Consider the following 57,487-nt stretch of genomic DNA (forward strand, 5'->3'; position numbering starts at 1 on the left):
CGGCAAACTTTGTTCGTCCATCGGTCGGCTCCTCTGGGCGCGAATAGAGGCGCCTTGGCTCCAGTCCTGCCGCCCATGCTTGCGTAACCACACCAGCACAGTCGACCGCCCCTGAATCCCGTAGCGCCGTTGAGCCTCTTTATAACTCAACTCGCCTTTTTCGACCTGATCGACGACTGCCAATTTAAAGCCCAGCGTGTAATCTCGCTGGCTGCGCCTTTTCCCCGTATCCATTGGTTCCTCCTGAAGATAAGTCAGAAGGTGTAAACCTTATTCAGGACGAGACACAGAATGCAAAAAGGCCCGTTCAACGGGCCTTTTTGCATTTCGGGATAAAGCCTTACGGCAGCATGCCCGCATGGGAAAGACCCAGGCGCTCATCCAGACCGAAGAGGATATTCAGGTTCTGCACAGCCTGACCCGACGCGCCTTTGACCAGATTGTCGATGACCGACAACACCACCACCAGATCACCATCCTGCGGACGATGCACGGCGATACGGCAAACGTTGGCACCACGCACGCTGCGGGTTTCCGGATGGCTGCCGGCTGGCATTACGTCGACGAACGGTTCGTTGGCATAACGCTTTTCGAACAGAGCCTGCAGATCCACCGAGCGGTCCACGACGGTCGCGTAGAGCGTCGAGTGAATACCGCGAATCATCGGCGTCAGGTGCGGAACGAAGGTCAGGCCGACCTCCTTGCCCGCTGCACGACGCAGACCCTGGCGGATTTCCGGCAAGTGACGGTGACCTTTTACGGCGTAGGCCTTCATGCTTTCCGACGTCTCGGAGTACAGCGAACCTACCGAAGCGCCACGACCGGCACCACTGACACCGGATTTGCAGTCAGCGATCAAACGCGTGGTATCGGCCAGACCGGCTTCAAGCAATGGCAGGAAACCCAATTGCGTGGCGGTCGGGTAGCAACCCGGTACAGCAATCAGGCGTGCCTGCTTGATCTGCTCGCGATTGACTTCCGGCAAGCCGTAGACCGCTTCCTCCAACAGTTCCGGCGCACCGTGCGGCTGGCCGTACCACTTGGCCCACTCATCGGCGTCCTGCAGACGGAAGTCTGCCGACAGGTCGATGACTTTGGTCCCGGCAGCCAGCAACTCACCCGCCAGGGCATGGGCGACACCGTGCGGCGTGGCGAAGAACACCACGTCGCAAGCCCCGAGGGTCTTGATATCCGGAACGCTGAACGCCAGGCCGTCGTAATGGCCTCGCAGGTTCGGGTACATGTCGGCCACGGCCAGGCCGGCCTCGGATCGGGAAGTGATCACCACCACTTCTGCCTGCGGATGCTGTGCCAACAGACGCAGCAGTTCGACACCGGTGTAACCCGTGCCGCCGACGATACCGACCTTGACCATAAACCTGCCCTCAACGAACCCACTGGAAAGCCGTCGATAATAGGGGCCGCGCGGCCCTGCGACAACCGTCAAGGTGACGTGCGGCGGCTCATGTGTCCCGTCTCGGGCATACGTTCAAGTTTTGGCGAGTGGATTTTGTTGCCAGACAAGGCGCCGCGACGAGTCATAGCCCGCTATGGCGAGGAGCGGCAACGCAGTATGGCGACAAAAGACACCGTCAAAATTGAACAGTTATGTCCGAGACGGGACACTTTCTCTACTATTCGGGCTACCGTGAACCTGGGAATAACTGAAAATGCTTTATCTGTGGCTCAAAGCTCTTCACATCATCAGCATGGTCTGCTGGTTTGCCGGCCTGTTTTACCTGCCGCGCCTGTTCGTCTATCACGCGCAAAGCGAAGACACCGTCAGCAAGGAACGCTTCAGCATCATGGAGCGCAAGCTGTACCGAGGCATCATGGGGCCAGCGATGATCGCCACCCTGGTGTTCGGCATTTGGCTAATCAGCCTCAACCCGAGCGCCTATTTCGGTCAGGGCGCGTGGATGCACGCCAAGCTGACCCTGGTGGTGATCCTGATCGGCTACCACCACATGTGCGGCGCACAGGTAAAACGTTTTGCCCGTGGCGAAAACACCCGCAGCCATGTCTTTTATCGCTGGTTCAATGAAGTGCCGGTTCTGATATTGCTGGCTATCGTAATTCTGGTCGTCGTCCGGCCGTTTTAAATCCAACAGACACGCTCACCCGGGGTACTTCCAATGTCGCTGCCCGCTCTGCTCGAACAACGCTTGCGACTGCCGGTGGTGGCGGCACCGATGTTCCTGATCTCCAACCCTGAGCTGGTGCTCGCCTGCTGCCGTAATGGCGTGGTGGGCAGCTTCCCTGCGCTGAATCAGCGTGAGAGCAGTGGGTTCAAGGCCTGGCTGGAAGAAATCGAAGCAGGGTTGGCGACACTGGAAAACCCCGCGCCTTACGCGGTGAACCTGATCGTCCACCACAGCAATCCGCGATTGCAGGCGGACCTGGCGATCTGCATCGAACACAAAGTACCGATCGTGATCACCAGCCTCGGCGCCGTGAAGGAAGTGGTCGATGCCGTGCACAGCTACGGTGGCCTGGTGTTTCACGACGTGACGACCCGTCGCCACGCAGAAAAAGCCGCCGAAGCCGGTGTCGACGGTTTGATTGCCGTTGCCGCGGGGGCCGGTGGTCACGCCGGGACCTGGAGCCCGTTTTCGCTGATCGCCGAGATTCGCCAGTTTTTCGACAAGACCCTGCTGCTGGCTGGCTGCCTGAACCATGGCCACGAGATTCTTGCCGCGCAATTGCTCGGTGCGGATCTGGCCTACTTCGGTACGCGATTTATCGGCACCACCGAAAGTCATGCGCCTGACGCCTACAAGGAGATGCTCCTGACTGCCAGAGCCGCGGACATCGTCCATACTCCAGCGGTGTCTGGGGTTCCGGCAAGCTTCATGCGTCAGAGCCTGGAGGCCGCCGGTTTCGACATGGCGGCGCTGCAAAGCAAGGGCGAGGTGGACTTCGGCTCCAAGCTCAAGCCGTTGAACGATGAAGCCAAAGCCTGGAAAACCGTGTGGTCTGCGGGCCAGGGTGTCGGGGAGATCGAGGATCTGCCGAGTGTCGATCAACTGGTCGAACGTCTCGGCACCGAATACCGCAAGGCGCTGGAACTGGCGGCAGCACTGCCCAAGCGCTGGCCGCGCTGACAGGAAAGTTTGGCCAGCCCAACCCGGCCGGCCTTAAACTCCCTCTTGTTACACTTTCCATTACAACTCTCGCGACAAGGATGCCTCGGCCATGAGCGAAAACCGTTTCAAGATCGTCTTCGATGGTGCTTTGCTGCCCGGTGTTGATGCCACCACCGCCAAGCTCAATCTCGCCGAGCTGTTCAAAAGCGATGTCGCAGCCATCGAACGCCTGTTCAGTGGCCGGACGGTTGCGCTCAAACGCGAACTGTCACACGCCGACGCGCAAACTTATCTTCAGGCGCTGACGAAAACCGGCATCGATGCCCGAATCGAAGCCGAACCCTCGATCGAGCTGAACCTGTCCGACGTTCACGTCAGCCCACCGCCATCGGCAGAGCCCGATTCCCCCTACGCTCCGCCACGCGCCACGGTCGGCGAAGCGCTGCCGGAGTTCGCCACACTCAAGGCATTCAGTTTCAGTGGCCGCATCGGCCGACTGCGCTTTCTGGCCTGGACAATGGCTCTGACGCTGGTGACGTTGGGCATTGGCTCGGTGCTGGCCATTTTCGGCTTCGGCCTCATCAGCACCAACTCGACTGCCGGCCTGATTGTCGCGGGTCTGCTGGCCGTTATTCTGATCGTGATACTCGCGTTCATCAGCATTCAGTTCAGTGTGCAGCGCCTGCACGATATCGGCTGGTCTGGATGGCTCTGGCTGTTGAACCTTGTGCCGTTCGTGGGGGGCGCTTTCCCGTTCGTGATAATGATCGTGCCGGGTAACAACACTGCCAATCGATATGGCGCACCGCCGCCGCCCAACAGCAATGCAGTCAGGGTACTGGCTTCATTGTGGCTGGTGTTTATTGCGATCATGTTCGTTGGCGGGCTGACCGGAGGTCTCACGGCAATTCAGGATGAGTACGAAAGCGCCACTGATAGCGCCTATCAAAGCAGCTCCGTGACCACCGATGAAGTCGAAGCTGCGCCCGTCGAAGTCGACTCGGCAGCAGATTCAACCGACGATGCAGCCGAAGCGGCCCAGCCCCCTGTAGACTCTGCAAAAGAATGAACAGCGCTCCCCGCCCGTGACACCTGCGTCGCTGGCGCGGAGCTGTTGCGATGGAGAACTGCATGACCCGTTACGCTCTGATCACTGGCGCTTCCAGCGGCATCGGCCTGGCAATGGCCGAAGCGCTGGCCCGGCGCGGCCGCAGCCTGCTATTGGTGGCCCGACAGCGTGATCAGCTGGAAAGTATTGCGATTGAACTGACTCAACGTTTTGGCGTGGAAGTTTTGTTTCGTGCCTGTGACCTGGGTGAACCGTTGCGCCTGTCCGGATTTCTACTGGAGCTGGAGGAAGGTGAGCGGCAAATCGATCTGCTGGTCAACTGCGCCGGCATCGGTACCTGTGGCCCATTCCTGGCCCAGGACTGGATGACCGAGCAGGACCTGATCGAAGTGAACATCCTGGCCCTCACTCGCTTGTGTCATGCCATTGGTAACAGCATGGCCTTGCAGGGCGGCGGGCAGATTCTGAACGTCGCCTCGGTTGCGGCGTTCCATCCCGGCCCCTGGATGAGCACTTATTACGCCAGCAAGGCTTATGTGCTGAGTTTTTCCGAAGGCTTGCGCGTCGAACTGAAAAAATGCGCGGTCAAGGTGTCGGTGCTCTGCCCCGGCCCGACCCGCACGGCGTTTTTTCGCACCGCGCAACTGAACACCGACAAGCTGGGCGAGAGCAAATTGCTGATGAGCCCAGAGGAAGTCGCGCTCTACACCGTGCGCGCCCTGGAGAAAAATCGCGCCATTATCATCCCCGGTCGCCTGAATCGCTGGTTCGCCTTCTTGCCACGGCTCGGCTCGCGCTGGCTGACCCGGACAATCGCGGGCATGGTCAATAAGGCGTACTGCCCGCGCTGACCAGCCTTCAAGGTAAAAAACTGGGCTCAGGCAGGGCCCATGCGTACACTCAAGCCAGCCAAACAACGGAGAAAACAGCTGTGGATACTCTGTTCACCAAGATCATCAACCGGGAAATCCCGGCGAAGATCATTTACGAGGACGACCAGGTACTGGCCTTCCACGACATCGCCCCACAGGCCCCCGTGCATTTCCTGGTGGTCCCGAAGAAACCGGTGCGCACCCTTAACGATCTCACCGAGGACGATAAGGCTCTGGCCGGGCATATTCTGTTCACCGCGCAGCGTCTGGCTCTGGAACTGGGCTGTGAAGAAGGTTTCCGGGTGGTCATGAACTGCAATGAATTGGGCGGGCAGACCGTTTATCACATTCATATGCACGTGCTGGGTCAGCGCCAGATGCACTGGCCTCCGGGCTGATTGCAAGCAGTACCGGTTTATGTGGCGAGGGCGCTTGCTCCCTCGCCACAGATGACCCAGCGCAAACCCTCCCCGGCCGATTGGGTTAAACTGGCCGCCGAGATTCTTCCCGGAGGTCAGCATGACTACCCAACGTCACTACTCGCCAATTGACCGTCTTCTGCTGCAAGCCGATGCCGCGATGCGTACTTTGCTGCCCTTCAGCGGTCAGCCCTACCGTCCGTCGCCTGCCATCGTGCAGCCGGATGCGCAAATGAACGACGAGGACACCCGGCACGTCGCCGGTTTGATGCGCATCAACCATACCGGCGAAGTCTGTGCCCAGGCGCTGTATCAAGGTCAAGCCCTGACCGCCAAGTTGCCGCAAGTGCGCGCTGCCATGGAACATGCCGCCGAAGAAGAAATCGATCATCTGGTCTGGTGCGAACAGCGCATCCACCAGTTGGGCAGCCACACCAGCATTCTCAATCCGCTGTTCTACGGAATGTCGTTCGGGATTGGCGCGGTGGCCGGGTTGATCAGCGACAAAGTCAGCCTGGGTTTCGTTGCCGCCACCGAGCATCAGGTTTGCAAACACCTGAACGAACACCTTGAACAACTGCCCGCCGAGGACGAAAAATCCCGGGCGATCCTTGAGCAGATGCGCATTGATGAAGAACATCATGCCGAAAGTGCGCTGGATGCTGGAGGGTTCCGTTTTCCTGCGCCGGTGAAGTTCGGAATGAGTCTGCTGGCCAAGGTGATGACCAAGAGCACTTATCGGATCTGACGGTTGCGTTGTTTGATCGGGCCTCTTCGCGGACAACAGCAATGAAAAAGGCGACTACCTTGCGGTAGTCGCCTTTTTTTGTACTCGGAACTCTCAGCTCGGCATGTTGCGCGCGTAGAAGATTTCAAGCATTTCGTGTTTCACACGCTCAGTCACCTGGGCACGCTGCTCAGAGGACAGGTTGCTGGTGGCGTCGCCGAACAGGTAGTTATCCAGTTCGAAGTTCTTCAACAGCATTTTGGTGTGGAACAGGTTTTCCTGGTACACGTTCACGTCGGTCATCTGGTACGCGTCGCGGGTGTCTTCGGAGAGGTAGTTCTGGATCGAGTTGATCTCGTGGTCGATGAAGTGTTTCTTGCCTTCAACGTCACGGGTGAAGCCGCGCACGCGGTAATCCACAGTCACGATATCCGAATCGAACTGGTGAATCAGAAAGTTGAGCGCCTTGAGCGGTGAAATGACGCCACAGGTCGACACGTCGATGTCCACACGGAACGTCGCGATACCGTCCACCGGATGGATTTCCGGGTAGGTGTGCACCGTGATGTGGCTCTTGTCGAGGTGGGCCAGGATGATTTCGGGCAACGGGCCCGGAGACTCTTCAATCTGACTGTCGGTGGGGGTTACCGGCTCTTCAGAGATCAGAATCGTGACGCTGGCGCCCTGGGGTTCATAGTCCTGACTGGCGATGTTCAGGATATTGGCACCAATGATATCGACAACTTCTGTGAGGATCTGCGTCAGGCGCTTGGCGTTGTACTCTTTATTGATGTACTCGACGTAAGCCTGCTGGTCTTGCGGGGTTTCCGCGTAGCAGATGTCATAGATGTTGAAGCTCAAGGTCTTTGTCAGGTTATTGAACCCGTGGAGCTTGAGTTTGCTTTTCACCGTTAAAAACTCTCTATGTATTGCGGGCTGGCCGCGTGATCAAGCATGCCCGTCAGATGCGAACGACGCACCTGCGTAGGACGGTTAACACCTCTTCGCGATGGCGATTTTGGTTGTCTGTTCAGGCAAGCGACCTGTCGGGTGACCGATCACTGCCCTGAAAAAAGTGGCGCATTATGCAGACGTCAGCTATGGATCACCAGAGTCTGCACCGCTTTTATGATAGTTGAATGTCGATTCAACCGAGCTCGATAATCTCGTAGTCGTGGGTAATCGCCACGCCAGCCGCGCCGAGCATGATCGAGGCCGAGCAGTACTTCTCGGCCGACAGCTCGATGGCGCGCTTGACCTGGGCTTCTTTCAGCCCGCGTCCCTTGACCACGAAGTGCATGTGGATCTTGGTGAACACCTTCGGATCTTCGGTCGCACGCTCGGCTTCGAGGAAGGCTTCGCAGCTTTCGACGGCCTGACGCGACTTCTTGAGGATGCTGACCACATCGAAATTGCTGCAACCGCCAACACCCAGCAGGAGCATTTCCATCGGGCGGACACCCAGGTTGCGACCGCCGGCATCGGGCGGACCGTCCATGACCACGACATGACCGCTGCCGGATTCACCGAGGAACATGGCTTCGCCTGCCCATTGGATGCGTGCCTTCATCGCCAAGACTCCACTGTATAAAAAAGGGTCGCCAGCTTAGCACAGGGCCCTTGATTGGCAGCGCTTCGCCTTCCTAGGACATAACCGTATGGGTCGTAGGTAAATTCTCGAATCTTGAAGGAATGTGTCTGTTAAGCTGACGCCAATTCACTGGCGCTTAGCCAGCTTTGTAGCGAACAAAAAACCAGGCTTCACCAGCCCCCTACAAAAAACAAACATACCGTGCAGTCTTTTCGGGATACAACCATGGTTGCTATTACCCCCATATCCAAAATCAAGAACCTCGACAAACTGTTGATGCACTGCCAGCGCCGTCGCTATGCCGCCAAGAGCAACATCATTTGTGCCGGCGACCGCTCGGACACGTTGTTCTTCATCATCAAGGGTTCGGTGACCATCCTGATCGAGGATGACGACGGCCGTGAAATGATCATTGCCTACCTCAACTCCGGCGACTTCTTCGGTGAACTGGGTCTGTTCGAGCAAGCCGGGCTGGAACAGGAGCGCAGCGCCTGGGTTCGCGCCAAAGTCGAATGCGAAGTCGCGGAAATCAGCTACGCGAAATTCCGCGAGTTGTCTCAACAGGATCCAGACATTCTTTACGTGCTCAGCGGACAAATCGCACAACGCCTGCGCAATACCACGCGCAAGGTCGGCGACCTGGCGTTCTTCGACGTGACCGGCCGCGTGGCGCGCTGCCTGCTGGAGCTGTGCAAGCAGCCAGACGCCATGACCCACCCGGATGGCATGCAGATCAAGGTGACCCGCCAGGAGATCGGCCGGATTGTCGGTTGTTCCCGTGAGATGGTCGGCCGCGTGCTCAAGGATCTGGAAGAACGCAACCTGGTCGACGTCAAAGGCAAGACCATGGTGGTCTTCGGTACGCGCTAGGCTCTGAAAACCGAAGCCTGGAACACTTAAGCCCCGAGCACTTCTGCCAGTATTTGGCGATACAACGCATCGAGCCGTTCCAGTGCATCAGGAGCGGCAAATTTTTCATGCAGGGCAATGTGGCTTTCTGCGCGAACCCGCTGTTCCAGACCGCAGGCTTCGTTGAAACGATTGACCGCCGCGACCATTGACTCTCGCTCGTTATCGATCAGCATCGCCCCGTGCACCAGCCCGACCGGACGCTGACCGCCCTTGCTCTGCCGCCAGCGCTGAGCGGTACCGACCATCTTGCGACCATCGAGGTTGACGTTGAAACGGCCATCGCAGAACGCGCCTTCAATTTCGCCCACGGACGACACACCACCCAACTCGTCAAGCAGCTGGCAAATCGGGTCACAGAGTCGGCGATAGGCGGTTTCGATCCGGTTCTGGTCACCCTCGCTACGCGGTGGCGCGTAGACCAGCGCGATGTTGAGGGTCGATGCCGATTGCGGCACCGGCTCGCCGCCGGTTTCGCGCAGCAGTACCGGCCAACCGGCAGCGGCTGATATCTCGCACGCTGCCTCGAAACCCGGCAAGCGATTCAAGCGGCGCGGCATGACCAATGCCTGGTCTGTGGGTTGCCAGAACAGCAAGCCGAACTCCGAATCACCGGTGCACACATGGGCCAACAGGTCCTGTTCGGCGAGCAGGCCGGCTTCGATGGTCAGAGAGGTTGGCTGGGACATGGACGACTCCGTAAGACATGAAGTCTTTGGGGGGCTTGATGACCTACTCGCGGGCAAACCCGCTCCCACAGGGGATCGGGTTGCCTGCGAAAATGTGTTCAGTCGAGCGTAGAGCCGCTCACTGGAACACCGCGCTCAGGAAAGAACAGGCGCTGCAGTTCAGTACCCGGGCTTTCGGCGCGCATGAACGCTTCGCCGACCAGGAACGCATACACGTCGCTGATTTCCATCAGCTCGACATCGGCGCGGTTAAGAATGCCACTCTCGGTGACCACCAGACGATTACGCGGAATACGCGGCAACAAGTCGAGGGTGGTTTCCAGGCTGACCTCGAAGGTGTGCAGGTTGCGGTTGTTCACGCCCACCAGCGGCGTGTCGAGGGTTTTCAAGGCCCGCTCCAGCTCGTCGCCATCGTGGACTTCCACCAGCACATCGAGGCCGACACTTTTGGCCACGGCCGCCAGCTCGGCCATTTTCACGTCATCCAGTGCGGAGACGATCAACAGCACGCAATCAGCGCCCAGGGCGCGGGACTCGATGATCTGGTACGGATCGATCATGAAGTCTTTGCGGATCACCGGCAGCTTGCACGCCTCCCGGGCTTGTTGCAGATACACATCCGCACCCTGGAAGTAGTCGATGTCGGTGAGCACCGACAGGCAAGTAGCCCCGCCCTTCTCGTAACTCCTGGCAATGTCCGCAGGCACGAAGTTCTCGCGAATCACGCCCTTGCTTGGCGAAGCTTTCTTGATTTCAGCAATCACCGCCGGCTGTTTCTTCTTGGCCTGATCGATCAATGCCTTGGCGAAACCACGGGGTGCATCGGCCGCCTTGGCCAGGTTTTCCAGCTCTGCCAGGCTCACACGAGCGCTACGCTCGGCGATTTCCTGGACTTTGCGGGCCAGAATTTTTTCCAGAACCGTCGGTACACTCATCCCTCATTCTCCACTTTGAATACCGCGGTAAATGCACCCAACTCCTCAAGTTTTTCCCGAGCGAGGCCTGTGTGCAGCGCATCGTGCGCCAGGGCAACGCCTTCTTTCAAACTGCTGGCATGGTCGGCGGCGTACAGCGCGGCGCCGGCATTGAGCACGATCATCTCGGCGGCTTTCTGACCATTCTCGGTCTTGCGCTTGCCCAAGGCATCGCGAATCAGTTCCAGGGAAGCCGCCGGGCTTTCCACCGACAGACCGTGCAGGCTCTGGCTCTTCATGCCGAGGTCTTCGGGCTCGACCCAATACTCGGTGATCAGGTCATTCTTCAACTCCGCGACAAAGGTCGGGGCCGCCAGGCTGAATTCGTCCAGACCATCCTTGGAGTGCACCACCAGCACGTGTTTGCTGCCCAGGCGCTGCAAGACTTCGGCCAATGGCCGGCACAACGCCTGACTGAACACACCCACCACCTGGTGTTTCACACCGGCCGGATTCGTAAGCGGGCCGAGCATGTTGAACAAGGTGCGCAAGCCCAGCTCGCGGCGCGGACCGGCGGCGTGCTTCATGGCGCTGTGATGAGTCTGGGCAAACATGAAACCGATACCGACGTTGTCGATGCAGCGTGCAACCTGAACCGGGGTCAGGTTCAGGTAGATACCGGCTGCTTCCAGCAAATCGGCGCTGCCGCTTTTGCCCGACACTGCACGGTTACCGTGCTTGGCCACGGTGCAACCAGCCGCTGCGACCACGAATGAGGAAGCAGTCGAGACGTTGAAGATATTGGCCCCGTCGCCGCCGGTGCCGACCACATCGACCACGCCGTCGAGGGTGTTGAGTTCGACCTTGTCCGCCAACTCGCGCATCGCCGTCACGGCGCCGACGATCTCGTCGATGCTTTCGCTCTTCATGCGCATAGCCATCATGAACGCGCCGATCTGCGCATCCGTGCATTGCCCAGTCATGATTTCGCGCATGACATCACGCATTTCATCGGTACTGAGATCGAGGTGGCCGACGATACGGCTCAGGGCTGTCTTGATATCCATGGAAAGTCCTTAGCGCGTGCCGCCAGTTTGTTTGAGGAAGTTGGCGAACAGCTCGTGCCCCTGTTCGGTGAGGATAGACTCGGGGTGGAATTGCACACCCTCGATGTTCAGCGTCTTGTGACGCAGGCCCATGATCTCATCCACCGAGCCGTCTTCGAGCTGGGTCCAGGCAGTCAGCTCCAGGCAATCGGGCAGGGTTTCGCGCTTGACGATCAGCGAATGGTAGCGGGTGACCGTCAACGGGCGATTCAGACCTTCGAATACGCCCTTGTCCTCGTGAAATACCGGGCTGGTCTTTCCGTGCATGACCTGACGGGCACGGACCACATCGCCGCCAAACGCCTGGCCGATGGATTGGTGACCCAGGCAAACGCCGAGAATCGGCAGCTTGCCGGCGAAGTATTTGATCGCTTCAATGGAAATACCGGCTTCGGTCGGGGTGCAAGGACCGGGAGACACGACGATGCGCTCAGGCTTGAGGGCTTCGATTTCGGCAATGGTGAGTTCATCGTTGCGCACGACTTTGACCTCGGAGCCTAGCTCGCCGAGGTATTGCACAACGTTGTAAGTAAAAGAGTCGTAGTTATCGATCATCAGCAACATGGCGTTAAGAACCTCTTGAATTCACTGACTTTTAATACGGCCTTCGAATGATTTACCCGCAGTGCGCTGCGCTTTGACGGGTGCTGGAGTGGCGCCAGCAAAGCGGCATTTCGTACAGGTAAAGAAGGCAAAGCGGTACAGGTCCGGCCAGGCCGGCAGAAAAGATTCAGGCGCGCCAACGCCAACGGGCGTGTGCCTTGATGACTTGATCCAGGAGTTTGCTGACGATCAACACGGGAAAGGTCTCATTCATACGTCTGGGCACAGTAACGTAGCTGGGCAGAGCGTGCAATATGGCCGGAGCGACAGCTCGCGAAACAATCGAAGGGTTAGCGACAGATGGCAAAAAGCTGGAAGTTTTTTGGCGGTGTCGAGAGCGGCCGAAGCACAAGATCAAAAGATTAAAAGGGGAATGACAGGCATAAAAAAACGCGGCGCCCTCGCAGGCACCGCGTTTTCTATGTGGATCAGTTTTCCGGGGCTTGTTCGGCCAGGGCCACGGCGCGGAACATCGCGCGACGCTTGTTCAGGGTTTCTTCCCATTCCAGCGCCGGTACCGAGTCGGCGACGATGCCGCCACCGGCCTGCACATGCAGTTCACCGTTCTTGATCACGGCGGTGCGAATCGCAATCGCGGTGTCCATGTTGCCGTTCCAGGCGAAGTAACCGACCGCGCCGCCATAGACGCCCCGCTTGACCGGTTCCAGCTCGTCGATGATTTCCATCGCGCGAATCTTCGGTGCGCCGGACAAGGTGCCGGCCGGCAGGATCGCCCGCAGTGCGTCCATCGCTGTCAGCCCGGCCTTCAATTGGCCGGTGACGTTAGACACTATGTGCATCACGTTGGAATAACGCTCGATGACCATCTTCTCGGTGAGCTTCACCGAACCGATTTCCGAGACGCGCCCAGTATCGTTGCGGCCCAGATCGATCAGCATCAAGTGTTCGGCGATTTCCTTGTCGTCCGACAGCAGGTCTTTTTCCAGCGCCAGGTCCGCCTCTTCGTTGGCCCCGCGTGGGCGAGTGCCAGCAATCGGGCGCACGGTGATCAGGTTGTCTTCGACCCGCACCAGCACTTCCGGCGAACTGCCGACGACGTGGAAGTCGCCGAAGTTGAAGAAGTACATATACGGCGTCGGGTTGAAGCAACGCAGCGCCCGGTAAAGATCGATAGGCGCAGCCTTGAAGTCGATCGACATGCGCTGGGACGGCACGACCTGCATGCAGTCACCGGCCAGGATGTATTCCTTGATGGTGTCGACGGCTTTCTCGTAATCGTCCTGGGTGAAACTCGAACGGAACACCGGATCGGCCGATTGCTGCTTGCTGAAGTCCAGGCCACGGCGCGGAGTGATTGGCTGACGGAGTTGTTCCAGCAGCGCTTGCAGACGCGCCTGACCTTGTTCGAAGGCATCTTCCTGCGACGGATCGGCCAGGACAATCGCGTGCATCTTGCCGGCGAGGTTGTCGAACACCACCACCGCATCGGACACCATCAGCAGAATGTCCGGCACGCCCAGCGGATCCGGGTTCGGGCATTTGCCCAGACGCTTCTCCACATAACGCACGCAGTCGTAACCGAAGTAACCCACCAGACCGCCGTTGAAGCGCGGCAGACCGGCAATGGTCGGCACGTTGTAGCGCGCCTTGAAGGCTTCGACGAAGGCCAGTGGGTCTTCAACGTCATGGCTTTCGATCTCGACACCGTCGTGGGTCACACTGACGTGGTGATCGTGAACCCGCAATACGGTGCGGCACGGCAGGCCGATGATCGAGTAGCGGCCCCACTTCTCGCCGCCCTGCACCGACTCCAGCAGATAGGAGTTCGGCTCGTCGGCCAGTTTCAGGTAGATCGACAGCGGCGTGTCGAAGTCGGCCAGGGTTTCGCAGGCAAGCGGGATGCGGTTGTAGCCGGCAGCGGCCAAACGCAGGAATTCTTCGCGGATCATGAGGTGCCTCGTGGCTTGAGGGTCTAACGGTCAGGTATGCAAACGCGCCGGTACGCCGGCCAGGAACAAGTCAGGCGCGCCAACGCCAGCGGGCCAGGGCCTTGATGACTTTCATCCAGAGTTTGCGAGTGACCACCACGATGGCGTTTCCAGCAGGGGGTTGAACAGCGTCGGGCAACGTTATCTCAGCGGCCGGATCCAGGCAACCGGGAATTAGTTTGCGCAGATCATCGATCACCAGCGCCGGCGACTCTTCGGCAATCGGCCGACCGTGGTTATAACCGTAACTGAGGGCCACGCATTTGACCCCCGCCGCTTTCGCCGCCAGCACATCGCTACGCGAGTCGCCGACGAACAATGATTGCGACGCCGGAATGTTGGCCATTTTCATCACAAAAAACAGCGCAGCCGGATCAGGTTTCTGTTGTGGCAGGGTGTCGCCACCGATGATCCATTTGAAGTAACGGCCGATCTTCATCTGATCCAGCAACGGCGCGACGAAGCGCTCCGGTTTGTTGGTGATCAGCGCCATCGCCACGCCCTGCTTGTGCAGCCATTTCAGGGTGTCGCGCACACCGGGATAGACCACGGTCAGCTCATGCCCCTCACCGTAGGCTTCCATGAAAATCTGCAGTGCACCTTCGGCTTCGCCGTCATCGATCGACGAATGATCGATGCCGCCGGCCAGTGCACGGCGCACCAGCACCGGCGCGCCGTTGCCGACCCACTCACGCACCGGTTCGATGCCGACCGGGTCACGCCCGAGTTTGAGCAGCATGTTATCCACAGCCGCTGCGAGGTCAGGGACCGAATCGACCAGCGTGCCATCCAGATCGAACATCACCAGCCGCGGCAGACGCCCCGGGAACAGCTGCTCAAAACCGCTCATGGGCGAGCCAGCGCCAGTTCGGAACGCATTTTTTCAATCACTTCCTGGTAGTTCGGCGCATTGAAGATCGCCGAGCCGGCCACGAAAGTGTCGGCGCCCGCAGCGGCGATTTCGCGAATGTTGTTCACGTTCACCCCGCCGTCGATTTCCAGGCGAATGTCACGCCCGGAAGCATCGATCAGCGCCCGAGCCTCACGCAGCTTGTCGAGGGTGGCTGGAATGAACTTCTGCCCGCCGAAGCCCGGGTTGACGCTCATCAGCAAGATCATGTCGACCTTGTCCATCACGTACTTGAGCACGTCCAGCGGGGTCGCCGGGTTGAACACCAGGCCCGCCTTGCAGCCGCCTTCGCGGATCAGTTGCAGGGAACGGTCGACGTGCAGCGTGGCTTCCGGGTGGAAGGTGATGTAGGTCGCACCGGCTTCGATGAAGTCACCGACGATGCGGTCCACCGGACTGACCATCAGGTGCGCGTCGATCGGCGCGGTCACGCCGTACTTGCGCAGCGCGGAGCAGACCATCGGGCCGATGGTCAGGTTCGGCACGTAGTGGTTGTCCATGACATCGAAGTGCACGAAGTCGGCGCCGGCGGCCAGGACGTTGTCCACTTCCTCGCCCAGGCGGGCGAAGTCGGCGGAGAGAATCGACGGAGCAATAACGAAGGGCTGCATGACGCACCTTTTCTGAGCAGAATCACGATGGCGCGCATTGTATACCTCATGCTTTGACGCGCGCACCGTGCTGCGATGATTGGGGCAAGTCCTAATAGGCCGCTCGGTAGATCTTCTCGATATCGGTGGCGCTCAACTTGCGCGGATTGTTGCGCATCAGGCGTTCGGTGCCGGCGGCTTCCACGGCCATGGCCGGGATCGCCTCCTCGGGGACCCCGAAACTGCGCAGACCTCGCGGGATCTCCACGGCGGCGCACAGCTCGGTCATCGCCTCCACGGCTTTATCCGCCGCCTCACTGGCGCTCAGATGAGCGGTCTTCACCCCCATGGCCTCGGCAATATCCTGCATGCGTTCCACGCAGGCCATCTTGTTCCAGGTCATGACATACGGCAGCAGCAAGGCATTGCTGACACCATGGGCAATGTTGAAACGCCCACCCAGCGGATACGCCAGCGCATGCACCGCACCGACCCCGGCATTGCCGAACGCCATGCCGGCCATCAGGCTGGCGGTGGCCATGTCTTCGCGGGCTTGCAGGTGGGCGGGATTGGCGTAAGCCTTGGGCAGCGCCTTGGTAATCAGTTTGATCGCGCCAATGGCCAAGGCATCGGTGATGGGCGAGGCGTTGAGCGACAGGTAGGACTCGATGGCGTGCACCAGCGCATCGACGCCACTGGCGGCGGTGACACTGCGCGGGCAGGTCAGGGTCATTTGCGGGCTGACCAGCGCCACGTCCGGCAACAGGTAATCGCTGATGATGCCCATCTTCAGCTGCGCGACCTTGTCGGAGAGGATGGCCACGTTGGTCACTTCCGAACCGGTGCCAGCGGTGGTCGGGATGGCGATCAGCGGCGGGCCTTTGCGCGGCACCTGATCGATGCCGAACAAATCCTCCAGCGCGCCGTGATAACCGGCATAGGCGGCAACACTCTTGGCGATGTCGATGGCGCTGCCGCCGCCGAGGCCGATCAGCCCGTCATGCCCACCCTCACGGTAAACCCGCATGCAATCTTCGACGATGGCGATTTCCGGGTCCGGCAACACCCGGTCGAAAATCTCATAACTGCGCTCGCCCAGCTGCGCCAGCGCCAGCTCCACCGTGCCGGACTTGACCAGCGCGGCATCGGTGACGATCAGCGGGTTGTCGATGTCCAGACGTGTGAGCTCGGCCGCCAATTGCTCGATGGCACCTGCGCCGGTGATCAGTTTGTGAGCGATTTTGAAAGAGGAAAGACTCATGTGCGCAGCCTCTTATAGATAGGGGAGCTGGGCACAATAGTAGCTGGGGATTGGGGTTTGTCTGCTATTAAGTTGGTGAATGATCGAGGTGCTTCTGTCGATCGTTCCCACGCTCGCGCGGGAACGATCACAGTTGGCGTCAGGCTTGGGCGGTACGCAGTTTTTCGCTGCGCCCACGCAGCCATTCCAGGGTCAGCAACAGGATCACCGAGAATGCGATCAGCAGCGTCGCGGCAGCGGCGATTGTCGGGCTGAGGTTTTCGCGGATGCCGCTGAACATCTGCCGAGGCAAGGTCGCTTGTTCGGGACCGGCGAGGAACAGCGTCACCACCACTTCATCGAACGAGGTAGCGAAGGCAAACAGCGCACCGGAAATCACCCCCGGCGCAATCAACGGCAAGGTCACCCGGCGGAACGTCGTCAGCGGCGAAGCTCCCAGGCTGGCCGCGGCCCGCACCAGGTTCTGGTTGAACCCCTGCAAGGTCGCCGATACCGTGATGATCACGAACGGCACGCCCAGCACGGCGTGCACCACGATCAACGAGGTATAGCTGTTGCCGAACCCCAGTGGCGCGAAGGTCAGGTAACTGGCCACACCAATGATCACCACCGGCACCACCATCGGCGAAATCACCAGCGCCATCACCAGCGCCTTGCCCGGGAAGTCGCCACGGGTCAGGCCGATCGCCGCCAGCGTACCGAAGATCATCGCCAGCACGGTCGCTGCCGGAGCCACGATCATGCTGTTCTTCAACGAACGCATCCATTCCGCCGAGGCAAAAAAGTCCTGATACCAGTGCAGCGAGAAGCCTTGCAGCGGGTAGACCAGAAAACTCCCTGAGTTGAACGACAGCGGAATGATCACCAGCACCGGCAAGATCAGGAACAACAAAATCAAGCCGCAGAGAATCCGCAAGCTGTAGAACCACACCCGTTCGATGGGCGACATATAAGGACTCAGCATTTCACTCTCCCCTTAGCTCAGGCGCAGGCGACTGGCGCCCACCAGCCAGCTGTAAATCAGATAAAGCACCACGGTCGCCAGCAGCAACAGTCCACCGAGCGCGGTCGCCATGCCCCAGTTGATGCTGGTGTTGGTGTAGAAGGCGACGAAGTAACTGACCATCTGATCGTTCGGGCTGCCCAGCAACGCCGGGGTGATGTAGTAGCCGATGGCGAGGATGAACACCAACAGGCAACCGGCGCCAACACCGGCATAGGTCTGCGGGAAGTACACCCGCCAGAAACTGGCGAACGGGTGGCAGCCCAGGGAAATCGCCGCACGCATGTAAGTCGGCGAGATACCTTTCATCACGCTGTAGATCGGCAGAATCATGAACGGCAGCAGGATGTGCACCATCGAGATGTAGACCCCGGTGCGGTTGAACACCAGCTCCAGCGGCTTATCGATGACGCCCATGGCCATCAGGCCGCTGTTGATCAAGCCGCCCGATTGCAGCAACACGATCCACGCCGCGACCCGAACCAGAATCGAGGTCCAGAACGGCAACAGCACCAGAATCATCAGCAGGTTGCTTTGGCGCGAGGGCAGGTTCGCCAGCAGGTAGGCCAGCGGATAAGCAAGCACCAGGCAGATCATGGTGATGATCAGGCCCATCCAGAACGTACGGGCAAAGATGTCGAGGTAGATCGCCTGATCGGGAGTGGCCCGGGCCAGTTCGCCGAGGTCGTCGATACGGTGATCGACGGCGGCCAGCAGGTAATAAGGCGTCACACCACTGGTGTTGCGGCGCACCACCTGCCAATAGGCCGGATCGCCCCAGCGTTCGTCGAGTCCTTCCAGCGCTTCTTTATAAGAAGCAGGCTCCGTGGCGAACGGCAAGGCGCGCGCGGTTTTGGTCAGCAGGCTGCGGTAGCCGGCCAACTCCATGTTCAAGCGCTTGGACAAATCACCCAAGGTCTGATTCTTGCGGGCTTCGGCGAGGTCTTCGCTGGCGGCCTTGTACACAGGCTCTGCCGGCAGGCCTCGGCCATCCCAACTGGCGATGGCAGCCACAGTGCGCGGCATCACGCCGACCACTTCCGGGTTACCGACGCTTTTGTAGAGCAGCGCCACGATCGGCACCAGGAACACCAGCAACAGAAACAGCACCAACGGCGCGATCAAGGCTTGTGCTTTCCAGCGGTTGATTCGCTCGGCGTGCTTTAGCCGCTGCTTCAAGGTGGGGTCGGTGCCCGCGTTCACGGGAACGGCGATAGCCATGGCGTACTCCGGAAATCTTTGATCGTTACAGAGGGTGGCACTCCATAACTGGGAGGCCACCTCTGTTCTTGTTAGCTACACATCAGCCCCTGTAGGAGAGGCAAGCCCACAGTGTTGTGGTTACTTGGCAGCCCAGGAATTGAAGCGCTGCTCCAGTTGCTCGCCGTTGTCAGCCCAGAAGCTGACGTCGATCTGCACCTGGTTGGCGATGTTTTCCGGGGTGGTCGGCATGTCTTTCAGGACATCCTTGGACAGCAATGGCACTGCCTGGGTGTTGGCCGGGCCGTAGGCGATGTTTTCCGAGTAGGTCTTCTGCTGTTGCGGCTGTACCGAGAAGGCGATGAATTTCTTCGCAGCTTCGGCACGGGTCTTGTCCAGACCTTTTGGAATCGCCCACGCGTCGAAGTCGTAGATGCCGCCGTTCCACACCACTTTCAGGTTGCTTTCTTTTTGTACCGCGGCGATCCGGCCGTTGTAGGCCGAGCTCATGACCACGTCACCGGAGGCGAGGTATTGCGGCGGTTGTGCGCCGGCTTCCCACCACTGGATGCTTGGCTTGAGTTCATCGAGTTTCTTGAACGCGCGGTCCTGGCCATCTTTGCCGGCCAGCACTTTGTAGACGTCTTTCGGCGCAACGCCGTCAGCCATCAGTGCGAATTCCAGGGTGTACTTGGCGCCTTTGCGCAGGCCGCGCTTGCCCGGGAATTTCTTGGTGTCCCAGAAATCAGCCCAACTGGTCGGAGCGGTTTTCAGCTTGTCAGCGTTGTAGGCCAGCACGGTCGACCACACGAAGAAGCCCACGCCGCAAGGCTGGATAGCGCCTTTGACGTAGTCTTCAGACTTGCCGAACAGCTTCGGATCAAGCTGCTCGAACATGTCTTCGTCGCAACCACGGGACAGTTCCGGCGATTCAACTTCCACCAGGTCCCAGGACACGCTCTTGGTGTCGACCATGGCTTTGACCTTGGCCATTTCGCCGTTGTATTCGCCAGCGACGATTTTGCCGTGGCCCGCCGCTTCCCATGGTGCGTAGAAGGCTTTGACCTGCGCCGCCTTGTTCGCCCCGCCAAAGGACACCACGGTCAGGTCCGGGCCAGCCGCCATCGCGTGCGCCGCGCCGATCATGCCGACGACCAGGGCGGTGAATTTCAGGGATCTCAACATTTATTGTTCTCTCCACGTGCAGGGTTGGTGTTGGTGAAGCAGGGGGCGATCAATGCGCCTCTAGAAGTGGGTCGAGCGCGCGAACGTGTTCGACCTGCCAGCCAAGCGGTACCACGTCGCCGACAGCCAGCGCAGGATCGAGCTCGGCAATCGGTTGTTTCACGAAGAAGTCGGTCTTGCCGCAGACTTCCAGGCGAACCCGGACGTGGTCGCCCAGATAGATGAATTCCGCCACCCTTCCCGAGAAGCGGTTGACACAGGACTCGCTCGAGCCATTGAGGCTCACGCGCTCCGGACGAATCGACAGCGTGACGGGTTCGCCGGTCTTGCCGACGTTGACCGCCAGTGCTTCAACCTTTTCACCGCGACCGAGCTCGACCACGCAGCGATCACCGGTGTGGCTATGCAAGCGGCCGTTGAGGCGGTTGTTCTCGCCGATGAAGTTGGCGACGAAAGTATTTTTCGGCTCTTCGTAGAGCGTGCGCGGTGGCGCGATCTGCTGGATCTCGCCCTGGTGGAATACGGCGACGCGGTCGGACATGGTCAGGGCTTCGCCCTGGTCGTGGGTCACGTAGACCACGGTCACGCCGAGGCGCTGGTGCAGGTGTTTGATTTCCATCTGCATGTGTTCACGCAGTTGTTTGTCCAGTGCGCCGAGGGGTTCGTCCATCAGCACCAGTTGCGGTTCGAACACCAGGGCACGGGCCAGGGCCACACGCTGCTGCTGACCGCCGGACAGTTGCGCCGGATAGCGCTGGGCGAAAGTATCGAGCTGAACCATGCTCAGCACACGCTTGACCCGGTCACTGACGTCGCTCTTGTTCAAGCCGCGCACGGTCAGCGGGAACGCCAGGTTCTCGGACACGGTCATGTGCGGAAACAACGCGTAGTTCTGGAACACCATGCCGATGTCGCGCTTGTGCGGTGGCACGTTGTTGATGGAACGCCCGGCCAGTTGAATCTCCCCGGCGGTCGGCGTTTCGAAGCCGGCGAGCATCATCAGACTGGTGGTTTTGCCGGAACCGGACGGCCCGAGCAAGGTCAGGAATTCGCCTTTGCGAATTTCCAGGTTGAGGTCTTTGACGATCAGGTTCTCGCCGTCGTAGCTCTTTTGCACTCCACGAAAGCTGACCAGAATATCGCTGGCCCCTGCACTTGAATCAACCTGGCTCATACCCACACCTTTGTTATTGATGACTGCTGTGGACTAAGCCTAGTGGACGCTGGGAGCCGCGCAAATCGGGGCGCAGGAGAGAATCGCCTCAGCCGGATGGAAGGTTGGGGGTAGGGATTGCCCTACAAGGATGGCGGGGATGGATATGTCGATTCTTGATGGCGACAGACGGTGAGCTGCAAGCCACAGGAACCGGTAAAAGCGGCTTTGCGGGCATGTCGTAATTGGACATGCACGCTCGCACAGGTATTTGCAGTGAATCAGCGGGTCGTGTGGATCACAGGAGTTTGTGTTCCATCGCGTACTTCACCAGTTCGGCCAAGGAGGTGATGTTGAGTTTCTGCATCAGCCGCGCCTTGTGGGTACTGATGGTTTTGCTGCTCAAGGCCAGTTGCTGGGCGATGTCGTTGACGTTGGCGCCCTGGGCCAGGCGTTCGAATACCGAGAATTCACGCTCCGACAGCAGCGAATGCAGCGGCCGTGTGTCGGTCAGGCCGACTTCGAAAACCATGCGGTCGGCCAGGTCCGGATCGATGTAGCGCCCGCCCGCCGCGACCTTGCGAATCGCCGTCAGCAACAATGCCGGATCGCTGTCCTTGGTCGCGTAACCCGCCGCGCCGACCTTCAACGCCCGAGCGGCCATCTGCGCTTCGTCGTGCATCGACAGCACCAGAATCGCCGGCGGATTGCTCATGGCGCGAATCCGCGGGATCGCCTCCAGGCCGTTGACCCCGGGCATGGAGATGTCCAGCAACACCACTTCGCAGGGAACATGGCGCAAGGTATCGAGCAACTGCTCGCCGTTGCTCGCCTCCCCGACCACCAGCAAGTCCTTGGCCAGGCCGATCAATTGCTTGATGCCTTCGCGAACGATGGTGTGGTCTTCGGCTACCAATACACGGATCACGTTCTTCTCCATTCTTCTTATGTCAGAACCAAGATCTATCGCAGGCTTGCCTGCAAAGGCGCCAGCTCAAACAACACAAAACCATCAGGCTTCATCCAGCGGCACTCGCACCGTCAGGGTCGTGCCCTCCCCCGGCTCACTCTCAAGCGACAATTGCCCGCCCATGATCAACACCCGCTCACGCATGCCAACCACACCGAAGGATGTCGGCCTGCCAGGCGCAGCGACAAATCCTACGCCATCATCGCTGACAGTCAGACAAAGTTCATCGCCCTCAAGGGCCAGCGTCAGTTCAACAGTATGCGCCTGGGCGTGGCGCATGACATTGGTCAGCGCTTCCTGAAGGATGCGGAACAGGCCGATGGCCTTGGCATCGCTGAGCACCGGCAAATTATCCGGCACTTGTACCAGACACGGAATATGCGTGCGCGCCTCGAACCGTCGGGCCTGCCACTCGATGGCCGAGGCGATCCCGGCATCGAGAATCGGTGGCCGCAGCGCCGTGGCCACATCACGCACCAGTTGAAACAGCTGCGCGATCAAACGCTTCATGCTGTTCAAGCGCTCGTGCAGGCCCGGATCGAGCTGCGCGTACGCCAACTCGCACATGGACGTTTCCAGCTTCAACACCGTCAACATCTGCCCCAGCTCGTCGTGAACTTCCCGGGCAATCCGCGCCTTCTCCTCTTCCCTCACGCTTTCCAGGTGGGCAGACAACTCGCGCAACTGCTCACGGGAGCTGGCCAGCTCCAGCTCGATGCGCTTGCTCTCGGTGATGTCCCAGACGATCCCGTCCCAGACATAGGCGCCGTCTTCCAGTCGGCGGGTAATGGCCTTGATCTCAGCCCAGCGTTGTTCGCCCTGACGGGTCAGAATCCGTCCCTGCCACGACCAGTCGCTGTCGGTGTCCAGTGCATGGTCCTGGGTCTGGTGATAACTGGCCTTGTCATCCGGATGCACCAGGCTGCGCAGGCCTTTGTCACGATGGGCCAGGGTGGCGGGCGAGTAGCCCACCAGGCTCTCGCTGCCTTCACTGATGTAGGCAAAGTCGATCTGCCCGGTCACTGGCGCGCGCTCCAGACGAAAGACCAGCCCGGGGACGTTGGCGGCGATCCCCTGCAGCCGTGCTTCACTTTCCTGCAAGGCGGCCAGGGCGCGACGACGCTCGGTGACATCATTGAGGTAAACCACCAGGTATTCGCCCTCGCGAAAACGCAGGAAGCTCAACGAGACATCCGCCGGCAGAATACTGCCATCGGCCCGCACACAATTGGTTTCGAAACTTAGCGGCCCTTCCTCACTGGCCCGGGCGCGTTTCCACAGGCTCAGCCAGCGGTCCATGTGCAAACCGGGCTCGAAATCGATCAAGGGTCGATCAATGATCCCGCCCGCCGGATAGCCGAGCATACTTTCGGCGGCACGGTTGGCGTAGCGCACATGGCTGTCCCAGTTGACCCAAAGGATGCCGACGGTGCTTTGATCGATGGAAAACTGCGTGAGACGCAAGGCTTCTTCGCTGGCCTCGCGCAGGGCAATGTCTTCGCGCGCCGCCAGCAAACGTTGCTCCAGACTGTGTTGCTGACGACGCTGCCAGAACACAATGGCCATGCTGCTCAGCAATAACACCAGCAACAGCAGGCAGAGGTTTTTCCAGAAAACCGGTGAATCGGACAGCCGCGGGTACTTGGGTTGCAGCCATTGATCGTGCAGTCGCTCGAGGTCTTTGGCCGGAATCGCGCGCAGCGCGTTTTCGACGATGCCGGCCAACTCCGGCCAGTCCCGACGCGTGGCCACTCGCAACAGTTGCGGGAAACCGATGTCGCCCACCACGGCCAGCCCGGCAAACTCGGGTTCGGCTGACAGACGCCCGAATTGCGCTTCATCGACCACCGCGTAACCGGCCTGCTGACTCAACAACAGTTGCAGCGCCTGGCGCTCCAGAGGCACGCCCTGCAGGTTCAAATGCGGATAGGTACTACGCAAGAAATCGGCGGTGACGCTGGGCATGCGCACGGCGACGCGGGTCTGACTGTCGAGTTTTTCCAGCTCCACCACACCGGTGCTCTTCTGGTCGCTGACCACCAGTTGCGGCACCCGCATGTACGGATCGGAAAATTGCCAGAGTCGTAAACCGGCGGGGGTTTGGGTCAGCCCCGGCGCGATATCGATATCGCCTTCGCGCGCGGCGGTTTCCAGTTGCGCAAGATCAGGATAATTACGCCAGCTCAGCTCGACCTTGAGCGACTTGGCCAGCCACTTCATCAACTCGATGTTGACCCCGGACAGGCGCTGCAAGCGGCGATCGTATTGGGCATAGGGCACTTGCAATACAACCCCGACCCGCAACTCTTCATGCTGCGCCAGCCATTGCTGTTGCGCCGAAGACAATGACACGACATGCGCCGGTGGCGCGGGAGCCGCCCAGCCCATCAAGGGAAACCACAAACAGCCGATAACCCACAGGCAGCGAAAATGCATCATCGAAGTCTCACACACTGACAAATACTGACCAACCCATTAGGCTGCCGGAATTAACTTCTGGCCTGGAATATCCGATGCCCCCTGTCTACCGCCTGGCACTGCCAGCATTGTGCCTGTCGCTGATCCTGCCGTGCGCCTTTTCCGTCGAGGCGGCCGACCCGGCACCTGCCACTGCGGAAAAGCCCGCCGAAGAAAAACCGGTCGAACGCCAGCCGCTGCTTGAGCGTAGCCAGGAAGAATCGACGGCACTTGAGCGACAAATTCCTGCGCAGGAACAGCAGCAACTGCAAGCCGGTACCGACAGTTTTCTCGCCCTGTGGAAGCCGGCCAATACCGCCGACCCCAAAGGCGCGGTGATTATCATCCCGGGTGCCGGCGAAACCGTTGACTGGCCGCAAGCGATCAGCCCGTTGCGCCGCCAATTGCCGGACGCCGAGTGGAGCAGCCTGAGTATCACCTTGCCGGACCTGCAAAGCGAAGCCATTGCGCCACGTGTCGTCGAAGTGGCGCCAGGGCCCAAAGCGCCTGATACCGGCAACAAAGACTCGACCACCGCGGCGCCCATCGAACAGGCCGCCGGCGGCGAAGCGGAGGTGGCCGACAAGGCTATCGCCGAAACCACCGAAGAACACGCCAAAGCCGACGCCGAGCGAATTTTCGCCCGCATCGACGCGGCCATCGCTTATGCCGAACAGCAAAGCGCTCGCAAAGTCGTCGTGCTGGGGCATGGCACCGGCGCTTACTGGGCCGCGCGCTATCTGAGCGAGAAGCAGCCATCGCAAGTCGAGAAGTTCGTGATGGTCGCCGCCCAGACGCCTGTTACGGCGAAGCCTGAGCTTGCCGAGTTGACGCCGACGATCAAGCTGCCGACTGCCGACATCTTCTATATGGACAAACCACTGGATCGCAACGCGGCACTGGAACGCTTGCAGGCCAATAAACGCTTGAAGACATCGGCGTTCAGCCAGGTCTCGCTCAAGGCACTGCCGGGCAATGCCAAGGCTGAGCAAGAGCAGTTGGTTCGCCGGGTGCGGGGATGGTTGAATCCGCAGCCTGCGGCGGACTGATGGATCGCGTCGCCCCATTCGCGGGCGACACAACTCTGCCCTGCTATCGAAAGTCCCGCCGTTCACGAATCAACGTGTAGGCGTTGTGCAATTCACGAGTCTTGTCCGTCGCCTCACGAACCTGCAACGCCGTCGCACCGCTGCCGGCAATCTTGTCCGGATGATGGCGACTGAGCAGGCGTCGATAGGCGCGTTTGATCTGTGCTGGCTCGCTGGTCGCCGACACGCCCAATAGCCGCAAGGCGTCCTGATACGTAATCGCGCTGCTGACCAATGGTCGCTTCGGCTCGTAGTCACTCGCCAGTGCCTGTACCTGTTGCGGCGTCCAGCCCAACCATTTGCCCCACTGGGCAATCAGTTCGCGCTCGCTGCTACCGGCGCGGCCATCGGCCCAGACCATCCGCCAACAGGCACGCAACACGCCTTCCGCGGCATGGGGCTGAGCACTCAAGCGTCGCAGATAGCCACGCAACCGATCACGCCCCGACTTGCCGCGGTTGAACGCCGCTATCGCCCGACGTTGCGCCGACTCGGTCATCTCCAGCGCACGCATTTCCTGTCGCGCCTGCTGAATGTGGCCATCCACTACCCGCCCATCACTCTTGGCCAATCGGCCCAGTAACACGAACAGCAGTTCATCGTTGCGCAGCACCGAGCGGCCACCGAATTTTTCCCATAAATGCGCCCAGCTCTGCAGGTGCAAGCGCCGATCCAGCGCCTGTCCCAATAAAGCACCGAGCATGGCCCCCGGAATGCTGGCTATGGCAAAGCCCGCTCCGGCTCCAATCAGAGTCCCTGGCCACAACATGTCAGCGTCTCGCTTCTATCAAGGTTTCTACTTCAGCCAGGCGCTCGTGAGTGCCGACATCCACCCAATGTCCATTCAGGCGCTCGCCCGTCACTTGTCCATCGGCCATGGCTTTGCGCAACAATGGCGCAAGCTTGAAGGCCCCGGCCGAGCAACCGTCAAACAGCTGCGGGTGCAGCACGGCGATGCCGCTGTAGGTCAGGGTTGAGGTACCCGGCTGACCGTCCTGCACATGGCCATCGACCAGGGTGAAATCCCCGTTCGGGTGATGCGCCGGGTTGTCCGCCAGGATCAAATGGGCGAGCCCGACGATGGGCTGGTGCAACACGCTGAAGTCGTAGTCGGTCCAGATGTCGCCATTGACCACCACAAAAGCCTCATCACCCAACAACGGCAACGCGCGGAAAATACCACCACCGGTTTCCAGCGGTTCACCTTCCGGTGAATACTGAATGCTCACGCCATATTTCGAGCCATCGCCCAGATAATCTTCGATCTGCTGACCGAGCCAGGCATGGTTGATCACGATCTCGGTAAACCCTGCCGCCGCCAGCGCGTACAGGTGATACTCGATCAAGGGTGCTCCGCCGGCGCGAACCAGCGGTTTTGGCGTGGTCAGGGTCAGCGGACGCATGCGCTCGCCTTTACCCGCCGCCAGAATCATTGCCTTCATGCCTTCACTCCAGCACGCAGACTGGCCAGCAACACATCCAGCTCGGCCAGTTCAGGACGACGGGCAATGACCGCGTCTATATAAGCAAAGAAACGCGGCACATCGCCGAGATAGCGTGGCTTGCCGTCGCGATGGCAAATGCGGGCGAAGATGCCGATGACTTTCAAGTGACGCTGCACGCCCATCAGGTCGCTGGCGCGCAGAAAGTCTTCAAAGTCCGGCTGAACCGGGATGTCGAGCGCACCGGCTTGCTGCCAGTAATCCTCCAGCCAGCCGCGTACGCGTTCTTCAGGCCAGCTGAGGAAGGCGTCCTTGAACAGGCAGGTCACGTCATAAGTCACCGGCCCGTAGACCGCGTCCTGGAAATCCAGCACGCCGGGATTCGGCTCGCTGATCATCAGGTTGCGCGGCATGTAGTCGCGATGCACCAGGACTTTAGGCTGAGCCAGAGCGCTGTCGATCAGCAGGTCGCTGACCTGCTGCCAGAGCACCTGCTGCGCAGCATCGAACTCGATACCCAGTTCGCGCTTCACGTACCACTCGGGGAACAGTTCGAGTTCGCGACGCAGCAGCGCCACGTCATAACTCGGCAGCGGCGCCACCATCGGCAATTGCTGGAAAGCCAACAACGCTTGCAGGGCATCCTTGAACAAATCGTCGGCATTTTCGCTGTCGATCACGTCCAGATAAGTCTTGTTGCCCAAGTCATTGAGCAAAAGGAAACCGCGCTCGAGGTCCTCGGCATAAATTTTCGGCACGTTTATGCCGGATTTCGCCAGCAGAAAAGCGATATCCACAAAGGGTTTGCAGTTTTCCTGGGGCGGTGGCGCGTCCATCACGACGAAACTTCTGCCTGCGCCTTCCCAGCGGAAATAGCGCCGAAAACTCGCGTCGCTACTGGCCGCGGTCAACGTGGCCGGGGGCACGACGCCCCAACCTTGTTCTGCAAAGAGGATAGCCAACTGTTCATCGAGCCAAACTTTCAGGTGTTGCAAGCGTACATCTTGGTCAGGCATTGCAAGGGTCTCCGACGGCGCTAGCCGTCAAGCGGGTCATGCTTTATTATCCAGCATCTTTTTCAGACCATCGAGAGGCGTGCGGCCCACACCGCGGGCAGATGGCACGCAGGAAGCCCGGACTAATAAGATGGCATTGAAATCCCCCGCGTTTCGTAAAAAATTTCCGTTGTTGGTTACCGGCAGTCTGCTGGCCCTGCAACCCCTGGCCACGTCGTTCGTGGTCGCCGCGGAACAGTATGACTGCTCAGTATCTGCTTCGGGTGCCTGGGACTGTGCGCCAAAGGCACCGGCCGCTGCATTGCCGCCGCGCCCCGTGCATGAAGGCAGCGCAGTTTCCGCTACTGGAGAAACCCCGGCAGGCACCGCCTCCAGCGAAGACACCGGTGCCAAGCCTGTGCTGGTTACCGAGTCCAAGGGCCGCGGCCTGAAGTCGCGTAGTGAAGACTACAGCCACCTCGACTGGGTTCCGCGCGAGAAGCTCACCGCAGCGCAATTGGCCGAAACCGGTCCTTACTGCTCTGGTTCCTATATCGAACCGATTCGTCCTGGCATGAACGACAAGACGAATAAAAGTGACGCTCCAACCTTTATCGGCGCCAAGGCCTCCCGCTATAAGCAGGAAGAGCAGGTCGCGACCCTGGCCGGTGACGTGGTCATGCGTCAGGGCAGCATGCAGGTCGAAGCCGACGAAGCGAACCTGTACCAGGCCGAGAGCCGTGGCGAACTGGCCGGCAACGTGCGCATTCGCGACAATGGCGCGCTGATCGTCGGCGATCACGCCGACGTACAGCTCGACACCGGTGAAGCCAAGGTCGACAACGCCGAGTACGTGATGCACAAGTCGCGTATCCGCGGTAACGCGCTATATGCCAAACGTGCCGAGAACGCGATCATCCGCCTCAAGGATGGTACATACACCACGTGCGAACCGAACAGCAACGCCTGGCAGCTCAAGGGCAACAACATCACCTTGAACCCGGCCACCGGTTTCGGTACCGCGACCAACGTGACGTTGCGGGTCAAGGACATTCCGGTTCTGTACACGCCGTACATCTATTTCCCGATCGATGACCGTCGCCAGTCCGGCTTCCTGCCGCCGACCATCGGTACCGGCAGCGATACCGGCTTCATGCTGGTCACTCCGTACTACTTCAACCTGGCGCCAAACTACGACGCCACGTTGTACCCGCGCTACATGGACAAGCACGGTTTGTTGATGGAAGGCGAATTCCGCTACCTGACCAAGTCCAGCGAAGGTCAGTTCGGCGCCGCCTACCTCAACGACGAAGATACCGAACGCAGCAAGCAGACCGACTACGAAAAAAACCGCTACATGTACAACTGGCAGCACAAGGGTGGCCTCGACTCGCGCGTCTTTACGCAGGTTGACTACACCAAGATCAGCGATCCGTATTACTTCCAGGATCTGCAGACTGACCAGATTGGCGTGAAAAGCGCTGACTACGTGAACCAGCAGGGCTCTGTCACCTATCGTGGCGACAGCTACACCGCTCGCTTGAACGCCCAGGCCTATCAGCTGGCGACCGTTTCGAACATCACGCCGTATGACCGTTTGCCGCAGATCACCTTTAATGGTCAGCTGCCGTATCATCCGGAAGGTTTGGACTTCGATTACGAGACAGAGATCGTTCGATTTGACCGGGATCTGAAGACTGGAACATTCGTCCAGCAGGACGGGATTACCACTGAGTCACGTCTGGATAACAACATCTTTGGTCTGGCACGCGCCAACGGCGACCGTTTGAATCTCAAACCAGGTGTCAGCCTGCCGCTGTACTGGACCTATGGTTTCTTCAAGCCATCGCTCAAGTACCAGTACACACAGTATCAACTGGATCTGGACGGCCGGGGCAAAAGCGAAATCGCTTCGCAAAGCGCGGAGCAGGACAGGCTCAACGGCACATTCAGCAGCAACCAGAACCGTGGGGTACCGATCGCCAGCATCGACAGCGGTCTTTACTTTGACCGCAACACTTCCTGGTTCGGAAAAAACTACCGTCAGACCCTGGAACCGCGTCTGTTCTACCTCTATGTACCTGAGGAAGACCAGAAGGATATTCCAGTGTTCGACACCAGCGAATACACCTTCAATTACGCGTCGCTCTTCCGTGACAACCGCTTCTCCGGCTCCGACCGTGTCGGCGACGAGAACAAACTGTCCCTGGGCGTGACCAGCCGCTGGATCGAAGACAATGGTTTCGAACGTCAACGCATCAGCGTCGGCCAGGCCTTGTACTTCAAGGACCGTAAAGTCCAACTGCCAGGCATTGCTTTCGATGATCGTGACGATGCCAAGGCCAACGTTTCGCCATATGCACTGGAATACGAATACCGCTGGAACCGCGACTGGCGTACCACGGCCGACTACAACTGGGACCCGGACAGCCGCAGCCCTCGCTCGGGCAGCGCGATGTTCCACTACCAGCCTGAAGACAACCCGAACAAGGTCATCAACGCCGGCTATCGCTATCGCAATGACCAGGTCCGTTATGACCAGAACACCGGTAAATGGTCGGTGGGCGGTGGCGATTACGGCACCCCGGGCCAACCTGGCTACGTGAAGGACTACTACAAGATCAAACAGCACGACTTCTCGGTGATCTGGCCGATCGTGCCGCAATGGAACGCCATCAGCCGCTGGCAGTATGACTACAACCGCAACCGTACCCTGGAAGCCTTTGGTGGTTTCGAGTACGACAACTGCTGCTGGAAACTACGCCTGATCAACCGTTACTGGGTTTCCTATGACGAATTCAGTCAGGAAGCTCCACAAAACGAAAAAGGCGACCACGGCGTCTTCCTCCAAATTGTTCTGAAGGGACTCGGCGGCCTCACCGGCGCCAAAGTAGAGAGTTTCCTCGACAAAGGCATCCAAGGTTATCGTGAACGTGAAGACCAAGCTTTCTGATTGTCTGCGCCCGCTGATGCTGGGCGCGCTGTTCCTGGGTACCGCGGCCAACGCCGCGGTACAGTCCATCGATAAAGTGGTGGCCATCGTCGACAATGACGTGGTCATGCAGAGCCAACTGGACCGGCGCGTTCACGAAGTTCAGCAAACCATCGCCAAACGCGGTGCTGCCGTACCGCCTACCGGCGTACTGGATCAGCAGGTGCTCGAGCGTCTGATCGTCGAAAACCTGCAATTGCAGATCGGCGAGCGTTCCGGCATCCGCATTACCGATGAAGAGCTGAACCAGGCTGTCGGCACCATTGCCCAGCGCAACAACATGTCGATCGAACAATTCCGCGCCGCTTTGGCTCGCGACGGCCTGTCTTATGACGATGCCCGTGACCAGATCCGCCGTGAAATGATCATCAGCCGTGTGCGTCAGCGCCGTGTGGCGGAGCGCATCCAGGTGTCCGAGCAGGAAGTGAAGAACTTCCTGGCATCCGATCTGGGCAAAATGCAGCTGTCCGAAGAGTTCCGCCTGGCCAACATCCTGATTCCTACGCCGGAAAGCGCCAACTCCGACGCGATTCAGAATGCCGCCAAGCAAGCCGACGCGGTTTACCAGCAACTCAAGCAAGGCGCTGACTTCGGTCAGTTGGCAATCGCCAAGTCCGCCAGCGAAACCGCGCTGGAAGGCGGCGACATGGGCTGGCGTAAAGCCGCTCAACTGCCACCTCCGTTCGATCGTTTGCTCGGCACCATGGCCGTTGGCGACGTGACCCAACCAATGCGCACACCGGGCGGCTTCATTATCCTGAAGATCCTCGACAAGCGTGGCGGCGAATCCCAGGTGCGTGACGAAGTCCACGTGCGGCACATCCTGGTCAAACCGAGTCCGATTCGCGACGAAGAAAAAACCAAGGCCCTGGCTCAGTCGCTCTATACCCGTATCGCAGCGGGCGAAGATTTCGGCGAGCTGGCGAAAAGCTTCTCGGAGGATCCGGGTTCCGCCCTCAACGGTGGCGACCTGAACTGGATCGACCCGAACGCGCTGGTGCCTGAATTCCGCGAAGTGATGGCCAAGACCCCCCAAGGTCAGCTGTCCAAGCCGTTCAAGACCCAATATGGCTGGCACGTACTGGAAGTTCTTGGCCGCCGCGCCACCGACAGCACCGCCCAGGCCCGTGAGCAGCAAGCGATGACCGTACTGCGTAACCGCAAATACGACGAAGAGCTGCAAACCTGGCTGCGTCAGATCCGTGACGAAGCGTACGTAGAAATCAAACTCCCTGGTGCAGACCAGGCAGCGCAGTGAAACCCAAGCGTTTCGCGCTGACCCCCGGCGAACCAGCCGGCATAGGTCCCGACCTGTGCCTGCTGCTCGCCTCGCAAGCCCAGCCACATCCCCTGATTGCCATTACCAGCCGCGACCTGCTCCTTGAGCGGGCCGCGCAGCTGGGCGTGGTTGTCGATCTGCTGCCGGTAACGCCGGACAGCTGGCCGGATGCTCCTGCACCCGCCAACAGCCTGTATGTGTGGGATACGCCCCTCAACGCCAAGGTCACCGCCGGGCAACTGGACAAAGCCAATGCGGCTTTCGTTCTGGAAACCCTGACCCGTGCTGGCCAGGGCTGTCTGGATGGGCATTTCGCCGGCATGATCACCGCGCCGGTGCACAAGGGCGTGATCAACGAATCCGGGATCGCCTTTTCCGGGCACACGGAGTTTCTCGCTGACCTGACCCACACCGCGCAAGTGGTGATGATGCTCGCCACCCGCGGTTTGCGCGTGGCGCTGGTCACCACTCACCTGCCTCTTCGCGAGATTGCCGACGCGATCACGCCGGAGCGGCTGGAGCGGGTCACGCGGATCCTGCACACCGACCTGAAAGAAAAATTCGGCATCGCCCAGCCACGCATCCTGGTTTGCGGGCTCAACCCGCACGCCGGTGAAGGCGGTCATCTGGGCCATGAAGAAATCGACATCATCGAACCTACATTAGAGCGCCTGCGCGGCGAGGGCATGGACCTTCGCGGCCCCCTGCCCGCCGACACTCTATTTACCCCCAAATATCTGGAGCACTGCGACGCGGTGCTGGCGATGTACCACGACCAGGGCTTGCCTGTGCTGAAATACAAAGGCTTCGGCGCGGCAGTCAACGTGACCCTCGGCTTGCCGATCATCCGCACATCGGTCGACCACGGCACCGCCCTGGACCTGGCCGGCAGCGGCAACATCGACACCGGCAGCCTGCAAGTCGCCCTGGAAACCGCCTACCAGATGGCCGAGACCCGTTTATGACCGAGCATTACCAACACCGGGCGCGCAAGCGCTTCGGCCAGAACTTCCTGCACGATGCCGGCGTTATCGATCGCATCCTGCGCTCCATTCACGCCAAACCTGAAGACCGCCTGCTGGAAATCGGTCCGGGCCAGGGTGCATTGACCGCCGGCCTGCTCAACAGCGGCGCTCAACTGGACGTCGTAGAGCTGGACAAGGACCTGATCCCGATTCTCAATCAGCAGTTCGCCGGCAAGAGCAACTTCAACCTGCATCAGGGTGACGCGCTGAAGTTCGACTTCAACAGCCTGAACGCTGCGCCAAACAGCCTGCGAGTGGTCGGTAACCTGCCGTACAACATCTCGACGCCGCTGATCTTTCATCTGCTGAACAACGCCAACCTGATTCGCGACATGCACTTCATGCTGCAAAAGGAAGTGGTCGAACGTCTGGCGGCGGGTCCGGGTGGCGGTGACTGGGGTCGCCTGTCGATCATGGTTCAGTACCATTGCCGGGTCGAGCATCTGTTCAACGTCGGCCCGGGCGCGTTCAATCCTCCGCCGAAAGTCGACTCCGCGATCGTGCGCCTGGTGCCCCACGCGGTACTGCCGCACCCGGCCAAGGATCATCGCCTGCTGGAGCGCGTTGTGCGTGAAGCCTTCAACCAGCGCCGCAAGACCCTGCGCAACACACTGAAACTTTTGCTGAGCAATGCCGAAATCGAAGCTGCCGGCGTCGATGGCAGCTTGCGCCCCGAGCAACTCGACCTGGCCGCCTTCGTACGCCTGGCCGACAAGCTCAGTGAACAAGCCCTACAAAAGCCTGCCACTGACTGACAGGCGATGAGCGCTATCGGGTAGGACGCCACTCTGGTTTACTACCCGATACTTGGCCTAGACTGAGTTCTATCAGCTACGCCCCGCGTTCCGCTTCGTTTCTAAGGCCTTTTGCATGTCCGATCCTCGTTACCAGGTCGACGTCAGCGTCGTCACCCGCTATCTGGCAGAACAATCGCAACCCGAGCAAGACCGCTTTGCCTTCGCCTACACCATCACCGTGCAAAACAATGGCCTGCTACCCGCCAGACTGCTTTCACGGCATTGGGTCATCACCGACGGTGACGGCCATGTCGAGGAGGTTCGCGGTGCGGGCGTCGTCGGCCAGCAGCCGTTGATCGAGGTGGGCAAGAGCCACACGTACAGCAGCGGCACCGTCATGACATCCAAGGTCGGCACGATGCAGGGCACCTACCAGATGCTCGCCGAAGACGGTAAGCACTTCGACGCCATCATCGCGCCGTTCCGTCTGGCGGTCCCAGGGGCGTTGCACTGATGGCGACGTATGCCGTCGGTGATGTCCAAGGTTGCCTTGAACCGCTCAAATGCCTGCTCAAGCAAGTGGCCTTCGACCCTGCCCGAGATCGCCTGTGGCTGGTGGGTGATCTCGTCAACCGTGGCCCACAGTCGCTGGAAACCCTGCGCTTCCTCTATGGCATCCGCGAGTCGCTGGTATGCGTACTCGGCAACCATGACCTGCACTTGCTGGCCGTCGGGCAAAACATTGAGCGCCTGAAGAAAGCCGATACCTTGCGCGAGATCCTCGAAGCACCCGATAGCGCGGACCTGCTGGAGTGGGTTCGCCAGCAAAAGCTCATGCACTACGATGAACAACGCGATATCGCCCTGGTCCATGCCGGTATCCCGCCGCAATGGTCGCTGCGCAAAGCCTTGAAGTGCGCCGCCGAAGTCGAAGAAGCCCTGCACGATGACAACCGCTTCGCGCCTTACCTTGACGGCATGTACGGCAACGAGCCGGTGAAATGGAATAGCGACCTCAAAGGCGCCGCCCGCCTGCGAGTCATCACCAACTATTTCACCCGGATGCGTTTTTGCACCAGCGACGGCAAACTCGACCTCAAGGGCAAGGAAGGCATCGACACCGCACCGCCGGGCTATGCGCCGTGGTTCGCGCACAAGGAGCGTAAAACCAAAGGCCTGAAGATCATCTTCGGCCATTGGGCGGCGCTCGAAGGCCAGTGCAACGAACCGGGGCTCTTTGCCCTCGACAGCGGTTGCGTCTGGGGTGGTGCCATGACCCTGATGAATGTCGACACCTTTGAGCGCCTGCAATGCAAATGCGACGCCCATGGCCACCTTCGACCGGCAGTCGCCACCTCTATTCCCGAACAAACGTCAGCCAGCGCCCCGCGCTAGACTGCGCTTTCAGCCGAGCCACAGGAGCCCGCCATGAGCGAATTCAAACGTATCCCCCCAGAACAGGCCCAGGCCCTGCGCGAACAAGGCGCGGTGGTGGTCGATGTCCGCGACCCGGCAACATTTGCCGCGCTGCACATCACCGGTTCGAAGCATCTGGACAACCATTCTCTGCATGCTTTCATCCAGGGCGCCGATCTGGATGCGCCGACGGTAGTGGTCTGCTATCACGGAAATTCCAGCCAGGGCGCAGCTGCTTATCTGATCAGCCAGGGCTTTTCCGACGTCTACAGCATGGACGGCGGTTTTGAGCTGTGGCGTACGACCTATCCTTCGGAAACGGCGCAAGGCACTTCCGAATAATTATTTTGTAATGCGCAAGCCCCGGCCCCCGTGGGCTCGCGCGATTACAGACGAACGGTCTGCCACAACTAATTACGTATCTTGCCTTTACCTCCCAAATTCCCAACTATCCTTAAGCGCAGGCCATCCAAAACAGGGGAGAGCCGGTACACCGGCGCACGGGTCATCGGGAGTAGCTTTCGGAGTAGTCAGCTCCGGAAGAGTTCTGGGGGGTAAACAGCAACTGCCTGTTCGGTTGCTGCCAGCATCGACTGAGTGATCCGGCGTCGGCTCCACGTATCGAGCGAGGTGACGTCATGAGTATCTTTAGCCACTTCCAACAACGCTTCGAGTCCACGCGCCAGGAAGAACTCTCGCTGCAAGAGTATCTGGAACTGTGCAAAAAGGACCGCAGCGCCTACGTTTCCGCGGCCGAGCGTCTATTGCTGGCCATCGGCGAACCGGAACTGCTCGACACCTCAACCAACTCGAGGCTGTCGCGCATCTTTTCCAACAAGGTGATCCGCCGCTATCCGGCCTTTGAAGACTTCCACGGGATGGAAGAATGCATCGACCAGATCGTGTCGTATTTCCGCCATGCCGCTCAGGGTCTGGAAGAAAAGAAACAGATCCTCTACCTGCTTGGCCCAGTCGGTGGCGGTAAGTCATCTTTGGCCGAAAAGCTCAAACAGCTGATCGAGAAAGTGCCCTTTTACGCAATCAAGGGCTCGCCGGTTTTCGAGTCGCCCCTGGGTCTGTTCAACGCCACTGAAGATGGCGCGATCCTCGAGGAAGACTTCGGCATTCCCCGGCGCTACCTCAACACCATCATGTCGCCATGGGCCACCAAGCGCCTGGCCGAATTCGGCGGCGACATCAGCCAGTTCCGCGTGGTGAAACTCTACCCGTCGATCCTCAACCAGATTGCAGTTGCGAAAACCGAGCCGGGCGATGAAAACAACCAGGACATCTCGGCACTGGTGGGCAAGGTCGATATTCGCAAACTGGAAGAGTTCCCGCAGAACGACGCCGATGCCTACAGCTATTCGGGCGCGCTGTGCCGGGCCAACCAGGGCCTGATGGAATTCGTCGAAATGTTCAAGGCACCGATCAAGGTGCTGCACCCATTGCTGACGGCCACTCAGGAAGGCAACTACAACAGCACCGAAGGCTTGGGGGCAATTCCGTTCACCGGGATTCTGCTGGCCCACTCCAACGAATCGGAATGGCACACTTTCCGGAACAACAAGAACAACGAAGCCTTCATCGACCGGATCTATATCGTCAAAGTGCCGTATTGCCTGCGCGTCAGCGACGAGGTGAAGATCTACGACAAGCTGCTGTTCAACAGCTCGCTGGCCAAGGCCCATTGCGCACCCGACACGCTGAAAATGCTCGCTCAGTTCACCGTGCTCTCGCGCCTTAAAGAGCCGGAAAACTCCAACATCTACTCCAAGATGCGCGTGTATGACGGCGAAAACCTCAAGGACACCGATCCGAAGGCCAAGTCGATCCAGGAATACCGCGATGCAGCAGGTGTCGACGAAGGCATGAACGGTCTGTCGACCCGCTTCGCCTTCAAGATCCTGTCGAAGGTCTTCAACTTCGATCCGCACGAAATCGCCGCCAACCCGGTGCATCTGCTCTACGTGCTGGAACAGCAGATCGAACAGGAACAATTCCAGGCCGAGACCCGCGAACGCTATCTGCGCTTCCTGAAAGAGTACCTGGCGCCGCGTTACATCGAGTTCATCGGCAAGGAGATCCAGACTGCCTACCTCGAGTCTTACAGCGAGTACGGCCAGAACATCTTCGATCGCTATGTGCTGTACGCCGACTTCTGGATTCAGGATCAGGAATACCGCGATCCGGAAACCGGCGAGATCCTCAACCGCGTGGCCCTGAACGAGGAACTGGAGAAAATCGAGAAACCGGCCGGCATCAGCAATCCGAAGGATTTCCGCAACGAAATCGTCAACTTCGTACTGCGCGCCCGTGCCAACAACAACGGCAAGAACCCAACCTGGCTCAGCTACGAAAAACTGCGGGTGGTCATCGAGAAGAAAATGTTCTCCAACACCGAGGACCTTCTGCCGGTCATCAGCTTCAACGCCAAGGCCAGCAAAGAGGACCAGCAGAAGCACAACGACTTCGTCACACGGATGGTCGAGCGGGGCTACACCGACAAACAGGTACGACTGCTGTCCGAGTGGTACTTGCGGGTCAGAAAATCACAGTAACCCGCTGCCGGTCAGACCGGTTGTCGTTAGCCAGAGGCCTGTGTACGCATTTTCTGTTACACAGACCTCTGGGAGGTGTTCGAAAGTCGGTAACGAGGTTCAGGCAGCATCCAGAAGCGCTTGGGGGAGCGTGAACATCCCTCGGCACAGGTCGATGCTGCATAACCGCTCGCCCCTTTCAGGACAGCTTCTAAGGAGCAGTCATGAGCTATGTGATCGACCGACGTCTCAATGGCAAGAACAAGAGCACGGTAAACCGTCAGCGGTTTCTGCGGCGCTACCGTGATCACATCAAAAAGGCCGTCGAAGAGGCGGTAGGCCGGCGTTCCATTACCGATATGGAACACGGCGAGCAAATCAGCATTCCCGGCCGCGACATCGACGAGCCGGTGCTTCACCATGGCCGGGGCGGCAAGCAGACCATCGTGCACCCGGGCAACAAGGAGTTCACCAGCGGCGAGCACATTGCCCGTCCGCCCGGAGGTGGCGGCGGCAGAGGCCCCGGTAAGGCCGGTAACTCGGGTGAAGGGATGGACGAGTTCGTCTTCCAGATCACCCAGGAAGAATTCCTCGAATTCATGTTCGAGGACCTTGAACTGCCTAACCTGGTCAAACGTCACCTGACCGGCACCGACACCTTCAAGACCGTACGCGCGGGCATCAGCAACGAGGGCAACCCGTCACGGATCAACATTATCCGTACGCTGCGCTCGGCCCATGCCCGGCGAATCGCCCTGTCCGGCAGCAGCCGGGCAAAACTGCGCGAAGTCAAAGAGGAGCTCGCCCGGCTTAGACGGGAGGAGCCGGACAACTTCGGCGACATCCAGGAACTCGAAGCGGAAATCGAGAAGCTCAGTGCGCGCATTCACCGAGTGCCATTTCTCGACACCTTTGACCTCAAGTACAACCTGTTGATCAAACAGCCGAACCCGAGCTCCAAAGCAGTGATGTTCTGCCTGATGGACGTGTCCGGCTCCATGACCCAGGCGACCAAGGACATCGCCAAGCGCTTCTTCATCCTGCTGTACCTGTTCCTCAAGCGGAACTACGACAAAATCGACGTTGTGTTCATCCGCCACCACACCAGTGCCCGCGAAGTGGATGAGGAGGAGTTTTTCTACTCCCGGGAAACCGGCGGTACCATCGTTTCCAGCGCCCTTAAACTGATGCAGGAGATCATGGCCGAGCGTTATCCGAGCAATGAGTGGAATATCTATGCCGCCCAGGCGTCCGACGGCGATAACTGGAACGACGACTCGCCGATCTGCCGCGACATTCTGATCAATCAGATCATGCCGTTCGTGCAGTACTACACTTATGTAGAGATTACCCCGCGCGAACACCAGGCCCTGTGGTTCGAGTACGAACGCATCGCCGAAGCCTTCTCTGACACTTTTGCCCAGCAGCAACTGGTCTCGGCCGGGGATATCTATCCGGTCTTCCGTGAACTCTTCCAGCGCAGGTTAGTGACATGACCGCCAAAGAGCAAAAGCGCCAACCCATTTCCACCGGCTCCGAATGGACGTTCGAGCTGATCCAGGCCTACGACCGCGAAATCAGTCGTCTCGCGGCCCGCTATGCGCTCGATACCTACCCCAACCAGATCGAAGTCATCACTGCCGAACAGATGATGGACGCCTACGCCTCTGTGGGCATGCCCCTGGGTTATCACCATTGGTCCTATGGCAAACACTTCCTAAGTACCGAAAAATCCTACAGCCGCGGCCAGATGGGGCTGGCCTACGAGATTGTGATCAACTCGGACCCTTGCATCGCCTATCTGATGGAAGAAAACACCATCTGCATGCAGGCCCTGGTGGTGGCTCACGCCTGCTATGGCCATAACAGCTTCTTCAAGGGTAATTACCTGTTCCGCACCTGGACCGACGCCAGCTCGATCATCGATTACCTGGTGTTCGCCAAGCAGTACATCATGCAGTGCGAAGAACGCCACGGTATCGACGCGGTAGAGGACTTGCTCGATTCCTGCCATGCGCTGATGAATTACGGGGTCGACCGTTACAAACGCCCTTATCCGATTTCCGCCGAAGAAGAACGCCGTCGGCAGAAGGATCGGGAAGAACATCTGCAAAAGCAGATCAACGATTTGTGGCGGACCATTCCAAAAGGCGCGGACAAATTCAGCGACAAGGACAACGCACGCTTCCCCGCCGAGCCTCAGGAAAACATCCTGTATTTCATCGAAAAACACGCCCCGCTGCTGGAGCCATGGCAACGTGAAATCGTGCGGATCGTGCGCAAGATCGCCCAGTATTTTTATCCACAGCGCCAGACACAGGTGATGAACGAAGGCTGGGCCACCTTCTGGCACTACACCTTGATGAACGACTTGTATGACGAAGGCCTGGTCACCGATGGCTTCATGATGGAGTTCCTGACGTCCCATACCAGCGTGGTGTTCCAGCCGGGCTTCGACAGTCCCTACTACAGCGGAATCAACCCCTACACCCTCGGTTTTGCCATGTATCGCGATATCCGGCGGATATGCGAACAGCCTACCGAAGAGGACTACCGCTGGTTCCCGGAAATCGCCGGCACAGACTGGCTGTCCAGCATCAAATTCGCCATGAGCAGCTTCAAGGACGAGAGCTTCATCCTGCAGTACCTGTCACCCAAGGTGATCCGCGACCTGAAGCTGTTCAGCATCCTCGATGACGACCAAAAGGATGATCTGCTGGTTCCGGCGATCCACGACGAAGAGGGCTATCGAACCATCCGCGAAACCCTGGCGGCGCAATACAACCTGGGCAATCGCGAACCCAACATCCAGATCTACAGCATCGACCGGCGCGGGGACCGCTCGCTGACCCTGCGTCACCAGCAGCACGACCGCAAGCCGCTCGGCGATTCCACCGAGGAAGTGCTCAAGCACCTGCATCGGCTCTGGGGCTTCGACATTCACCTGGAAACCCTGCAAGGGGATCAGGTGGTGAAAACCCACCATGTTCCACCCAGAAGCGAACACGGCGAGGGAGACTACGGCCGGCTAGACTTGGCTGTCATTCATCTTTGATCCTGTTTCGGCCTCCGGAAGTTCGACGCAAAGGTTATTCTGTCGGGCTAACGGAGGTTTTTTATGCAGATTTATAAAGTCGGTGGTGCGGTACGCGATCGCCTGCTGGGCAGGCCTGTCACCGATATCGACTGGGTCGTGGTAGGCGCCACCACCGAAGAAATGCTCGCCAAGGGCTTTCGCCCGGTGGGTGCGGATTTTCCGGTATTTCTTCACCCCAAAAGCGGTGAGGAATACGCCCTCGCCCGCACCGAACGCAAAAGCGGGCGCGGTTACGGCGGCTTCACCTTTCACGCCAGCCCCGAAGTCACGCTCGAAGAAGACCTGATTCGTCGTGACCTGACGATCAACGCCATGGCCGAAGACGATCAGCAGAACCTGACCGACCCCTACCATGGCCAGCGGGATCTCGAGGCTCGCCTGCTTCGTCACGTTTCCCCCGCGTTCGCCGAAGATCCGCTCCGCGTTCTGCGCGTTGCCCGCTTCGCCGCGCGTTATGCAGGACTGGGCTTCACCGTCGCCCCCGAGACACTGGCGCTGATGAGGCAACTAAGCGAATCGGGTGAACTGGAGGCACTGACCGCGGAACGCAGCTGGAAAGAAATCGCCCGTGCGCTGATGGAAGACCAACCCCAGATGTTCATCCAGGTGCTGCGCGAGTGCGGTGCGCTCAAAGTGCTGATGCCGGAAGTCGATGCGCTGTTCGGTGTACCGCAACCCGAGGCCCATCACCCGGAAATCGACACAGGCGTGCATACCCTGAGCGTGCTGGAGCAAGCGGCACAGCACAAACAACCGCTGACCGTGCGCTGGGCCTGCCTGCTGCACGACTTGGGCAAAGGACTGACGCCCGAGGAGGAATGGCCCCGCCACATCGCCCACGAGCAAAAAGGCCTGAAGCTGATCAAAGCGGTCAACGAGCGCTTTAAGGCACCGAAGGATTGTCAGGAATTGGCACTGCTGGTGGGCGAGTATCACACCCATGGCCACCGGGCTCTGGAACTGAAACCGTCGACCTTGCTGGAGTTGCTGCAGAGTTTCGACGTCTATCGTCGACCTCAGCGCTTTGAGGAGTTTATTGCGGCGTGCGAGATGGACGCTCGAGGGCGCAAAGGCCTGGAGCAGCGAAGTTATCCACAGGCGGATTATTTGCGCGGTGCGGCGACTACAGCGCGAAGCGTGGCGGTTCAGCCGTTGCTGGAGAAGGGATTCAAGGGGCCGGAATTGGGCGAGGCGATCAAGCGCGAGCGGCTCAAGGCGCTGAAGGCCTACAAAGAAAAAGCATAAGCAAGGGCAAAAGATCGCAGCCTGCGGCAACTCCTACAGAGATCGGCGTAGAAGTTGCCGCAGGCTGCGATCTTTTGCTTTACAGCATATCGGAAGGGGTCAACTGCTCACCGCGCCACTCAAAAGCCACCGGCGCCAACACCTGATCGATCCGCGCCTCGCTCCACAAGGTCGCAAAGCTTTTGCCTACGCCCGGATGCACTCTGTCCGGCGCAATCAGCGACAACGGCCACAGCACGAATGCGTTTTTCAGAATCTCTGCCCGCGGCAAGACCAAACCATCGAAATTGCCCACCAGATCGCCGAACAGCAGCACGTCGATATCCAGCGGCAAGCCCTTGCGGTCCGGCGCGTAACGGCCGTTATCCGCTTCGATGAATTTCAGCCGTCGATCCAGCTCCATCAACGGTAGATCGGTATAGGCCGAGACCACAAAGTTGAAAAACGGCCCGCTCTTGATCCCCACCGGCTGGCTTTCGAACACCGCCGAGCAGCGCATATCCACCAGGAAACCCGCCAGGGCGTCCAGGCCAGCCTGCAAATGGGATTCGCGCTCGATGTTGCTACCGAGCCCGAGGTACACCTGAGTCAGCGACATCCGCGCTCGATCTCCACACCCACGCCCTTGGCCGCCGGAACGGCACCTGGCTTGGTCAGCTTGAGGTGCATCCAGGTGATCTTGAACTCACTCATCAGCACTTCTGTCAGACGCTCGGCAAACGTCTCGACCAGCTGGAACTGCGCCTGCTCGGCAAAAGCCTGGATGCGTGACGAAACGCTCGCGTAGTCGAGCGCCAGAGTCAGGTCATCACCAGCAGCGGCCGGACGATTGTCCCAGGCGAAGCTCAGATCAAGTCGCAGACACTGTCGGATGCCTCGTTCCCAGTCGTAGGCACCAATCACGGTGTCGACTTCCAGGCCCTCGATAAACACTCTGTCCAAGCACTTCTCTCCGCTGCACGACAAGGGCGCAATGCGCCGTTAGAATCAGGGCGTCCTCGCCCGGAATAGTTAGCATGTTTTGGTCACTGGCGATTTTCGCCTACCTGCTCGGCTCTCTGTCCTTCGCCATTTTGCTCAGCCGCCTGACCGGTAACCCCGATCCGCGAATGAGTGGCTCGGGCAATGCCGGTGCCACCAATATGTTTCGTCTGGCCGGCAAAAAACTCGCCATCCTGACCTTGCTCGGCGACCTCTGCAAAGGCCTGCTGCCAGTGCTGGTCGCAGGTGCAATGGGCCTTTCACTGCAGGAACAGGCCTGGATCGGCGTCTTCGCCGTCATCGGTCACCTGTTTCCACTGTACTTCCGCTTTCGCGGCGGCAAGGGTGTCGCCACCGCGGCCGGCATGCTGCTGGGGCTCTATCCACCCGCTGCGCTGCTGGCGGTCTGTGCCTGGCTGTTGACGTTCTACCTGACCCGCACCAGCTCACTCGCCGCCCTGATTGCCACACCCCTGACCCTGCCGCTGCTCGCCTGGCAAGAACCGGCGGCACTGCTGCCCATGAGCGCACTCACGGGGCTGATCGTCTGGCGTCATCGCGGCAATCTACGCGACCTGTTTGCCGGGCGCGAACGGCATTTTTAAATACCGCACGTGAGCGCCACTCATCACAGAGCCGACAACTGCTCCATCGGCCAGCGCGCCTGCACGCTGATTGCCAGGCTTTCGTGCTGACCGGCCCGCAAGCGCTGGCAGCCGGCAAACGCAATCATCGCACCGTTGTCGGTACAGAACTCCGGACGGGCATAAAACACATCGCCCCTCATGTCGCCGAGCATTTTTTCCAGTGACGTACGCAACGCCTTGTTGGCGCTGACGCCACCAGCGATCACCAGACGCTTCATGCCAGCCTGTTTCAGGGCACGCTTGCACTTGATGGTCAAAGTCTCCACCACGGCCTGCTGGAACGCCAGCGAGATGTCGCAACGGGCTTGCTCGCCGTCGTCCCCGGCGCTGACGCATTGCTGCCAGGTGTTCAAGGCGAAGGTTTTCAAACCGCTGAAGCTAAACGCCAGGCCCGGACGATCACACATCGGACGCGGGAAGACGAAACGTCCGTCAACGCCTTGCGCCGCCAGACGAGCGATCTCCGGACCGCCCGGGTAATTGAGGCCCATCATTTTTGCAGTTTTGTCGAACGCTTCGCCGGCGGCATCGTCGAGGGTCTCGCCCAAGAGCGTGTACTGACCGATCCCGTCGACCTGAACCAGCTGCGTATGACCGCCCGAGACCAACAAAGCGACGAACGGGAACTCCGGTGGCTGCGGCTCCAGCATCGGCGCCAGCAAGTGACCTTCCATGTGGTGCACGCCCAGTGCCGGGATACCCCAGGCAAAAGCCAGCGCCTGCGCGCAGGAAGCCCCTACCAGCAGGGCTCCGACCAGGCCGGGGCCGGCGGTATAAGCGATGGCGTCGATCTCGGTCGGCACGCAGTCGGCCTCCGCCAGCACCTGACGGATCAAGGGCAGCATGCGTTTGACGTGATCGCGCGAAGCCAGCTCCGGCACAACGCCGCCATAAGCGCGATGCAGGTCGATCTGACTGAACAGCGCATCGGCCAACAACCCGCGTTCACTGTCGTAAAGTGCGACACCGGTTTCGTCGCAAGAGGTTTCTAATCCCAGTACTAGCATGGGTTTGCGCCTTGTAGAGGCTGAATTCGAAGGCGCGCATAATAGTCGTCGCGTGATGCCCCGACCAGCGGTTTTCGATCAGAGGCTTTGCATTCCGAGCGATGAGGGGTTAACATCCGCAACCCTTAAAAACCGACGTCTTCAAGTGCTCTTTTGCCGCGAGGATGTTGACCCCGGTAATGAATGAAGGTAGCTCTGGATGCCAGCCGTCAAAGTTAAAGAGAACGAACCCTTCGACGTAGCTCTGCGTCGTTTCAAGCGCTCCTGCGAAAAAGCCGGTGTACTGGCTGAAGTTCGTAGCCGCGAATTTTACGAGAAGCCTACTTCTGAGCGTAAGCGCAAAGCAGCAGCCGCTGTTAAGCGTCACGCCAAGAAAGTACAGCGCGAACAGCGCCGCGCCGTTCGTCTGTACTAATACACAGACGATCGTAGCAAGCTTCTGCCAAGCCCGGCCCTCAGCCGGGCTAATGGCATTTGCGGACAACGCTTGATGCTTCACCGTCAAAGCCGCAGACGCGACCGAGACAAACCTGCTTCACAGCGTCAGACCTGGCTCTTTTGCCAGCGGTGCACGTCTTTTCTGACGAGCCTTTCAAGGCTACTGACGAGCACACCCACTGATTCCTCTCACGACGATCAGCCCAAGGCACCTTCTTGCGTGCCCACTTATTGAGCTATCCGAGGCCATAGATTGGCCGTCGCCGGACTCAGCGAAACACTTTCGAATAGTCGAATGCTGATTGGTACTAACGTCAGTGGATTTTCGGCAGATACACTTCCCGACAGCGATTACGCAGACGACACCGGTCGAGCCGCACACCCTGCGCGCCTCAAACAACGACCTGCGTTCGGCCGCACTTCGTTTCGGGTCCATTTCAGCGCAGATGACGAGAACGCCATGGCCGGGCTAATTCCCCAGAGCTTCATTGACGACCTTCTGAACCGCACCGACATCGTCGATGTGGTCAGCTCGCGCCTGCAAATGAAAAAGGCCGGCAAGAACTACACCGCCTGCTGCCCGTTTCACAAAGAGAAAACCCCCTCCTTCAGCGTCAGCCCCGACAAACAGTTCTATTACTGCTTCGGTTGCGGCGCTGGCGGTAACGCCCTCGGCTTCATCATGGACCACGACAACCTGGACTTCCCCCAGGCAGTCGAAGAACTGGCCAAAGCCGCCGGCATGGAAATCCCCCGCGAAGAAAGCGGCCGACCGCACAAACCGCGGCAGCCCACCGATTCGCCGCTGTATCCGCTGCTCACCGCTGCCGCCGACTTTTACCGCCAGGCCCTGAAAAGCCATCCGGCGCGCAAAGCGGCCGTGGATTACTTGAAAGGTCGTGGATTGACCGGCGAAATTGCTCGGGATTTCGGCCTCGGTTTCGCTCCGCCCGGCTGGGACAATCTGTTCAAGCATCTGAGCAGCGACACCCTGCAGCAAAAGGCCATGATCGATGCCGGCCTGCTGGTGGAGAACACCGAAACCGGCAAGCGCTATGACCGCTTCCGCGATCGCGTGATGTTCCCGATCCGCGACAGTCGCGGGCGCATCATCGCCTTCGGCGGCCGGGTACTGGGCGACGACAAGCCGAAATACCTGAACTCACCGGAAACCCCGGTTTTCCATAAGGGCCAGGAACTCTATGGCCTTTACGAAGCGCGCAAGAACAACCGCAACCTCGACGAAATCATCGTCGTCGAAGGCTACATGGACGTCATCGCCCTCGCCCAGCAAGGCCTGCGCAATGCTGTGGCAACCTTGGGCACCGCCACCAGCGAAGAGCACTTGAAGCGACTGTTTCGCGTCGTACCCAACGTACTGTTCTGCTTCGACGGCGACCAGGCCGGCCGCAACGCTGCCTGGCGTGCACTGGAAGCGACGTTGCCGAGCCTGCAGGACGGACGGCGCGCACGCTTTCTATTCCTGCCCGAAGGCGAAGACCCGGACACGCTGGTCCGCTCCGAAGGCACTGACGCCTTCCGCGCGCGGATCAATCAGCATGCACAGCCATTGGCCGATTATTTTTTCCAACAGCTGACCGAGGAATCGGACCCGCGCTCGCTTGAAGGCAAGGCCCACATGGCTACCCTCGCCGCGCCACTGATCGACAAGGTTCCGGGCGCCAACCTACGCATTCTGATGCGCCAGCGCCTGACCGAAATTACCGGGCTCAGCGGTGAAGCCGTGAGTCAACTGGTGCAAAGCGCACCTCAGGAAGCACCACCGGCTTACGACCCAGGCATTGATTACGACGCCATGCCCGATTACAGCGACTACCATCAGCCGCAGGCACAAGAGATGTATGTGCCGCAGCAGGAGTGGACGCCGAAAAAACCCGGTGCGGGCGGCAAGAAATGGGACAAGAAACCGTGGGACAAGAACGGCAAACGTGGCGGCGATCGCGATCAACCACGCGCGCCACGAGTACCGGCTGCTGTAGAGCCACCCACCCTGGCCGCCTTGCGCACGTTGCTGCATCACCCGCAATTGGCCGAAAAAGTCGAGGATGCCGGGCACTTTGCGGCCGAAGACCACACTAACACGCAACTGCTGGTCGCCCTGCTCGAAGCCGTACAGAAGAATCCCAAGCTAAACTCATTTCAACTGATTGCGCGTTGGCACGGCACTGAACAGGGCCGACTGCTGAAAGCGCTGGCAGAAAAGGAATGGCTGATTGATGGAGATAACCTTGAACAACAGTTTTTCGACACCATTACTAGCTTGTCAGCCCGCCAACGCGAGCGAAATCTGGAACAACTTCTTCGAAAAGCGCGTCAAAGTGAGTTGAGTGCCGAAGAGAAAAATCAACTGCGCGACCTTTTAAGCCGCAATGTTTGCGCATCAAACCCGACCTCAACTGGCGCGTGAGGTCATAGCTCAGGTATAATCCTCGGCTTGTTTTTTGCCCGCCAAGACCTTCAGTGGATAGGGTGTTATGTCCGGAAAAGCGCAACAGCAGTCTCGTATCAAAGAGTTGATCACACTTGGTCGTGAGCAGGGCTACCTGACTTACGCGGAGGTCAACGACCACCTGCCGGAGGATATTTCAGATCCGGAACAGGTGGAAGACATCATCCGCATGATCAATGACATGGGGATCAACGTATTCGAGGTTGCGCCAGATAAGGATTCCCTTATGCTGGCCGACGCCGATACCGACGAAGCCGCGGCCGAAGAGGCAGCAGCAGCGTTGGCAGCGGTCGAGACCGACATTGGTCGCACCACCGACCCAGTGCGCATGTACATGCGTGAAATGGGTACGGTAGAGCTCCTCACACGTGAAGGCGAAATCGAAATCGCCAAGCGTATTGAAGAGGGCATCCGCGAAGTGATGGGCGCAATCGCGCACTTCCCTGGCACGGTTGACCATATTCTCTCCGAGTACACTCGCGTCACCACCGAAGGTGGCCGCCTGTCCGACGTCCTGAGCGGTTATATCGACCCGGACGACGGCATTGCGCCGCCTGCAGCCGAAGTGCCACCGCCTGTCGACCCGAAAGCCGTGAAAGCGGACGACGACACCGACGACGATGACGCCGAAGCAAGCGATGACGAAGAAGAAGCCGAAAGCGGTCCGGATCCGGTCATCGCCGCACAGCGTTTTGGCGCTGTCGCCGATCAGATGGAAATCACCCGCAAGGCGCTGAAAAAGCACGGTCGCTACAACAAGGCTGCGATTGCCGAGCTGTTGGCCCTGGCTGAGCTGTTCATGCCGATCAAACTGGTGCCGAAGCAATTCGAAGGCCTGGTCGAGCGTGTTCGCAGCGCCCTGGATCGTCTGCGTCAGCAAGAGCGCGCGATCATGCAATTGTGCGTTCGTGATGCCCGCATGCCGCGTGCCGACTTCCTGCGCCAGTTCCCGGGCAATGAAGTCGACGAAAGCTGGAGCGATGCACTGGCCAAAGGCAAAAGCAAATACGCTGAAGCCATTGGTCGCCTGCAACCGGACATCATTCGTTGCCAGCAGAAGCTGACCGCGCTGGAAACCGAAACCGGTTTGACGATCGCCGAGATCAAGGACATCAACCGTCGCATGTCGATCGGTGAGGCCAAGGCCCGCCGCGCGAAGAAAGAGATGGTCGAAGCGAACTTGCGTCTGGTGATCTCCATCGCCAAGAAGTACACCAACCGTGGCCTGCAGTTCCTCGATCTGATCCAGGAAGGCAACATTGGCTTGATGAAAGCGGTAGACAAGTTCGAATACCGCCGTGGCTACAAATTCTCGACTTATGCCACCTGGTGGATCCGTCAGGCGATCACTCGCTCGATCGCCGACCAGGCCCGCACCATCCGTATTCCGGTGCACATGATCGAGACGATCAACAAGCTCAACCGTATTTCCCGGCAGATGTTGCAGGAAATGGGTCGCGAACCGACCCCGGAAGAGCTGGGCGAACGCATGGAAATGCCTGAGGACAAGATCCGCAAGGTATTGAAGATCGCTAAAGAGCCGATCTCCATGGAAACCCCGATCGGTGATGACGAAGACTCCCATCTGGGTGACTTCATCGAAGACTCGACCATGCAGTCGCCAATCGATGTCGCCACCGTTGAGAGCCTTAAAGAAGCGACTCGCGAAGTCCTGTCCGGCCTCACTGCCCGTGAAGCCAAGGTTTTGCGCATGCGTTTCGGTATCGACATGAATACCGACCACACCCTCGAGGAGGTTGGTAAGCAGTTCGACGTGACCCGTGAACGGATTCGTCAGATCGAAGCCAAGGCGCTGCGCAAGCTGCGCCACCCGACGAGAAGCGAGCATTTGCGCTCCTTCCTCGACGAGTGATCACAGAACCCCCGGCCCAGGCCGGGGGTTTTGCTTTATGCAGATTAAATGCCCCGCACGTCCCACCCGCCGAATAGCCCGTCTACACTCGAAGCATTCCCCCAAAGCCATAACGAGACCGTTATGCCCAGATGGTCGACCGTGCTTTTTTTGCTGTCGCTGATGACCTGGACCGCAACGGCTGGCGCGCTGACTCTGACCGACGAAGAACGTAGCTGGCTGGCGGCTCACCCGGAATTGCGCCTGGGCGTCGATGCCTCCTGGCCGCCGTTTGAGTTTCGCGACGATCATGGGCGTTATCAGGGCCTGGCAGCGGACTATATCAACGTCATCCGGCAACGGCTGGCCATCAAACTCACGCCCATCGAACCGGTCAGCTGGACTGAAGTGCTGCAGCAGGCCAAACAAGGCAAGCTAGACATCTTGCCGGGCATCATGTCGACCCCCGAGCGCCAGACCTATCTGTCGTTCACCCGCCCCTACCTCGATTTTCCGATTGTCATTCTGGCCCACGTCGGAGGCCCCCAACCGCGCAAACTCAAAGATCTGTACGGGCTGAAGATCGCCGTGGTGGAAAACTACGCTCCCCATGAACTGTTGCGCACCCAGCATCCCGACTTGAATCTGGTGGCAATGCCCAATGTCAGCTCGGCGCTGCAGGCACTTGCCACCGATGCGGTGGACGCCGTCGTGGGCGATCTTGCCTCCAGCGTCTGGAGCCTGCGCCAGCTCAAGCTCGAAGGGCTCTACGTCAGCGGTGAAACGCCCTACCGCTATCAATTGGCGATGGCCGTCCCGCCGAACGACAAGCTGCTGGTCAGTATCCTGGACAAAGTCCTGGCAGACATGAGCCCGAGTGAAATCAGTGCCATCCAAGAACATTGGGTCGGTAATGTCCTCGATCATCGAACCTTCTGGTCCGATGTGCTGATGTACGGCCTCCCAGGACTACTGCTTCTGATCGTCGTTCTGGCAGTGGTTATCCGGATCAACCGCCGACTGAGCTCGGAAATAGCCCGCAGGGTCAATCTGGAACAGGAGCTGCGCAGCAGCGAATACCATTACCGCGGGCTGGTGGAGAGTCTTTCAGCCATCGCCTGGGAAGCACAGATCAGCGATTACACCTACAGTTACGTGTCGCCCCACGCCCAGGACCTCCTCGGTTATCCCCTGTCCCATTGGCTGATTCCGGGCTTCTGGCGCAACATCATCCACCCCGCGGACCTCACCCGGGCCCAGGCCTTCTGCGACCGTGAAGTGGCGGCCGGGCGCGATCACAGCGTCGATTACCGGGTCATCACCGCTGATGGCCGTTGCCTGTGGGTCCGCGATATCGTCAGCCTGATCGAGCACGGCCATGAACCGGTCCTGCGCGGGCTGATGATCGACATCAGCGAAGCCAAGCGCACCGAAGAGGCGCTGCGCCTGTCGGAACAGAAGTTCGCCTCAGTGTTCCAGCAATGCCCGGATATTCTGGTGATCGCACGGCTTTCCGATGGCTGCCTGCTGGAAGTCAACGAAGCGTTTGAGGAACAGATCGGCCTCAAGGCCGAAGACGTCATAGGCCAGACGGCCACCGACCTGAACATCTGGGGCGTTCCCGGCGTGGGACCGGGTTTGCTGCAGCGGTTGCAGGCCGGCAGTATCCGCAACCTGGAGATGCCCTTTCGCCGCAACAATGGCCAGGTGTTTACCGGCCTGATTTCCGCCGAGCCTTTCGACCTCGACACGACCCCGGCCCTGGTGGTCGTCGTACGAGACATCAGTCAGCTCAAGGAAACCCAGCAACAGCTGCAAACCTCCGAAGAGAAATTTGCCAAGGCCTTCCACGCCTCCCCCGACGGCTTGCTGCTGTCCCGGCAGAGCGACGGCTTGCTGCTGGAGGTCAACGAAGGTTTCAGCCGTATAACCGGGTTCAACAGTGCGATGTCGGTAGATCGGTCAGCGCTGGACCTGGGGATCTGGGTCAATCTCAACGAGCGCAAACAGATGCTCGAATTGCTGCACCGCGATGGTTTCGTCCGCGACTTCAGTTGCCACATCCGCCGCAAGGACGGGCAGATCCGGCTCTGCGAAGTTTCAAGCCGACCGCTGCCCATCGGCGATGAAGACTGCATGCTGACCATCGCCCGGGACATTACCGAGCGGCACCTGATGCAGGAAAAATTGCAACAGGCCGCCACCGTGTTCGAAAGCACCGCCGAGGGCGTCTTGATCACCGACACCCAACAGCACATCAGCGCGGTCAATCGGGCATTCACCGAAATCACCGGCTACAGCGAGACCGAAGCACTGGGCCACACCCCTCGCCTGCTCGCCTCGGGCCTGCACGACAGCGCCTTCTATGCTGCGATGTGGCATCAACTGACCGCCGAAGGTCATTGGCAAGGCGAGATTTCCAACCGGCGCAAGAACGGCGAGCTCTACCCGAGCTGGCTGACCATCAGCGCCGTGCGCAACCGGGACAAACTCATCACCCACTTTGTCGCGGTGTTCGCGGACATTTCCAGCCTCAAGCATGCGCAAGCCAAACTCGACTACCAGGCGCACCACGATCCGCTGACCGGCCTGCCGAATCGCACACTGTTCGAAAGCCGCCTGCTGACCGCGCTGAACAACCAGCAGGAAAACGGTGGCCAAGGCGCCGTGCTATTCTTGGACCTGGACCGTTTCAAACACATCAACGACAGCCTCGGTCACCCGGTCGGCGACCTGCTGCTCAAAGGCATCGCCGTACGCCTCAAGGAGCAGTTGCGCGATATCGATACCGTGGCGCGGCTGGGTGGTGACGAATTCATCATCCTGCTCCCCGGCCTGCAACAGGCCAGCGATGCCGACAACATTGCCACCAAGCTGCTCAATTGCTTCAGCGCCCCTTTCCAGGCCGGCGAGCACGAGTTTTTCATCAGCGCCAGCATCGGCACCAGCCTGTATCCCAAGGACGGCTGCGACGTTGCCACGCTGGTCAAGAACGCCGATGCCGCGATGTATCGCTCCAAGGCCAAGGGCCGTAACCGGGTTGAAAGCTACACCCGCGACCTCACCGCCCAGGCCAGCGAACGCGTGGCACTGGAGCATGAACTGCGACGCGCCATCGAGCGCAATGAGCTGTTTTTGTACTACCAACCCAAAATCAGCCTCAAGGATCATCGGCTGGTCGGTGCCGAAGCGCTGATTCGCTGGCATCACCCGACCTTTGGCGATGTGCCCCCCGAGCACTTCATTCCCCTGGCCGAAGAAAACGGCATGATCCTGCAAATCGGTGATTGGGTATTGGAGACTGCCTGCCAGCAGATGTACGAGTGGAATCAGGTCTATGAGTGCCTCGGCCCACTCTCGGTCAACCTGGCGGGCGCTCAATTACGCCAGCCGAACCTGCTCGGCCGGATCGAGCAATTGCTCAAGGACAACCGCCTCAAACCTGATTTTCTGCAACTGGAGATTACCGAAAACTTCATCATGAGCCAGGCCGAAGAAGCGCTGACGGTCCTGCACCAACTCAAACGCCTGGGCGTGCAGCTGGCGATCGACGATTTCGGCACCGGTTATTCGTCCCTGAGCTACCTCAAACGCCTGCCGCTGGACATCCTCAAGATCGACCAGTCCTTCGTCCGCGGCTTGCCGGACGACCCGCACGACGCAGCGATTGTCCGCGCAATCATCGCCCTGGGCCGCAGCATGCAATTCACCGTCATCGCCGAAGGCGTCGAAACCCATGCCCAGCAACAATTCCTCACCACCGAAGGCTGCGAACAGATCCAGGGCTACATCGTCAGCCTGCCACTTTCCCCCGACGAATTCGCCGCGACGTTTCTTCGTATAACCGTATCGGATTTTTCGGATAGCACAGCCGAGAAACCATCGCTATAATCCGCGGCCTACTGAGGGCCTATAGCTCAGTTGGTTAGAGCAGAGGACTCATAATCCTTTGGTCCACGGTTCAAGTCCGTGTGGGCCCACCAAACAAGAAAGCCGCGCTAATGCGCGGCTTTTGCGTTTTCTGAGATTGACGTTTGGTCTTAGGGGTTTAGACCAGCCGAGCCACCAAGGCGACGACGGCAAAGGTCACTAGGGCCAGCGCGGCGCCGAGCCCAAACGGCAGTAGTATCGCTCGGGTCGCAGTGGGTGCTGGGCTACGCATGTCTTCAGCCAAAGCGGCCACGTCTCGGTGCAACTGTTCAATGCTGGCTTGAGTCGTGGGGGGTGTGGACATACTGCGTCTTCCTGTGTGGATCACGGGCCGCGCCTAATGCGCTAGCCCTAGTTGGATAAGGTGGGCTGCTCCGCGGCAAAACTCAAGCGCCGCCGATGATTGGCTGCGCTCTGGCGGGCTCGGTATTAGAGCTTGGACCACAGCCCAACGGCTGCGACGAAGGCGGTGACCAGACCCGCGCCCACCGCAAACGGATACCAAAAGGCTTCCTGTCTGAGCTTACTTTCTTCGGCCATAAACTTGCGGGTCTCGGCCATGAATTTCCGGATTTCGACTTGGAGCTTATCGAGTTCCAGATTATCGCGGTCATTCTGTAGCATCAGTCATCCTGTCGGAGCTCGGGTCGCGCCTTATGCGCTGCTCTGAGGCGGGCCGTGCATCATTATTCCTATCTGCCGTCTAGGTTATATTTTGTGCGGACGGTGGGTTATCAGATGACGTCCGCCAAGGTTGTAGGCAAACTCCGAGAATTGCGTAATGGGCGCATTTAGGCACTTTGCCGCCTTGTTGGGCTTTTCTTCGACGGGATACTCTCCAGACGTCGCTGCCAATGCAGCGATCGGGTGTGGTAACCCGGTGAAACCAGCACAACAGTGCACTCATTACGAATACAGGCAGTTTTTATGCCTGTGATCTTGATATGGCGGCTGTGCGTGGGACGCCCTCGGGCGTGCCGGTTTCCTTGGTTCCCGGTTTACCACCCTGCGTACAGCTGCCACCTTTTCGTGTGGTAACGAAAAGGGCAGCTCCTCGAACCCAGGAGTAGAACCATGACCAAAACAATTCCGCCCGCAGCTTCCGAACTGAAAACCATCGGCCTCACGCCCTTCACCTATTGCTCGGATCAGCCACTGTTCCACGTCAGCGCTGGCGTCCCCATCCTCGATGCATTGACTCAAACCTCCGACCTGCTATCCCTCGCCAAATCATTTGCCGAAGACGCAGCCTACGCAAAAGACACCGACCGCCACGCCTGGGCCGCACACTACCTGACGGCGATGAGCAAAGCGGTGATTGATGATGTGGTGAAAGTGCTGACACCTCGACCTGCCCGGACGGCGACAGAGTCCGAGGAATAGCGCCTGCACATTACTTGAAACACGCCCCGATTTTTCGGGGCTTCCAGATCGTGATCGGGAGTTCGGATGCTTAAGCCCAAACACTTAACGTTGGAATGGCCTGCACCGGCTGCAACCGCTCAAGCATTTCACCCACCAACACAACCTCATACGTATCCGCCCCCCTACCCCACTGCTCCACAATGACCATGCGCTCCACCAAAAGCCCCGCCAATCCAGTAATCGTATCGGCCAACACCTCGACGATTTCTTGGGTGCGCAACCACAAGCGATCATTAATGTCTGTCAGCTCAGCAATGATGCGATCAGACAACGCTGGATCCGTATCGGGATAGGCGATGTTTCGAAGCAAGTACCGCAACTCTCTTATTTTTGCGTGATCCTGTTCCGCTCCAAACTCTCCTTTCAGGATGGCTGCCGCTTTCGACTTATCGACGCGTTTCTCGGGCGAGTGCTTTGCAGGCAAGGTCTGCGCCATGGCGCCAGCGAAGAGGACCATTATCCGGGCTTCCAAATGTTCCTTCATGGCTTCGAGCGACGAAATGGACCGCGTCAAGGTAATGGAGGCCCCACCATGATGCGTCAGGCCCATGGTCACTTTCAGGGTCACATCACCCGTTTCAAAACCCAGGGCTCGGGCTACGACGTAATGCCCCATTTCGTGATTGGCAATCTGCAGTGCATAGTCGCGCAGAGCCGCAGGCATGCTCTTCATTTCGATCCCCTCGCTTCACAGCCCCTGGTTGCGCATTCGACTACGAGTGACAATTTGTGTCCATCCAATTAACCCGTTGAGGGCATGGACTGCCTGTAATATGCCTGCCCATTGCTCTGTACCGCTGGAGATACCCCTTTGCCTGACACTCGCCCGCCCGTTCTCGACGAAATCGACCGCCAATTGATCGCCGCCTTGCAGATCAATGCCCGTGAAAGTGTGGCCATGCTTGCCCGACAACTGGGCATCGCCCGGACCACCGTTACTTCGCGCCTGGCCCGGTTGGAAAAGGCCAAGGTGATCACCGGTTACGGTGTGCGACTGGGTCAGCGTGTGGTGGATGGCGGATTGCAGGCTTACGTCGGGATTACGGTGCAACCGAGGTCTGGCAAGGAAGTGCTGCGACGACTTAGCGCCATGGCTCAGGTGCAGCAGCTGTGTGCGGTGAGTGGCGAGTTTGATTATGTGGCGTGGTTGCGCACCGATTCGCCGGAGCAGCTGGATCAGTTGCTGGATCAGATTGGCAGTGTGGATGGGGTGGAGAAGACGACGACTTCGATCATCCTGAGCAGCAAGATTGATCGGGGGCAGCCGGTTTGAGGCCTTCGGTGTCTGGTCGGGACTCTTCGCGGGCAAGTCGGATCGCAGCACTGCTCACACCTACAATATGTAGTGATACATCGTCATACTGATAAAACAATTAGCAAAACGACGACACATTGCGTCTTATTAACGTGTTCTACGCTCTCTAGAATGGCTGCCATCTTTTCCTATACTCAGACGCGCATCCTGCGTCGGGTCGCCAGCAAGGTCAGCCATGAACAAGAACAATCGCCATCCTGCAGACGGTAAAAAACCAGTCACTATTTTCGGCCCGGATTTTCCTTTCGCCTTCGACGACTGGATCGAGCACCCAGCCGGCCTGGGGAGCATTCCAGCGCACAATCACGGCGCCGAAGTGGCGATCGTCGGGGCAGGCATTGCCGGTCTGGTGGCCGCCTATGAATTGATGAAACTGGGCCTCAAACCGGTCGTCTACGAAGCCTCGAAAATGGGCGGTCGTCTACGCTCCCAGGCGTTCAACGGTGCCGAAGGCATCATCGCCGAGCTCGGCGGCATGCGTTTCCCGGTGTCGTCCACTGCGTTTTATCACTACGTCGACAAACTCGGCCTCGAGACCAAGCCCTTCCCGAACCCGCTGACCCCCGCGTCTGGCAGCACGGTGATCGATCTGGAAGGCAAAACCCATTACGCACAGAAACTGGCGGATCTTCCTGCACTGTTCCAGGAAGTGGCTGACGCTTGGGCCGATGCCCTGGAAGACGGTTCTCGCTTCGGCGAGATCCAGCAGGCGATCCGCGATCGCGACGTGCCGCGCCTCAAGGAATTGTGGAACACCTTGGTGCCGTTGTGGGACGACCGCACGTTCTACGATTTCGTCGCCACCTCCAAAGCCTTCGCCAAGCTCTCCTTCCATCACCGCGAAGTGTTCGGCCAGGTCGGTTTCGGCACCGGTGGCTGGGACTCGGACTTCCCCAACTCGAT

At 59.3% G+C, this 57,487-nt stretch carries 54 protein-coding genes and 1 tRNA gene (1 of these 55 cut by a window edge); 28 read left to right on the plus strand and 27 right to left on the minus strand.

The annotated features are described in order from the left end of the window. Window positions 1–234: helix-turn-helix domain-containing protein (locus F475_RS00005; RefSeq protein ID WP_146602926.1), on the minus strand; the 234-nt coding region annotated here is incomplete at its 3' end. Window positions 235–340: 106 nt separating this feature from the next. After that, window positions 341–1,375: an N-acetyl-gamma-glutamyl-phosphate reductase gene (gene argC / locus F475_RS00010; RefSeq protein WP_018928880.1), complete on the minus strand. Its 1,035-nt coding sequence runs from the start codon at window positions 1,373–1,375 to the stop codon at window positions 341–343. A 295-nt stretch (window positions 1,376–1,670) separates the two neighbouring features. Between argC and hemJ the strand changes: the two genes are divergently transcribed. The 6 genes from hemJ to coq7 all read left to right on the plus strand — a co-directional run bounded on the left by hemJ (window position 1,671) and on the right by coq7 (window position 6,194). After that, entirely contained in the window at window positions 1,671–2,102 is a 432-nt protein-coding gene (gene hemJ, locus F475_RS00020) for a protoporphyrinogen oxidase HemJ (protein ID WP_018928879.1), read from the plus strand. Window positions 2,103–2,135: 33 nt separating this feature from the next. After that, on the plus strand, window positions 2,136–3,104 hold the full coding sequence (locus tag F475_RS00025; protein WP_019650353.1) for a nitronate monooxygenase family protein: 969 nt from the start codon (window positions 2,136–2,138) through the stop codon (window positions 3,102–3,104). A 91-nt stretch (window positions 3,105–3,195) separates the two neighbouring features. Continuing rightward, complete coding sequence (locus tag F475_RS00030) at window positions 3,196–4,155, plus strand: DUF805 domain-containing protein (RefSeq protein WP_018928877.1); 960 nt, start codon at window positions 3,196–3,198, stop codon at window positions 4,153–4,155. A 62-nt stretch (window positions 4,156–4,217) separates the two neighbouring features. Beyond that, entirely contained in the window at window positions 4,218–5,006 is a 789-nt protein-coding gene (locus F475_RS00035; protein WP_086944462.1) for an SDR family oxidoreductase, read from the plus strand. Between the two features lie 80 nt (window positions 5,007–5,086). Then, window positions 5,087–5,425: a histidine triad nucleotide-binding protein gene (locus F475_RS00040; protein ID WP_007906873.1), complete on the plus strand. Its 339-nt coding sequence runs from the start codon at window positions 5,087–5,089 to the stop codon at window positions 5,423–5,425. 121 nt (window positions 5,426–5,546) lie between these two features. Then, window positions 5,547–6,194: a 2-polyprenyl-3-methyl-6-methoxy-1,4-benzoquinone monooxygenase gene (coq7, locus tag F475_RS00045; RefSeq protein WP_018928875.1), complete on the plus strand. Its 648-nt coding sequence runs from the start codon at window positions 5,547–5,549 to the stop codon at window positions 6,192–6,194. Window positions 6,195–6,287: 93 nt separating this feature from the next. Here coq7 and speD read toward each other — a convergent pair whose 3' ends face one another. Both speD and F475_RS00055 read right to left on the minus strand, forming a co-directional pair. Then, window positions 6,288–7,082: an adenosylmethionine decarboxylase gene (gene speD / locus F475_RS00050; RefSeq protein WP_018928874.1), complete on the minus strand. Its 795-nt coding sequence runs from the start codon at window positions 7,080–7,082 to the stop codon at window positions 6,288–6,290. 238 nt (window positions 7,083–7,320) lie between these two features. Next, a complete protein-coding gene (locus F475_RS00055) occupies window positions 7,321–7,743 on the minus strand; it encodes an OsmC family protein (protein ID WP_007941657.1) in 423 nt (140 codons plus the stop codon). A 246-nt stretch (window positions 7,744–7,989) separates the two neighbouring features. Here F475_RS00055 and crp point away from each other — a divergent pair, with 246 nt between their 5' ends. Continuing rightward, on the plus strand, window positions 7,990–8,634 hold the full coding sequence (gene crp / locus F475_RS00060; protein WP_018928873.1) for a cAMP-activated global transcriptional regulator CRP: 645 nt from the start codon (window positions 7,990–7,992) through the stop codon (window positions 8,632–8,634). A 26-nt stretch (window positions 8,635–8,660) separates the two neighbouring features. Here crp and F475_RS00065 read toward each other — a convergent pair whose 3' ends face one another. From F475_RS00065 to F475_RS00130, 14 genes are all read right to left on the minus strand, one after another. Continuing rightward, window positions 8,661–9,362 carry a lipoate--protein ligase family protein gene (locus F475_RS00065; RefSeq protein WP_111452907.1) on the minus strand — a complete coding sequence of 234 codons (702 nt, stop codon included), beginning with the start codon at window positions 9,360–9,362 and terminating at the stop codon, window positions 8,661–8,663. A 98-nt stretch (window positions 9,363–9,460) separates the two neighbouring features. Beyond that, window positions 9,461–10,297: an indole-3-glycerol phosphate synthase TrpC gene (gene trpC / locus F475_RS00070; protein ID WP_111452908.1), complete on the minus strand. Its 837-nt coding sequence runs from the start codon at window positions 10,295–10,297 to the stop codon at window positions 9,461–9,463. Continuing rightward, a complete protein-coding gene (trpD, locus tag F475_RS00075) occupies window positions 10,294–11,343 on the minus strand; it encodes an anthranilate phosphoribosyltransferase (protein WP_111452909.1) in 1,050 nt (349 codons plus the stop codon). Before trpD ends, trpC begins: the two co-directional genes overlap by 4 nt. Before the next feature lie 9 nt (window positions 11,344–11,352). Then, window positions 11,353–11,946 (minus strand): aminodeoxychorismate/anthranilate synthase component II, encoded by a 594-nt coding sequence (locus F475_RS00080; RefSeq protein ID WP_018928869.1) that lies wholly within the window; start codon window positions 11,944–11,946, stop codon window positions 11,353–11,355. Between the two features lie 467 nt (window positions 11,947–12,413). Continuing rightward, complete coding sequence (gene trpE / locus F475_RS00085) at window positions 12,414–13,895, minus strand: anthranilate synthase component I (protein ID WP_111452910.1); 1,482 nt, start codon at window positions 13,893–13,895, stop codon at window positions 12,414–12,416. Window positions 13,896–13,965: 70 nt separating this feature from the next. After that, a complete protein-coding gene (locus F475_RS00090) occupies window positions 13,966–14,784 on the minus strand; it encodes a phosphoglycolate phosphatase (RefSeq protein WP_111452911.1) in 819 nt (272 codons plus the stop codon). Then, window positions 14,781–15,455 (minus strand): ribulose-phosphate 3-epimerase, encoded by a 675-nt coding sequence (gene rpe, locus F475_RS00095; RefSeq protein WP_007941649.1) that lies wholly within the window; start codon window positions 15,453–15,455, stop codon window positions 14,781–14,783. Before rpe ends, F475_RS00090 begins: the two co-directional genes overlap by 4 nt. A gap of 91 nt (window positions 15,456–15,546) precedes the next feature. After that, complete coding sequence (locus F475_RS00100; RefSeq protein WP_019580746.1) at window positions 15,547–16,695, minus strand: iron-containing alcohol dehydrogenase; 1,149 nt, start codon at window positions 16,693–16,695, stop codon at window positions 15,547–15,549. A gap of 139 nt (window positions 16,696–16,834) precedes the next feature. Then, complete coding sequence (locus F475_RS00105) at window positions 16,835–17,659, minus strand: ABC transporter permease (protein ID WP_018928864.1); 825 nt, start codon at window positions 17,657–17,659, stop codon at window positions 16,835–16,837. 12 nt (window positions 17,660–17,671) lie between these two features. Beyond that, the gene (locus F475_RS00110) at window positions 17,672–18,919 is read right to left on the minus strand and encodes an ABC transporter permease (RefSeq protein ID WP_018928863.1); all 1,248 of its coding nucleotides are present in this window, start codon (window positions 18,917–18,919) and stop codon (window positions 17,672–17,674) included. A 120-nt stretch (window positions 18,920–19,039) separates the two neighbouring features. Next, window positions 19,040–20,083 (minus strand): ABC transporter substrate-binding protein, encoded by a 1,044-nt coding sequence (locus F475_RS00115; protein ID WP_018928862.1) that lies wholly within the window; start codon window positions 20,081–20,083, stop codon window positions 19,040–19,042. Window positions 20,084–20,132: 49 nt separating this feature from the next. Beyond that, window positions 20,133–21,257 carry an ABC transporter ATP-binding protein gene (locus F475_RS00120; protein WP_018928861.1) on the minus strand — a complete coding sequence of 375 codons (1,125 nt, stop codon included), beginning with the start codon at window positions 21,255–21,257 and terminating at the stop codon, window positions 20,133–20,135. 277 nt (window positions 21,258–21,534) lie between these two features. Continuing rightward, window positions 21,535–22,176 (minus strand): response regulator transcription factor, encoded by a 642-nt coding sequence (locus F475_RS00125; protein ID WP_177325199.1) that lies wholly within the window; start codon window positions 22,174–22,176, stop codon window positions 21,535–21,537. Between the two features lie 72 nt (window positions 22,177–22,248). After that, complete coding sequence (locus F475_RS00130) at window positions 22,249–24,645, minus strand: PAS domain S-box protein (protein ID WP_111452912.1); 2,397 nt, start codon at window positions 24,643–24,645, stop codon at window positions 22,249–22,251. A 74-nt stretch (window positions 24,646–24,719) separates the two neighbouring features. Here F475_RS00130 and F475_RS00135 point away from each other — a divergent pair, with 74 nt between their 5' ends. Beyond that, the gene (locus tag F475_RS00135) at window positions 24,720–25,712 is read left to right on the plus strand and encodes an alpha/beta hydrolase family protein (protein ID WP_111452913.1); all 993 of its coding nucleotides are present in this window, start codon (window positions 24,720–24,722) and stop codon (window positions 25,710–25,712) included. 43 nt (window positions 25,713–25,755) lie between these two features. On the opposite strand, the gene F475_RS00140 is transcribed toward F475_RS00135, so the two are convergent. The 3 genes from F475_RS00140 to F475_RS00150 are packed head-to-tail and all read right to left on the minus strand — an operon-like array spanning window position 25,756 to window position 28,209. After that, a complete protein-coding gene (locus F475_RS00140) occupies window positions 25,756–26,520 on the minus strand; it encodes a TerB family tellurite resistance protein (RefSeq protein ID WP_064620755.1) in 765 nt (254 codons plus the stop codon). 1 nt (window position 26,521) lies between these two features. Next, the gene (gene murU, locus F475_RS00145; protein WP_111452914.1) at window positions 26,522–27,193 is read right to left on the minus strand and encodes an N-acetylmuramate alpha-1-phosphate uridylyltransferase MurU; all 672 of its coding nucleotides are present in this window, start codon (window positions 27,191–27,193) and stop codon (window positions 26,522–26,524) included. After that, the gene (locus F475_RS00150) at window positions 27,190–28,209 is read right to left on the minus strand and encodes an aminoglycoside phosphotransferase family protein (protein WP_111452915.1); all 1,020 of its coding nucleotides are present in this window, start codon (window positions 28,207–28,209) and stop codon (window positions 27,190–27,192) included. The genes murU and F475_RS00150 overlap by 4 nt, the downstream gene beginning before the upstream one ends. A gap of 130 nt (window positions 28,210–28,339) precedes the next feature. Here F475_RS00150 and F475_RS00155 point away from each other — a divergent pair, with 130 nt between their 5' ends. The 11 genes from F475_RS00155 to F475_RS00205 all read left to right on the plus strand — a co-directional run bounded on the left by F475_RS00155 (window position 28,340) and on the right by F475_RS00205 (window position 42,519). Continuing rightward, the gene (locus F475_RS00155) at window positions 28,340–31,141 is read left to right on the plus strand and encodes an LPS-assembly protein LptD (protein WP_111452916.1); all 2,802 of its coding nucleotides are present in this window, start codon (window positions 28,340–28,342) and stop codon (window positions 31,139–31,141) included. Further along, window positions 31,122–32,438: a peptidylprolyl isomerase SurA gene (surA, locus tag F475_RS00160; RefSeq protein WP_138866396.1), complete on the plus strand. Its 1,317-nt coding sequence runs from the start codon at window positions 31,122–31,124 to the stop codon at window positions 32,436–32,438. The genes F475_RS00155 and surA overlap by 20 nt, the downstream gene beginning before the upstream one ends. After that, window positions 32,435–33,424 (plus strand): 4-hydroxythreonine-4-phosphate dehydrogenase PdxA, encoded by a 990-nt coding sequence (pdxA, locus tag F475_RS00165; protein WP_019580736.1) that lies wholly within the window; start codon window positions 32,435–32,437, stop codon window positions 33,422–33,424. Before surA ends, pdxA begins: the two co-directional genes overlap by 4 nt. Next, on the plus strand, window positions 33,421–34,239 hold the full coding sequence (gene rsmA / locus F475_RS00170) for a 16S rRNA (adenine(1518)-N(6)/adenine(1519)-N(6))-dimethyltransferase RsmA (RefSeq protein WP_018928851.1): 819 nt from the start codon (window positions 33,421–33,423) through the stop codon (window positions 34,237–34,239). Before pdxA ends, rsmA begins: the two co-directional genes overlap by 4 nt. Before the next feature lie 115 nt (window positions 34,240–34,354). Beyond that, window positions 34,355–34,735 (plus strand): Co2+/Mg2+ efflux protein ApaG, encoded by a 381-nt coding sequence (gene apaG, locus F475_RS00175; protein WP_018928850.1) that lies wholly within the window; start codon window positions 34,355–34,357, stop codon window positions 34,733–34,735. Next, window positions 34,735–35,616, plus strand: coding sequence for a symmetrical bis(5'-nucleosyl)-tetraphosphatase (locus tag F475_RS00180; RefSeq protein WP_111452917.1), 882 nt, complete (start codon window positions 34,735–34,737; stop codon window positions 35,614–35,616). Before apaG ends, F475_RS00180 begins: the two co-directional genes overlap by 1 nt. Before the next feature lie 33 nt (window positions 35,617–35,649). Beyond that, complete coding sequence (glpE, locus tag F475_RS00185; protein WP_018928848.1) at window positions 35,650–35,979, plus strand: thiosulfate sulfurtransferase GlpE; 330 nt, start codon at window positions 35,650–35,652, stop codon at window positions 35,977–35,979. Between the two features lie 296 nt (window positions 35,980–36,275). Further along, entirely contained in the window at window positions 36,276–38,198 is a 1,923-nt protein-coding gene (locus F475_RS00190) for a PrkA family serine protein kinase (RefSeq protein WP_007904259.1), read from the plus strand. A gap of 203 nt (window positions 38,199–38,401) precedes the next feature. Next, a complete protein-coding gene (locus F475_RS00195; RefSeq protein ID WP_018928847.1) occupies window positions 38,402–39,673 on the plus strand; it encodes a YeaH/YhbH family protein in 1,272 nt (423 codons plus the stop codon). Continuing rightward, complete coding sequence (locus F475_RS00200; protein WP_018928846.1) at window positions 39,670–41,232, plus strand: SpoVR family protein; 1,563 nt, start codon at window positions 39,670–39,672, stop codon at window positions 41,230–41,232. Before F475_RS00195 ends, F475_RS00200 begins: the two co-directional genes overlap by 4 nt. Before the next feature lie 63 nt (window positions 41,233–41,295). Further along, window positions 41,296–42,519 carry a multifunctional CCA addition/repair protein gene (locus F475_RS00205; RefSeq protein ID WP_111452918.1) on the plus strand — a complete coding sequence of 408 codons (1,224 nt, stop codon included), beginning with the start codon at window positions 41,296–41,298 and terminating at the stop codon, window positions 42,517–42,519. A 79-nt stretch (window positions 42,520–42,598) separates the two neighbouring features. Here the strand turns inward: F475_RS00205 and folK are convergent, their stop codons facing one another. Together folK and folB are read right to left on the minus strand one after the other, a co-directional pair. After that, on the minus strand, window positions 42,599–43,117 hold the full coding sequence (gene folK, locus F475_RS00210; RefSeq protein WP_018928844.1) for a 2-amino-4-hydroxy-6-hydroxymethyldihydropteridine diphosphokinase: 519 nt from the start codon (window positions 43,115–43,117) through the stop codon (window positions 42,599–42,601). After that, window positions 43,108–43,461: a dihydroneopterin aldolase gene (gene folB / locus F475_RS00215; RefSeq protein ID WP_018928843.1), complete on the minus strand. Its 354-nt coding sequence runs from the start codon at window positions 43,459–43,461 to the stop codon at window positions 43,108–43,110. Before folB ends, folK begins: the two co-directional genes overlap by 10 nt. A gap of 74 nt (window positions 43,462–43,535) precedes the next feature. Between folB and plsY the strand changes: the two genes are divergently transcribed. Then, on the plus strand, window positions 43,536–44,105 hold the full coding sequence (plsY, locus tag F475_RS00220; RefSeq protein ID WP_018928842.1) for a glycerol-3-phosphate 1-O-acyltransferase PlsY: 570 nt from the start codon (window positions 43,536–43,538) through the stop codon (window positions 44,103–44,105). Window positions 44,106–44,128: 23 nt separating this feature from the next. Here plsY and tsaD read toward each other — a convergent pair whose 3' ends face one another. After that, a complete protein-coding gene (gene tsaD, locus F475_RS00225) occupies window positions 44,129–45,154 on the minus strand; it encodes a tRNA (adenosine(37)-N6)-threonylcarbamoyltransferase complex transferase subunit TsaD (protein WP_018928841.1) in 1,026 nt (341 codons plus the stop codon). 199 nt (window positions 45,155–45,353) lie between these two features. Here tsaD and rpsU point away from each other — a divergent pair, with 199 nt between their 5' ends. The 5 genes from rpsU to F475_RS00250 all read left to right on the plus strand — a co-directional run bounded on the left by rpsU (window position 45,354) and on the right by F475_RS00250 (window position 53,897). Then, entirely contained in the window at window positions 45,354–45,569 is a 216-nt protein-coding gene (rpsU, locus tag F475_RS00230; protein WP_002551877.1) for a 30S ribosomal protein S21, read from the plus strand. Window positions 45,570–46,052: 483 nt separating this feature from the next. Then, window positions 46,053–48,020: a DNA primase gene (dnaG, locus tag F475_RS00235; protein WP_086944473.1), complete on the plus strand. Its 1,968-nt coding sequence runs from the start codon at window positions 46,053–46,055 to the stop codon at window positions 48,018–48,020. A 67-nt stretch (window positions 48,021–48,087) separates the two neighbouring features. Beyond that, window positions 48,088–49,935, plus strand: coding sequence for an RNA polymerase sigma factor RpoD (rpoD, locus tag F475_RS00240; protein ID WP_007936542.1), 1,848 nt, complete (start codon window positions 48,088–48,090; stop codon window positions 49,933–49,935). Between the two features lie 123 nt (window positions 49,936–50,058). Continuing rightward, window positions 50,059–53,805 (plus strand): bifunctional diguanylate cyclase/phosphodiesterase, encoded by a 3,747-nt coding sequence (locus F475_RS00245; protein WP_111452919.1) that lies wholly within the window; start codon window positions 50,059–50,061, stop codon window positions 53,803–53,805. A gap of 15 nt (window positions 53,806–53,820) precedes the next feature. Then, a tRNA-Ile gene (locus F475_RS00250) sits at window positions 53,821–53,897 on the plus strand. A gap of 65 nt (window positions 53,898–53,962) precedes the next feature. Here F475_RS00250 and F475_RS00255 read toward each other — a convergent pair. Continuing rightward, on the minus strand, window positions 53,963–54,148 hold the full coding sequence (locus F475_RS00255; protein ID WP_007936539.1) for a hypothetical protein: 186 nt from the start codon (window positions 54,146–54,148) through the stop codon (window positions 53,963–53,965). 125 nt (window positions 54,149–54,273) lie between these two features. Further along, the gene (locus F475_RS00260) at window positions 54,274–54,468 is read right to left on the minus strand and encodes a hypothetical protein (protein ID WP_018928835.1); all 195 of its coding nucleotides are present in this window, start codon (window positions 54,466–54,468) and stop codon (window positions 54,274–54,276) included. 450 nt (window positions 54,469–54,918) lie between these two features. Here F475_RS00260 and F475_RS00265 point away from each other — a divergent pair, with 450 nt between their 5' ends. Next, window positions 54,919–55,227, plus strand: a complete 309-nt coding sequence (locus F475_RS00265) for a DUF3077 domain-containing protein (protein WP_019580722.1) — start codon at window positions 54,919–54,921, stop codon at window positions 55,225–55,227. Between the two features lie 70 nt (window positions 55,228–55,297). Here F475_RS00265 and F475_RS00270 read toward each other — a convergent pair whose 3' ends face one another. After that, window positions 55,298–55,942, minus strand: a complete 645-nt coding sequence (locus tag F475_RS00270) for a peptidase M41 (RefSeq protein ID WP_111452920.1) — start codon at window positions 55,940–55,942, stop codon at window positions 55,298–55,300. 138 nt (window positions 55,943–56,080) lie between these two features. Between F475_RS00270 and F475_RS00275 the strand changes: the two genes are divergently transcribed. Both F475_RS00275 and F475_RS00280 read left to right on the plus strand, forming a co-directional pair. Further along, window positions 56,081–56,542: an Lrp/AsnC family transcriptional regulator gene (locus F475_RS00275; RefSeq protein ID WP_007980298.1), complete on the plus strand. Its 462-nt coding sequence runs from the start codon at window positions 56,081–56,083 to the stop codon at window positions 56,540–56,542. 217 nt (window positions 56,543–56,759) lie between these two features. After that, window positions 56,760–57,487, plus strand: partial view of an NAD(P)/FAD-dependent oxidoreductase gene (locus F475_RS00280; protein ID WP_018928833.1) — the 5' portion only. The gene runs 955 nt beyond the window's last position; only the first 728 of its 1,683 coding nucleotides appear in the window; its start codon is at window positions 56,760–56,762; its stop codon lies off the right edge, out of view.

Source organism: Pseudomonas sp. URMO17WK12:I6 (assembly GCF_003253625.1).
In the GTDB taxonomy this organism is placed as follows: domain Bacteria; phylum Pseudomonadota; class Gammaproteobacteria; order Pseudomonadales; family Pseudomonadaceae; genus Aquipseudomonas.

Bases quoted from the DNA above. Each gene is read 5' to 3' on its own strand.
- argC (WP_018928880.1), bottom strand. From the start codon at position 1,375: ATGGTCAAGGTCGGTATCGTCGGCGGCACGGGTTACACCGGTGTCGAA.
- hemJ (WP_018928879.1), top strand. From the start codon at position 1,671: ATGCTTTATCTGTGGCTCAAAGCTCTTCACATCATCAGCATGGTCTGC.
- F475_RS00025 (WP_019650353.1), top strand. From the start codon at position 2,136: ATGTCGCTGCCCGCTCTGCTCGAACAACGCTTGCGACTGCCGGTGGTG.
- F475_RS00030 (WP_018928877.1), top strand. From the start codon at position 3,196: ATGAGCGAAAACCGTTTCAAGATCGTCTTCGATGGTGCTTTGCTGCCC.
- F475_RS00035 (WP_086944462.1), top strand. From the start codon at position 4,218: ATGACCCGTTACGCTCTGATCACTGGCGCTTCCAGCGGCATCGGCCTG.
- coq7 (WP_018928875.1), top strand. From the start codon at position 5,547: ATGACTACCCAACGTCACTACTCGCCAATTGACCGTCTTCTGCTGCAA.
- F475_RS00055 (WP_007941657.1), bottom strand. From the start codon at position 7,743: ATGAAGGCACGCATCCAATGGGCAGGCGAAGCCATGTTCCTCGGTGAA.
- crp (WP_018928873.1), top strand. From the start codon at position 7,990: ATGGTTGCTATTACCCCCATATCCAAAATCAAGAACCTCGACAAACTG.
- F475_RS00065 (WP_111452907.1), bottom strand. From the start codon at position 9,362: ATGTCCCAGCCAACCTCTCTGACCATCGAAGCCGGCCTGCTCGCCGAA.
- trpC (WP_111452908.1), bottom strand. From the start codon at position 10,297: ATGAGTGTACCGACGGTTCTGGAAAAAATTCTGGCCCGCAAAGTCCAG.
- trpD (WP_111452909.1), bottom strand. From the start codon at position 11,343: ATGGATATCAAGACAGCCCTGAGCCGTATCGTCGGCCACCTCGATCTC.
- F475_RS00080 (WP_018928869.1), bottom strand. From the start codon at position 11,946: ATGTTGCTGATGATCGATAACTACGACTCTTTTACTTACAACGTTGTG.
- trpE (WP_111452910.1), bottom strand. From the start codon at position 13,895: ATGATCCGCGAAGAATTCCTGCGTTTGGCCGCTGCCGGCTACAACCGC.
- F475_RS00090 (WP_111452911.1), bottom strand. From the start codon at position 14,784: ATGAGCGGTTTTGAGCAGCTGTTCCCGGGGCGTCTGCCGCGGCTGGTG.
- rpe (WP_007941649.1), bottom strand. From the start codon at position 15,455: ATGCAGCCCTTCGTTATTGCTCCGTCGATTCTCTCCGCCGACTTCGCC.
- F475_RS00100 (WP_019580746.1), bottom strand. From the start codon at position 16,695: ATGAGTCTTTCCTCTTTCAAAATCGCTCACAAACTGATCACCGGCGCA.
- F475_RS00105 (WP_018928864.1), bottom strand. From the start codon at position 17,659: ATGCTGAGTCCTTATATGTCGCCCATCGAACGGGTGTGGTTCTACAGC.
- F475_RS00110 (WP_018928863.1), bottom strand. From the start codon at position 18,919: ATGGCTATCGCCGTTCCCGTGAACGCGGGCACCGACCCCACCTTGAAG.
- F475_RS00115 (WP_018928862.1), bottom strand. From the start codon at position 20,083: ATGTTGAGATCCCTGAAATTCACCGCCCTGGTCGTCGGCATGATCGGC.
- F475_RS00120 (WP_018928861.1), bottom strand. From the start codon at position 21,257: ATGAGCCAGGTTGATTCAAGTGCAGGGGCCAGCGATATTCTGGTCAGC.
- F475_RS00125 (WP_177325199.1), bottom strand. From the start codon at position 22,176: ATGGAGAAGAACGTGATCCGTGTATTGGTAGCCGAAGACCACACCATC.
- F475_RS00130 (WP_111452912.1), bottom strand. From the start codon at position 24,645: ATGATGCATTTTCGCTGCCTGTGGGTTATCGGCTGTTTGTGGTTTCCC.
- F475_RS00135 (WP_111452913.1), top strand. From the start codon at position 24,720: ATGCCCCCTGTCTACCGCCTGGCACTGCCAGCATTGTGCCTGTCGCTG.
- F475_RS00140 (WP_064620755.1), bottom strand. From the start codon at position 26,520: ATGTTGTGGCCAGGGACTCTGATTGGAGCCGGAGCGGGCTTTGCCATA.
- murU (WP_111452914.1), bottom strand. From the start codon at position 27,193: ATGAAGGCAATGATTCTGGCGGCGGGTAAAGGCGAGCGCATGCGTCCG.
- F475_RS00150 (WP_111452915.1), bottom strand. From the start codon at position 28,209: ATGCCTGACCAAGATGTACGCTTGCAACACCTGAAAGTTTGGCTCGAT.
- F475_RS00155 (WP_111452916.1), top strand. From the start codon at position 28,340: ATGGCATTGAAATCCCCCGCGTTTCGTAAAAAATTTCCGTTGTTGGTT.
- rsmA (WP_018928851.1), top strand. From the start codon at position 33,421: ATGACCGAGCATTACCAACACCGGGCGCGCAAGCGCTTCGGCCAGAAC.
- apaG (WP_018928850.1), top strand. From the start codon at position 34,355: ATGTCCGATCCTCGTTACCAGGTCGACGTCAGCGTCGTCACCCGCTAT.
- F475_RS00180 (WP_111452917.1), top strand. From the start codon at position 34,735: ATGGCGACGTATGCCGTCGGTGATGTCCAAGGTTGCCTTGAACCGCTC.
- glpE (WP_018928848.1), top strand. From the start codon at position 35,650: ATGAGCGAATTCAAACGTATCCCCCCAGAACAGGCCCAGGCCCTGCGC.
- F475_RS00190 (WP_007904259.1), top strand. From the start codon at position 36,276: ATGAGTATCTTTAGCCACTTCCAACAACGCTTCGAGTCCACGCGCCAG.
- F475_RS00195 (WP_018928847.1), top strand. From the start codon at position 38,402: ATGAGCTATGTGATCGACCGACGTCTCAATGGCAAGAACAAGAGCACG.
- F475_RS00200 (WP_018928846.1), top strand. From the start codon at position 39,670: ATGACCGCCAAAGAGCAAAAGCGCCAACCCATTTCCACCGGCTCCGAA.
- F475_RS00205 (WP_111452918.1), top strand. From the start codon at position 41,296: ATGCAGATTTATAAAGTCGGTGGTGCGGTACGCGATCGCCTGCTGGGC.
- folK (WP_018928844.1), bottom strand. From the start codon at position 43,117: ATGTCGCTGACTCAGGTGTACCTCGGGCTCGGTAGCAACATCGAGCGC.
- plsY (WP_018928842.1), top strand. From the start codon at position 43,536: ATGTTTTGGTCACTGGCGATTTTCGCCTACCTGCTCGGCTCTCTGTCC.
- tsaD (WP_018928841.1), bottom strand. From the start codon at position 45,154: ATGCTAGTACTGGGATTAGAAACCTCTTGCGACGAAACCGGTGTCGCA.
- rpsU (WP_002551877.1), top strand. From the start codon at position 45,354: ATGCCAGCCGTCAAAGTTAAAGAGAACGAACCCTTCGACGTAGCTCTG.
- dnaG (WP_086944473.1), top strand. From the start codon at position 46,053: ATGGCCGGGCTAATTCCCCAGAGCTTCATTGACGACCTTCTGAACCGC.
- rpoD (WP_007936542.1), top strand. From the start codon at position 48,088: ATGTCCGGAAAAGCGCAACAGCAGTCTCGTATCAAAGAGTTGATCACA.
- F475_RS00245 (WP_111452919.1), top strand. From the start codon at position 50,059: ATGCCCAGATGGTCGACCGTGCTTTTTTTGCTGTCGCTGATGACCTGG.
- F475_RS00255 (WP_007936539.1), bottom strand. From the start codon at position 54,148: ATGTCCACACCCCCCACGACTCAAGCCAGCATTGAACAGTTGCACCGA.
- F475_RS00260 (WP_018928835.1), bottom strand. From the start codon at position 54,468: ATGCTACAGAATGACCGCGATAATCTGGAACTCGATAAGCTCCAAGTC.
- F475_RS00265 (WP_019580722.1), top strand. From the start codon at position 54,919: ATGACCAAAACAATTCCGCCCGCAGCTTCCGAACTGAAAACCATCGGC.
- F475_RS00270 (WP_111452920.1), bottom strand. From the start codon at position 55,942: ATGAAGAGCATGCCTGCGGCTCTGCGCGACTATGCACTGCAGATTGCC.